Source organism: Dyella ginsengisoli LA-4 (assembly GCF_000334915.1).
In the GTDB taxonomy this organism is placed as follows: Bacteria; Pseudomonadota; Gammaproteobacteria; order Xanthomonadales; family Rhodanobacteraceae; genus Dyella_A; species Dyella_A ginsengisoli_A.
In genome coordinates, this window is record NZ_AMSF01000085.1 from 55,629 (window position 1) to 113,299 (window position 57,671).

Here is a 57,671-nt window from a genome sequence, read left to right on the forward strand (position 1 = left end):
GCGCGTTGCGGCGGGCCATCTCCCGGTTGGCCACGAACATCAGCGCCTCGGCATCGTCCGGCGCCTGCTCCAGCAGCTGCCGGTAGGCAGTCTCGGCGGCGGCCATCTCGCCGCGCTGCAGATGGCCGCGCGCCCGCTCGTGCAACGGAGCGGAATCGGTCTGGGACTGGGTACTCATCGAGGGTGATACTCCGGATAGCGGCCTTGCCGCACTTGGCCGCAGACGCGGCGGCTTGCCATGGCCGGGCATAATAGCTGCCTCGGGCAGCGCGTCGCCCGCACGATGGAAATGCCTCTTCCGATGTCATCGTTCCAGCCCGGGCTCGATCCGGCACAGTCCCAGTTGCTCTCGCGCATCGGCCAGGCGCTGGATGCCGGCCGCATCGACGACGCCGCTCGCCTGCTGCCCACCTTGCTGCAGAGCCACGCCGACCATCCCGAGGTGCAGCGGATGCAGGCCGGGCTGCTGGGCATGCAGGGGCGGAACCAGGATGCCATCGCGCTGATGCGAGAGGTGGTTCGCCGCCATCCCGCACATGCGCCCGGCCTCAACACCCTGGCAACCCTGCTCGGCCAGGCCGGGGATTACGACGCCGCCATCGAAATGCTCCAGGCGGTCTGCCGACTGCAGCCGAAGATGGCGCTGGCCTGGTACAACCTGGGCGTGATGCTCACCCGCAGCGTGCGCAACGAGGAAGCCGCAGACGCGCTGCAACAGGCGGTCCTGATCGATCCGCACTCGGTCGACGCTCGCGCCCTGCTCGCCGACCTGCTGCGCATGCGCGGACAGTCGCAGGAGGCCGCCGACAGCTACCGCCAGGTGCTGGCCGAGCGCCCTTGGGCGGGCATGGCCTGGTGGGGTCTGGCGGACCTCAAGACGGTGCAGATGGCCGAGTCCGACATCCGCGACCTGCGGCAGGCGCTGCGGTCGCCCCGGGCCAGCGACGACGATCGCATCGCCATGGGCTTCGCGCTGGCCCGCGCGCTGGACGACCACGGGCGCTACGCCGAGTCCCTGCAGACGCTGGAGCAGGCCAACGCGATCGCGCGGCAGCGCCGGCGCTGGAACGCGGCCGGCTACTCGCAGGCGGTCGATGCACTGGCAGGCTTCTTCGCTCCACCACCGGACGGCGCCCCCGATCGGCGACTGGGCGAAGAAGTGATCTTCATCGTCGGCCTGCCACGCTCCGGCTCGACGCTGGCCGAACAGATCCTCGCCTCGCACCCCCAGGTCGAGGGCTCCGGCGAGCTTCCGGACCTGCCGCAGGTACTGGCGGAAGAGTCGCGGCGACGCGGCCTGCCGTTTCCCCGCTGGGTGCCGCAGATGAAGCCGGCCGACTGGCAGCGGCTCGGCGAACGTTATCTGGAACGCACCCGGCACTGGCGCCGCGAGCGCCCCCGCTTCACCGACAAGCTGCCGAGCAACTGGATCTATGGCGATGCGATCCGCGCCATGCTTCCGGGTGCGCGCATCGTCGGCTGCCTACGCGATCCGCTGGAGACCTGTTTCTCCTGCTACCGGCAGAAGCTCGACAACAACGAGTACACCCGCAGCTTCGAAGACCTCGCCAGTTTCTGGCGCGACTGCGACCGGCACCTGCAGCGTCTTGCCCGAACCTACCCCGACAGGGTCTACCTGCACGACTACGAGGCACTGCTCGACGAACCCGAATCACGCATCTGCGATCTGCTCGAAAACTGCGGACTGCCGTTCGACCCGGCCTGCCTCGAGTTCCACGAAAACACCCGCCAGGTCCGCTCGCCCAGCGCGATGCAGGTGCGCCAGCCGCTGCGCCGCGACACCCGGCACAGCACTCGTTACGGAGCCCTGCTCGATCCGCTGCGCCTTGCCCTCGGCCTGCCGCACTGGCACGACGAGGCATCCAGCCGGGCTCCCCGGTGAACCATCGGCCCGTGCCCGCGGAAGCGTGGCTGGAGCAGGCGCAACAGCGCCTGCTGGCCGGCGATGCACTCCGCGCGCATTCCCTGCTCGTGCAGGGGCTTTCCGAGCACCCCGACTCCAGTGCGCTGCAGTTCGCGCTCGCCGGCCTGCAGCGCCAGGCGGGCGACACCGCGGCAGCGGATGCGCAGCTGGAAGCCGTGCTGGCGCGCGAACCGGGCCACCTGGCTGCAGCGCTCCAGCTGGCCCGCTCACTGCACGACCAGGGACGCCTGCTTGCCGCCGGCACGCTGCTGCGCGGGGCCTTCATCCACGCCCCCGAGGAGGTGGAACGGCGGATCGACGCGATCGAGCTACTCGACGACGGCGGCCGGCAGCAGGACGCGATGGCACTCTGCGAACAGGCGTTCGCCGCAGGGCTGGACGATCCCCGACTGCACGTGCACGCTGCCGCGCTGGCGGCCCAGCTGGGCCGTTTCGAGCTGGCGCGTGAACACTACGAGACAGTGCTCGCACGCAGCCCGCGTGTGGCCGACTGGCACGTGCCGCTGGGCCTGTCGTCGCTTCAGCGCTACCGGTCCGCCGATCATCCCGACTTCGCCCGCTTCCGGCACTGGCTGGAGCGCGACGACCTCGCGCCTTACCCGCGAAGCAGCCTGCTCTTCGCGCTGGGCAAGGCATTCGATGACATCGGCGAGATCGAACGCGCAGCGGCCCTGCTGCGCGAGGCCAACGCGATCATGCGTGACCAGTTGCGCTGGCAACGCAAGGCGTGGAGGCGAGGCGTCGAGATGCGGCTGGGCCGGGGCCCGCTACCCGACCCCGGACTCGCGCCCCCGGCGTGGACGCCGGTGTTCGTCGTGGGCATGCCGCGCGCGGGCAGCACCCTGCTCGCCGAGCGGCTGGCAAGGCACCCGCAGGTACGTCATCGCGGCGAACTGCCCTGGCTGCCCATGCTCGCGTCGCGCGTCGGCGCAGCAAGCAGCCATGCGAACATGATCGCCGCGATGCGTGACGCCGCGCATACCTATGCCCGACAGCTGCTGCAGGACGATACGCCGGTGGGCTGGTATGTCGACAAGCAGCCGAACAACTTCCTGCACGTAGACCTGATCCTCGCGCTCTTCCCGAACGCGCGGATCGTTCATTGTCGACGCGAGGCACGCGACAACGCACTGTCACTCTGGATGCAGAGCTTCCACCCCGGCAGCCAGGATTTCGCCTACGACCTCGGCGATATCGCCACGGTGATGCGCGACGCCCGGCGGATGATGGCGCACTGGCAGACGCGTTATCCGCACGCGGTGCGCACGGTGGACTACGAGGCACTGGTGACCGATCCGGACGCGTGCACCGGATCGCTCGCCCACTGGCTGGGCCTGCCCGAGGCCGCGCCGCACGCCAGCGCGGACACCGCGGCACTGAGCACCGCCAGCCTGTGGCAGGCCCGCCAGCCGGTCTACCGCAGCTCGGTGGAGCGCTGGCGGCGCTACGCGCCGGTCATCCCGGAGCTGGAGCGCCTGCGCGTGGACTGAACCGGACTCAGTCCACCGAATAACCCCAGTGCCGGAGCATCGGCTCCAGTACGGGCAGCGCCGGCGCCAGCGCTTGCCGGTAGCGACGCCAGCGATCCAGCCCCTTGCGGTTCACCGGCTGGGTGACCTGTGCATAGCTGGGTGTGGCGATGAAGCCCTTGTCGCGTGCGCGCTGGTCGAAGCGCAGCAGCGGCGTGGCGTCCTCCAGCCCGAGGAAGTCGGCAATGCGCCTCGTCCGGGTTTCCGGATCGGCAACCAGATCCTCGTAACGCGAGACGAATACGTCCGGCTGGAACACTTCCACGTCGTGCAGCCAGCACCGCATCGCGGTGACATAGGCCTCGGCCAGCTTTTCCAGCGAAGCACAGGCCGCTGCCAGCGGCGCGGCACGAAAGTTCTGCATGTAGTTGCTTATCAGCACGTCGCAGGGGTGGCGCAACGCAAGGATGATCTTCGCGTTGGGGAACATCCGGTGAATCAACGGCAGCCACAGCATGTTCAACGGATTCTTGTCGACCAGCCGGGCGTCCCAGCGACGCTGGATCTTGGCGCAGACCAGGCTGACGTAACCCTTGCGCAGCTCGTCGCAGATATGTTGATCGAGCTTGTCCAGATCACGCGGCACCCGGATGCCATAGTCGGAAAGCTGGTCGGCGAGGATGGTGAAGAATGGGCGCTCATCCATCGACTGAAGGGCCGGGTGCGCGTCCAGCATCTGCTCGAGCAGGGTGGTGCCCGAACGCGGGAAGCCCACGATGAAGACCGGCGAGTGGGAAGCATCGGGAGCCTGGAGTACTGGCCAGCGCCGATACTCCTCGACACTGATGTGCCCCTCCGCGGCGGGAAAAATCGGGGCGCCCGGGGCGAAGCGCTGGGGCACCGCCACGCGCAACTCTTCCAGCTGCCGGGCGTGCGCCTCTTGCAGTGCAGCGATCGCGGCCGGGTAGTCGCGCTGTTTGTCGCAGACTTCGGCGAGTACGAAGAAGTGGCCGTAGTCGTCGTCCGCACGCGGGCCGGCGCGCTCGAGCAGGGACCGCGCTTCATCGGGCAGACCACGACGCAGGCACAGCTTGGCACGAAGACGCAGGGTTTCCAGTTGCATGTCGCCGTCCAGCTGCGCGTACTCGCTCTCGATGGTGGCAAGCATCGCGTCGGACGCATCCAGGTCGTTGATGCGCTCGTACACCGCGGCCAGAAGCATCCGCGTGGGCAGGTGTCCGGGGTTCCGCTCCAGCAGCTCCTCCAGCAGCACGCGGGCGATATTCGCCTCGCCTAGCACGAGGTGCAGATCGGCCAGTTCGAACTGCAGGTCGTTGTCCAGATCCTTCCATTCGCGCCAGGGGCGCAGCAGGTCTTCGATCCGCGAATCACGGCACACGGCGCACGCGCGCGCGGCATGGATGCGCGCGGAGAGGGACGCGGGATCGAGCGCGTGGGCGCGCAGAAGCGTGTCGCGGGCGGCCACGAACTCGCGGCGATGCAGTTGCAGGAGGCCGAAATTCAGCAGCTGCTCGACATTGTCCGGATCGAGTTGCAGGGCGCGTCGATAAGCGGCCTCGGCCTCCTGTTCGCGCCCGGCGCTGCGTAGCGCAGTCGCGTAATTGCCCCAGTGCAATCCACTGTCGGGATGGCTCTCGGCCAGCGCCGCATACAGCGGCACCGCCTCGGCAAGACGCGCCTGCTGCTGCAGGCTGATCGCCAGGAACAGGGTCAGATCGGAATCGCCCGGACGAGCGGCCAGGGCATCGCGGGACAGCCGCTCCGCAAGCTCCGGCCGACCGGTCTGCAGGGCGCTGAGAATGTCGTTGATCACGGGAAACGCTTTTCGGAAAAGGAAAGGCCGCGCGGGTTGCCCCGCGCGGCCCTCCAGCTTCAGCTACTCAATGCGTTCCAGTCAATCAGAACGTCACGGTCACGCGAGCCCAGTAGTAGCGGCCCTGCAGATCGAAATCGCTCGGATCGGTGTTGGCGTTGAGGGTGTTGTTCGCGTACAGGAACGGCGGCTTCTTGTCGAAAGCGTTGTTGATGCCGAGATCCACGCGGGTGTTGAGCGGCTCGAAGTTGTAGCCGACCTGCACGTCGTTGTAGACCGTGGCGCCGTACTTGAACTCGTAGCCTGCGAGGCCCTGCACCGGGTTGGTGTCCTGCGACGGGCTCTTCGAGCCGTTGCGGAACGCGCCGATGTAGCGCATGCGCCAGGAGGCGCTCCAGTTGTCCAGGTTCCAGTTCACGAAGGTGTTGCCGCGCCAGCGCGGGAACAGGCACACGCCACCGCCGCTCGGGCAGGTCGAGGCCGCACCCGAACCGAACGGCTGGAAGTGGCCCGCGTCGTGGTAGACGGTGTTCGCCGCGGTACCCGGTGCGGTCTGCTGGTCGTAACGCGACAGGTAGGTCGCATCCAGGCCCACCACGAAGGTGCCGAAGGAGAACTGCGGCAGCTTGTAGCGACCGGAGATATCCACACCGCCCACGTCGGTACGGCCGAGGTTGCCGGTCGGCTCGACGATCTGGGTGATCTGACCCGGGTTGGCGCTGCCGGCCGGGGCACGGCTGATCAGCGGGCAGTACTGGGTCGCGCCGTTGTAGCAGAGGTCCAGCACGGTCTGGGCGCCGATCGCCGAGATCGTGTCATTCAGGTAGACCTTCCAGATGTCGGCACTGAACGACAGGCCCGGCACATAGCTCGGCGAGTACACGAAGCCCCAGTCGAACGACTTGCCGCGCTCCGGACCCAGCGGGAAGTTCGCGTACTGCGAACCGGAGATCACGCCCTTGATCTGCTGGCCGAGGGCCACGTCGCGGTTGACGAAGCTGCCATCGGTCGGCACGCCCACGCAGGCCGGGTTGCCGGCAGTGGTGGTGCCGTCGCAGGGATCGCTGGCGAGCTTCGGCGCGTCGCTGATCGGCGAGTTGTACACGTCGCCGATGGTCGGCGCACGGAACACCTTCGACACCGTGCCGCGCAGCAGCAGGTCGGAGATCGGGCGATATTCCACCGCGAACTTGGTGTTGTTGGTGCTGCCGAAGGTGCTGAACTTGGAGTAGCGGTCACCGATGGTGACGTTCAGCGCCTGCACGCCCGGCAGGTCGCTCAGTACCGGGATGAACGCCTCGGCGTAGCCTTCCTTGACGTTGTAGCCACCACGCAGCGGCGAGGAGCACTGGCTGCCCAGGGTGCAGTTACCGGTGGCCGGGTCGATCAGCAGCAGCGGATCGATCTCCGAGTGGGTGTACTCCTTCCGGTAGGACACGCCTGCCGCCAGCTGGACCGTGCCGGCCGGCAGCTCGAACAGGCCACCGTTGACGTCGGCCGAGTAGGTGCGCTCGATCGAGAAGTTGTTGCTGATCGCCGGAACGGCAGCTGCCTGCAGGGCGGCGACCGAGTTCGGATCGAACAGGTTGAACGGGTTGAACGGGGTGCAGCCGTTGGCGCCGGAATCGCAGACCACCTGGCCGGTGGCCGGATCCAGGTGCGACGGGCCCAGGTCGGCGTTCAGCTTGTCCTGATTCGGCAGGCCGCGGGTCACGATCTGCTGGGAGAAGTGGCCGTACCCCATGCCCACGTCCCAGTTCCAGTCGTGGTCAAGGAAGGTGAAGTCGCCCTTGAAACCGGTGTGGATCTGGTCGGTGCTGGTGCCGTAGTTGGCCGAGCGGTTGCCGGCCGAGACCAGACGCGCACGGTAGTCGTTGCCGGCGGAGGAGAACTCCACGCCGAACGGGTTGTAGTACGAGTTGGCCGAGATCACCGCACCGTACGGGGCACCGAGCAGCGCCGGAGCCAGCTGGAAGCCCGAGCTGGTCTTGTTGTGGTAGCCGTCGAAGTAGGCCTGGACGTGGTCACCCAGGTTGTAGGTGCCCTTCAGGAACATGCTGGTGCGTTCCTGCGGGGTCTGGATCAGGTTGACCGTCGCGTAGTTGTACTTGTCGGCATTGGTGAAGCAGTGGTAGTCCGTCGCCGCGTTCTGGCCGCTGGCACCCGGGTTCAGCGCAACGTTCTTGCAGCCGTACTGGGCGGCCAGGCTGCCCGCCTGGAACGAGCCGTCCGGATTGACACCCGGCAGCTGGATGTTGCCGTAGGCCGGGAAGCTGGAGCCGCCGACGTAGCTGTAGACCGGGGTCTGGCTGCTGCCGAACACCGACACCGAGTTCTTCGAGAAGTCGCGGTTCTTCGCGAGCACCGCCTCGGTCTTGTTGTAGTCGATGCCGCCCATGATGCTGCCCTTGTCCGACGTCTGGCCGAACGTGAAGGTGTAACCCTTCGAGCGGCCGTCAGCATGGCCGGACTGGCCGTAGTTCACGGCGAACTGGGCGCCCTGGTAGTCCTTCTTCAGGACAAAGTTGACCACGCCGCCGATCGCGTCGGAGCCGTACACCGAGGACGCGCCGTCGGTCAGCACTTCGATGCGCTCGATCATGTCGGCCGGGATCGAGTTCGGATCGCCGTTGATGATGCGCTTGCCGTCGATCAGGATCAGGGTGCGCTGGCTGCCCAGGCCGCGCAGGCCCACGCTGCTGCCACCGGTGCCGCCGGCGTTGTTCACCTGCGGGTTGACGTTGCCGCCGGTCACCGCCGGAAGCTGCTGGACGATGTCACCCAGGGTCAGCTTGCCGGTGGCCTTGATCTGGGCCGCGTCGATGGTGACCACCGGGTTGGAGGTCTCCAGGTCCACGCGACGGATGTGCGAACCGGTGACGGTGATGGTCTGAAGCGTGGTGGCGTCCTTCTGGTCCGCCGGCTTCTGATTGGCGTCCTGCGCGAACGCAGGCATGGCGACGCCGGCCGCAATCACGGCGCCGATCGTCAGGGCCGTCCGCACGGACGTGGCCAGTTTGTTCGTATTGATATTCACAACAACCCTCCCAAGAAAGGCAATACAAAAAAAAGGGGTTTTTTTACGTGGGGATACATATGGTTGCGCAAGAACTTACAGTCTCCTTCTGAAGTTCGAGACTCCCCTTTATCACGTTTTTCTTACATCCGGTCAACGGTTGATTTGTGAAGCCGGACGAGGCAGGAAGGGGAGTTGTCCTGCCGAAAACCGCATCAGGGCGCCATTCGGCGGCGCTTCAGGGCTCGATGTCCTCCTCGAAGCGCAGGTGCTTCACGCTGCGCCCGTGCCGACGTACCAGTTTCAGAGCCTCCACGCCGATGCGGATGTGCCTCTCGACGAACTGGCCGGTGACTTTCTGGTCGCTGGCCTCGGTCTTCACGCCCTCGGGAATCATCGGCTGATCGGATACCAGCAGCAGTGCGCCGCAGGGGATGCCGTTGGCGAATCCGGCCGCGAAGATCGTGGCAGTCTCCATATCGACCGCCATGCAGCGGGTACGCCTGAGGTAATCCTTGAAACCATCGTCGTGCTCCCAGACCCGGCGATTGGTGGTGTAGACGGTACCGGTCCAGTAGTCGTAGCCGAGGTCGCGGATCATCGTCGACACGCCGCGCTGCAGCTGGAAAGCCGGCAGCGCCGGCACCTCCGGCGGCAGGTAGTCGTTCGAGGTGCCCTCGCCGCGGATCGCGGCGATCGGCAGCACCAGGTCGCCGATCTGATTCTTCTTCTTCAGCCCGCCGCACTTGCCCAGGAACAGCGCCGCCCTGGGGCTGATCGCGCCTAGCAGGTCCATCACGGTGGCGGCGTTGGGGCTGCCCATGCCGAAGTTGATCAGGGTGATGCCATCGGCGGTGGCGTTGGGCATGGGCCGGTCGCGGCCACGCACCTCCACGCCGTGCCACTGGGCGAACAGATCCACGTAGTGGCCGAAGTTGGTCAGCAGGATGTGCTGGCCGAACTCCTCCAGCGGGGTGCCGGTGTAGCGTGGCAACCAGTTGGAGACGATTTCTTGCTTGTTTTTCATGGGACCTCGGGAGGTCGGCGCGGTCGCAACGGCCGCGCGTTACCGGCGACGCCACGCCGGCAAGATGCCAAATGTTATAGCCCGGCATTCTAGGCGGGCGGCGACAGCGACCGCCAGTGAAGGGACCGCTCAAGACGCCCGGAGCCGGGTCGATATGCTGGCGACGAGGCTCCCACTGGGCGCATGGATGCGAGGTACGTCACGGCACCGGGGGCCGTGTTATGTTCGGCGCGCCTTCCGGGAGGGTTATCAAGACTATGCGCATGGGCCTTGCAATCGACGCATCCTGCGACCTGCCGCAGGCGTTCATCAAAGAACACGACATCGCGGTGATGCCGATTGCCGTGCATGTCGACAAGGACACGTTCAAGGACGACCGAAACCCGGCGGAAATCCAGCGCTTCCTCGACCAGAAGATGGGCAGCCGGAGTCACTCCGCTTCGACCGAACCCTGTTCGGTGGAAGACGTGCAGAAGCTTTTCCTCGAGAAGCTGGTACTGGAAAAGGACTGCGTGTTCTGCCTCACCATCACCGCCACGCGCAGCCCGATCAACGACCACGTGATCAAGGCCAGCTTCGCGGTGCTCAAGCACTACCGCGACGTGCGCGACCAGACCACCATGCCCGGCCCGTTCCTGATGCGGGTGATCGACACCCGCACGCTGTTCGCAGGCGCTGCGCCGGCGATCGTCGAAGCGACCCGGCTGTTCAAGAGTGGCGAGGCGCCGGCGGCCATCCGCGAGCGGCTGACCTACATCGCCAACAATTCCTACGGCTACATGCTGCCGCGCGACCTGTACTACCTGCGCGCCCGCGCCAAGACCAAGGGCGACCGCAGCGTCGGCCTGTTCAGCGCGGTGATGGGTTCGGCGCTGGACATCAAGCCGCTGCTGCGCGGCTATCGCGGAGAGACCGCCCCGGTTGGCAAGGTCCGCGGCTTCGAGCATGGCGCCGAGACGCTGTTCGACTACGTCAGCAAGCGGGTGCATGCCGGCCTGCTGGTACCGGTGGTCTGCATCAGTTACGGCGGCGACCTGGCCGACGTGCCCAAGCTGGCGGGATTCGAGGCGCTCAAGGCCGCCTGCGAGGAGTGCAAGGTGGAACTGATGGTCGCCCCGATGAGCATCACCGGCATGGTCAACGTCGGCGAGGGCGCCCTGACCGTCGGCTTTGCCGCGGAAGAGCACGTCGCCGAGTTCTGACCCGGCCCAGCCCCGAGCCTGCACGGCATACGCCATGGTCGCCCGCCGCCTGCTGCTGATGCTGGTCGCCACGCTGTTGTCGGTACCGGTCGCGGCGGAAACCGCCTACAAGTGCACGGCTGCCAACGGCCGGGTGAGCTACCAGGATGCACCGTGCCCTGCCCGGGCGAAGCAGCAGGCCATTACGCTCGCCGCGCCCGGGCCGGCCGCCCCGCCTCCGCCCGATACCGCGGCTCCGGCGCCGCCCCCGGTTGCGGTCACGATGCCGATGGCAGCCCCCCCACCTGCCGCGCCCCTGCCCATGCTCTACCGCTGCCAGAAAGCGACAGACGGCTCCCTCTATACGAGCGCGAATGGCCAGCCGGCACCTTATGCCGTTCCGTTCGGAGTGCTCGGAGCGGCAAGCCAGCCCCTGGGGTCGGTCTACGGACTCGGTGGCGCGGGTGCCTCGGCGCCGGAACTCAACCGGGGCAAGGTGACCCCGGGCCTGGTCGCCAACAACTACGTGTGGGTGCGCGATGCCTGCCGCCCTCTCGACGCCCGGGAAACCTGCGAGGCATTGCAACAGCAGTACGACGAGAACGAACACAAGCTCCAGCAGGCCTTTCAAAGCGAGCAGGCCCCTTTCGTCAAACGCGAGGCCGAGCTCGAGGCACAACTGGCGAACTGCGCCTCGCACTGAGCGATTCCTGCGCAAGGTGATGCAACCGACTGCAGCACGGGGCTTTGCCGGAACCACCCACAGGCTTGTCCACAGGCGATCCCCAGAAGCTGTGGAAAACACCCGCCGACATTGGTCAGAACGTCATCGATCCGCTGAAAACCCTTGCGTGGCGAGACGTTGCAGGGCCCATCCACAAGCTTGTCCGGGAGCTATCCACAGCTGCTGTGGAAAACGCGGGCATCAGAAGCCGTAGCTGACAAAGCCTCCGTCCACCGCCAGCACCTGGCCGGTGATGTAACTGGCGGCGGGCAGGCACAGGAAGGCAATCGCCGCGGCAACTTCCTCCGGCTCGCCGATGCGCCGCAGCGGGGTGTGATCGAGTACTTCCTCCAGGTAATCCGGATCGGCCAGCGGCCCGTCGGTACGCTGGGTGCGGATGTACCACGGCGCGACTGCGTTCACGCGGATGCCGTCGGTGGCCCACTCGACGGCCAGGTTGCGGGTCAACTGGTGCAACGCCGCCTTGGTCATGCCGTACGGCGAGCCGGTGCGCACATGGGTCGTGCCGGACACCGAGCCGACATTGACGATCGCCGCGTTGCCATGTTCGGCCAGATGCGGATGCGCCAGCCGGCACATCTCGAAGGCGGAAAACAGGTTCTGCTCGAAGATCGCCCGATAGTCGCCGGCCGCATAATCCAGCGTGGGCATCGACTGGTTGCCGCCTGCGTTGTTGACCAGCAGCGACAGCGGCATGTCCAGGTCGCGCACCCAGTCGAACACGGCCAGCCGGTCCTCCGGCTCGGCCAGGTCGGCGGCGAAGGCGAGGACCTCGATGTCCGGAAAGTCGTCGGCCAGGTCGAGCCGGACCTGCTCCAGGTAGTCCTCGTCGCGCGCGACCAGCAGCAGGTCGGCCCCCAGACCGGCCAGCTCCCTCGCCGTGGCATGGCCAATACCCTTGCTGGCTCCGGTGACCAGCGCCGCGTGTCCGTGCAATTGCCAGGCGTCGATACGTGCGTTCATGGGGCGAGCTTAAAGCGCGATCCGCACGCCGTGCCAGCGGCCTTGCCGCTGTCGCCGAGGGGCGGGACACTGATCGCATCCACGCCGGGAGTCGATGCCATGAACGTACGTCCGATGATCGTTGCGCTGTCGGCAACGCTGGTGCTCGCCGCCTGCTCGGGCAAGCCGCCGGCACCCCGCGCTGGGCAGGATGCCCAGGCCAAGCGGGTGGCCACGCCGTGGGACGGCATGAAGAAGGACGAGCAGCGCGCCAAGGATGTCCAGAAGGTGGTCGACCAGCAGGCTGCCGAGCAACGCAAACAGATCGAAGCCGCCAGCCAGTGAGCGATCCGGCCACCGGGATCGACCGCGCCCCCCTGCTGGAGATCGACGACGCCACCGTACTGCGGGGCGATCACGCCGCGCTCGATCACCTCACCCTGCGCATCGACCGCGGCGAGCACACTGCCATTCTCGGCCGCAATGGCTCGGGCAAGTCCACCCTGGTGCGCTTGGTCGCGCGCGAACTGCACGCACTGGCCCGCACCGGAGCAACCGCACCGGTGCGCGTGCTGGGGCGCGAACGCTGGAACATCGCCGAATTGCGCGGACGACTGGGGATCGTCTCGCCCGCCCTGCAGCAGCTGTTGGGAAATGAAACCGGCAACGAAGTGCTGACCTCGGTGGAATCGGCCTTCTTCGCTGCCCACGACACCTGGGGTCGCACGGTCACTCCGACCATGCGTCGGCACGCACGTGAGGCGCTGGAACTGGCAGGCGCCTCGTCCCTGATCGGTCGCCCGCTGGCCAGCCTGTCGACCGGCGAGGCACGCCGGGTGCTGATCGCCCGGGCGCTGGTGCACCGCCCCTTGGCGCTGTTGCTGGACGAGCCCTGCGCCGGCCTGGACATGACGGCCCGGCGTGCCTTCCTCGAGCAGCTGCGCGGGCTGGCCCGAGGCGGCACGACGCTGCTGATGGTGACCCATCACGTGGAGGAGATCGTGCCCGAGATCGGCCGCGTGGTGCTGCTTCACCGCGGCCGCGTGCTGGCCGACGGCCCATGCGGGCGGGTGCTGCGCGACGAGCCGCTCAGCGCTGCGTTCGAGGCGGCGGTGTCGGTCCGTCAGCGCGACGGCTGGTACAGCGCCGCGCTGGCCTGAGCGGTCAGCGCGGCGCGCAGAAGCAGTAGGCGTAGATGTTCGGCCGACCGGGCCGCGCATCGCGCAGCAACTGCAGCTCGGGCATCGCCCGCGGCAGCTCCGCCATCCAGCGCGGCAGATGCACGCCGTAGGACAGGGCCGCCTGCACCATCGCAGTGCGGTTGAGGCCAACCACGAACTGCTCGAAGCCGCCCAGCGGCTGCTCGATGTAGCGGACCGGATAACCCTTGGCCAGCCCGGCCTTCTTCGCCGCATAGGCGACCGCCTCGTCGAGCCCGCCGAGCTGGTCGACCAGACCCCGGTCCAGCGCCTGCTTTCCGGTCCATACGCGGCCCTGGGCGATCGCGTCGATGGCGTCGTAATCCTTGCCGCGCGCCTTGGCCACGCCGCCGACGAAATCGCGGTAGCCCTTGTCGATGATCGCCTGGATCACCTGACCCACCTTCGGATCGAGCGGGCGGGTGATGTCGAACGCGCCGGCCATCGGCCCGGTCGCCACACCGTCGCTCTGCACCCCGAGCTTCGCCAGCGTGTCGGGGATCGAGTAGTACATGCCGAAGATGCCGATCGAACCGGTGATGGTGTTCGGCTCGGCGAAGATGCGGTCGGCATCCATCGAGATCCAGTAGCCGCCACTGGCCGCCACGTCGCCCATCGACACCACCACCGGGATGCCCGCCTTGCGCGTCAGCTCCACCTCGCGGCGGATCTGCTCGGCGGCGTACACCTCGCCGCCGGGCGAGTTCACCCGCAGCACCAGCGCCTTGGTCTTCTTGTCCTCGCGCGCGGCGCGGATCAGCGCGGCGGTGGATTCGCCTCCGATCCGGCCCTGCGGCTGTTTGCCGCCGCTGATCTCGCCCTCGGCCACCACCACCGCGACGCCGGGCTTGAACAGCGCACCGCTGTCGTCCGGCAACTGGGCGACATAGCGCGACAGGCCGACCGAGCGGAAACCCTTGCCCTGGCGCCCGGCCGGCACGCCCTCGCGACGCATCATGGCCTCCACGTCGGCCTCGGTGGCCAGGCCGTCGACCAGATGCTCGTTGAGCGAGAGCTGGGCCAGGTTGCCCCGGGTGCTGGCGATGTGGTCCGGCAGGTGGTCGACGTCATCGCGCAGCGTGGCCGGATCGAGCTTGCGCAGCTTGGCGACGGTATCGATGTAGTTGTCCCACAGGCCGCCCATCCAGTAGCTGTCGGCTTCCTTGGACGCATCCGAGGCATGGTCGAGGATGTACGGCTCGGCCGCACTCTTGAACTGGCCGACGCGGAACAGGTGCACCTGCACGCCGAGCTTGTCCAGCAGGTCCTTGTAGAACAGGCGATAGTTGGCCAGGCCGGTGATCATCACCCCGCCCTGCGGATCGACCAGCAGGCGGTCGGCGTGCGCGGCGAGGTAGTACTGGCCCTGGTCGTAGTTCACGCCCCAGGCGATCACCGGCTTGCCGGCGGCGCGGAAGCGGTCCAGCGCCGCACCCACCTCGCGCAGCGCGGCAAAGCCGCCGGCCTGCAACTGGTCCGGCAGCAGCAGGATGCGGGTGATGTGCTTGTCGGTGGTCGCGGCGTCGATCGCTCGCACCAGGTCACGCACCTGCACTTCCTTCGGCTCGTCGCCCGACAGTCCGGACAACACCCGCTGCAGTGGCGCCACGCTGTACTGCTCCACCAGTCGCCCTTCCGGCTTGAGCACCAGCACCGAGTCGGCGTCGATGCCCATGCCGGCATGGCGTCCGGCCGTCACGCCGATCGCCAGCAGCAGCACCAGAAACAGCAGCGTGAAGAACACTGCATTGATGATGACCAGTCGCACCACGTTGAGGCCGCGCCCGAAGACGCGGAGAAAGGCCCAGAAGCCATTGGGGCGCGAAGCGGTCATGCAGCCGTCCTGTTCGGAAGGTGGGAGGTCACGGATCGAGGGGCAGCGTACCGGCTTGCACCGGCGCGGTCATGTGTGGGTGGTCAGGCTGCGGCGCGCCGACCCAGCGGCCGCGACGCGCGCTCCGCCAGAACCGGGTGAACAACAGGACGGCCGAGGCACTGAGGCCGGCGATCAGGCCCATCCACATGCCACGTGCGCCCAGGCCATGCTGGAAGGCGAGCCACCAGCCGACCGGCATGCCGACACCCCAGTAGGAGAACAGGGTGATGGCCATCGGTACCCGGGTGTCCTTCAGGCCGCGCAGCGCGCCGTTGGATGCCACCTGGATACCGTCGGAGAACTGGAACACGCCCGCCAGCAACAACAACTGCGCGGCCAGGTCGATCACTTCCCGCTGGTGCGTGTAGAGCCCGGCAATCCGATGCGGCAGGCCGAACATCACCGCCGCCGACACCAGTTGGGTGACCAGGCTCAGGCCGATCCCGCAGAAGCCCGCATAGCGCACCCCGACCGCATCGCCACGCCCCACCGCATTGCCGACCCGCACGGTGATCGCCATGGCCAGGCCCAGCGGAATCATGAAGAACAGCGAGGCGACGTTGATCGCCACCTGGTGGCTGGCCATCACCGTGTCGCCGAGCCGGCTGATGCCCAGCGCCACCGCGACGAACAGGCCGGCCTCGGCCAGCAGGCTCACCGCCATCGGCCCGCCGACATGCAGCAGGTCGGCAATGCGACGCCAGTCGGGCCACTCGAAATGATCGACCAGGCCCAGCCCCCGGTAGTTGGGATGGCGCAGCACATAGGTCGCAAAGCCGGCCAGCTCGAGCCACAGCGCCAGCGCGGTGGCCATGCCGCAGCCACGCGCTCCCTGCGGCGGCAGGCCCAGCTTGCCGTACATGAACACGTAGCCCAGCGGCACCAGCAACACCAGCCCGCCCAGGCTGAAGAACATCGACGGCCGGGTCAGCGACAACCCCTCGGACAAGCCGCGCAGGGCGAAGTAGCACGTCAGTGCCGGCGCGCCCCAGCTGATCGCATGCAGGAAAGCGTCCACGTCGACGCGCAGGTCCGGGGTGACGCCGATCCATGCGAACAGGGGACTGGCGTGGCGGACCGCGAACCACAGCACCATCCCGGTCATCAGCGCCAGCCACAGCGCCTGGCGGAACAACGCACCGATCTCGTGGCGACGCCGGGCGCCATCGAGCTGCGCCACCGAGGGCGGCACAGCCATCATCAGCCCGATACCGGTGACGATGGCCAGCGACCACACGTTGGCGCCCACCGCCACCGCACCGAGCACGTGGGTGCTGTAGTGGCCGGAAAGCACTGCATCGATCACGTTGGAACCGATCGCCGCCAGCTGCGCGGCGATCAGCGGCAGGGCGAGACGTACGGTGGCGCCGACTTCGTGCGCGATGCGCGCGCGGTCGGGACGGAAAGCGGTCATGGCGGGTTCGTTCGGGTCGGCCGCGCATTTTAGCGGACCGGGCCTCACGGCAGGGCTGCCCTCCGGCCGCATCCTTGTGACACCATCCTCGGCTTCCAGGGGAGGAACCATCGATGGACCAGCTCGACCACGCCACCATCGTGCACTGTGCCAACTGCGGCACCGTGATGGAGGGGGAGTTCTGCCATCACTGCGGGCAATCGGTTCACAGCGTGCTCAAGCCGGTGCACCACATGCTGGAAGACGGCATGGACATGTTCCTGCATGTCGACGGCCGCATCCTGCACACCCTGCCGCCACTGATGACCCGGCCGGGCTTCCTCACGCTGGAATACTTCGCCGGACGTCGCCAGCGCTATGTCGCCCCGTTCCGCCTGATGTTCGTGCTGTGCCTGCTGAGCTTCTTTGCCTTCCACCTGGCGGCGGACAGCCTGCTCGACCGAGGGGCCAATCAGCCGATCAGCTCCAAGCTGGTACAGCAGGAAAAGCGGAACGCCTTCGCTGCGGACGCCACCGCACAGGACGTGCACCGGCACCTCGAGAGCCAGCTGGCCAGCCTGCACACCGCCGGCGCCCAGACCGAGGGCCTGCCGGGCGCGGAACAGGGCCTGCATCTCGCCGAACGCAAGCTCCGTGAAGACGCCGACAAACGTCTGATCGAGCTGGGCGCTGCGCCCATCCCTGCCGGTGCCGGCAGCGCGGCGGGCACACCGGCCATCCCGGTCACCACGACGACTCCAGGGTCGAGCACTCGCGGCCACGCGGCTGACGCGGACGAGGCGAAATGGGATGAAGTCGAGCCGGTGCACATCGCCTGGCTGCCGGACTTCGCCAACCGCCGGCTGACCGAGTTCGAGCGCCACCTGAAGATCAACCTCAAGACAGCGTTGCATGGCCGCGACGCCAGAGAGCGGCAGGAGGCCCGCGAGCGGATGGTCGCCGGCTTTTTCAGCGTGCTGCCGCAGAGCATGCTGGTGATGATTCCGCTGTTCGCACTGCTGCTGAAAGTGTTTTACGTGTTCCGGCGCAGGCTCTACATGGAACACGTGATCGTCGCCCTGCACAGCCACGCTTTCCTGTTCCTGGCCCTGCTGCTGGTCCTGATGGTCGGCATGCTGTCGACGTGGCTGCGCCCCCTGGCGCCTTGGATGGGTTATCCACTGGGCGTCGTGCGATTCGCGCTCATCGTGTGGATGTTCGCCTACCTGCTGGTGATGCAGAAGCGCATCTATCGGCAGGGTTGGGGGATGACCCTGTTGAAGTACTGGTGCGTGGGCTGGTGCTACTTCTGGCTGCTTTTCACGGTGCTCGGCGTTGCCCTCGTGCTGGGTGCCGGACACTGAGGGTGTGGCGCGCCGCAAACCGTGACGTCCATCACATCCGGCCGCATGGCGCGGGCGGAGGCAGCGGGGGTTTTGCACAGCGTCATCGGAGTGTCAACCCACGCGACGGTTTCATGGCATCGGTGTGAAGCAAAGTTGAACGGGCAACGCAAACAGCTGAAAAACATCATGTTTTTCTGATGGCCAAATCTTGCGCAGTGTGTCGTGAAGGCCGCCGTGACGGGCCTCAGGCGCCCCCTTCCCCGCTCCATCCACAAAGTTATCCACAGCAGCTGTGGATAAGCGGAAAAATGCCCGGAGAGGGGGCACTTATCCCGCCTTCCTAGAGTCGGGCGAAACAATCGCCGGCAACGAACGGACCCATGATCGCTTCCGCCGGCGATGCGGCCTGAGCGGGGTCCGGTCCCCGGCCGGCTACACTGGCGCACCCCGAGGTAGCCATGTCCACCGCCGTCCGCGTAGCCCTGCCCGTCCCGCTCCCGACCCTGTTCGACTATCTGCCACCGGCCGACGGCCGGATCATGGCTGGCCAGCGCGTGCTGGTGCCGTTCGGGCGGGGTCGTCAGGTGGGTATCGTGGTCGACGCGGCCGTGACATCGGAACGGGATGACTCCCGGCTCAAGCCGGTGCTGCAAGTGCTGGATGACGAGCCGCTGCTGGACGGCGAGCTGCTTCGCACGCTGGCCTGGGCCGCCGATTACTGGCTGGGCGCACCGGGGGAAGCGTTCGCGCAGGCGCTGCCACTGGCGCTGCGCGAGCCGCGGCCGCTGCCGGACATCGCCGAGGAATACTGGCAGCTCACGCCGGCCGGGCAACAGGAGCACGCCGCCGGCCGACGGCGAGGCGGCAGCAGGGATCTGCTTGGCCTGCTGATCGAAGGGCCGCGCCACGCGGACGAGCTGACCGCCGCGCTGCCTGCGTGGCGGACCGCGGCACGTCGTCTGGCCACCGCCCACCTGGTCGAGCGCTGCCCCCCGCCAGCTGCACCACCCCGACGACAACCGCCAACATCCCTGCCACTGAGCGCGGAGCAGCGCGATGCGGTGACCGCCGTCGGTGAGGCCTTCGGACGTTTCCAGCCGTTCCTCCTCGATGGCGTCACCGGCAGCGGCAAGACCGAGGTGTACCTGGCATTGATCGAACAGGCACTCGCCGAAGGCCGGCAGAGCCTGCTGCTGGTGCCCGAGATCGGCCTGGCGCCGCAGACCCTGCGCCGGCTGCGCGAGCGCCTGGGCGTGCCGGTGGAAGTGCTGCATTCGAACCTGGCCGAGGGCGATCGGGCGCGGGCGTGGCTGCGCGCGCGCAGCGGCGAGGCCACGGTGGTGCTGGGCACCCGTTCGGCGGTGTTCACTCCGCTGCCGCGCGCCGGCCTGATACTGGTCGACGAGGAACATGACGCCTCCTACAAGCAGCAGGAAGGCTTCCGTTACCACGCGCGTGACCTGGCATTGGTCCGTGCCCGCGAACTAGGCGTGCCGATCGTGCTCGGCAGCGCCACGCCCTCGCTGGAGACGCTGGCCAACGCCGCCAGCGGACGCTTCCGGACGCTGCGTCTTCGTACCCGACCTGGCGCCGCGCGGCCCACGCCGCAGGTGCAGATCGTCGACGTGCGCGCCCAGTATCTGGACCATGGTCTGTCGCCCGCGCTGCTGGCCGCAGTGCGCGAGACGGTCGCGCGGAGCGAACAGGTACTGGTATTCCGCAATCGTCGCGGCTATGCGCCGGTCCTCCTCTGTCACGCCTGTGGCTGGCACGCCGACTGCCCGCGCTGCGAACGCCCGATGACCCTGCATGCCGGGCAACGGCAGTTGCGATGTCACCATTGCGACCGGCACGCGCCAGTGCCGTCGCACTGCCCGGCCTGTGGCGCCGGTGCGCTCTGGCCGCAGGGCCACGGCACCGAGCGACTGGAGGAGGCGCTTGGCGCACTGTTCCCCGACGTGCCGGTGAGGCGCATCGACCGGGAGACCACCCGCCGCCGCGATGCCTTCGAGCACCTGCTGGACGACCTGCGGCAGGACGGCCCGGCGATCCTGGTCGGTACGCAGATGCTGGCCAAGGGACACGACCTTCCCCGGCTGACGCTGGTCGCCATCGTCAGCATCGACGAAGGGCTGCACAGCGTGGATTTCCGGGCCGGCGAACGGCTCGCCCAGCTGCTCGTGCAGGTCGCCGGGCGGGCCGGGCGGGCCGATCGCACCGGTCGCGTGCTGCTGCAGACCCATCATCCCGAGCATCCGTTGCTGCGCACGCTGCTCGCCTCGGGCTACGGAACGGCGGCAGCAACCCTGCTGGCCGAGCGCGAGGCGGTGCAGCTGCCTCCTTGCAGCCATCAGATCCTGCTCCGCGCCGATGCGCACCATCGCGCCGACGTGGACACCTTCCTGGCCGCTGCGGCCGCGGCGCTGCCGAACGATCCGGAAGTCCAACTGGCCGGGCCGATGCCGGCGCCGATGCCGTTGCGTGCTGGCCGGCATCGCGGCCAATTGCTGCTGGAATCCTCCAGTCGTGCCCGGCTGCATTCGGTCGCACGGCCGTGGCGGCTCCAGCTCGGCGCCCTGCCGTCATCGCGGCGGGTACGCTGGTCGCTGGACGTCGACCCCATCGACCTCTACTGAACCTTGCCCTCACGGCAGAACGACCAGCGGGCCTTATAATTTCAGGTCCACCTGAAGGAGGCCCCATGGCATCGCAGCTCGAACAACTTCGCCAGTACACCACCGTGGTTGCCGACACCGGTGACATCGAGGCCATCGCCCGCTACAAGCCGGTCGACGCCACGACCAATCCCTCGCTGCTGCTCAAGGCCGCCAGCATCCCGGCCTACGCTTCCCTGCTCGACGAAGCCGTGGCGTTCGCCAAGGGGCGCGGAAACGACCGCGAGCAGCAGCTCGCCGATGCCGGCGACCACCTCGCCGTCGCGGTAGGGCGCAAGATCCTCGACCTGGTGCCGGGCCGCGTTTCCACCGAGGTGGACGCACGCCTGTCCTTCGATACCGACGCAACCATCGCCAAGGCCGAGCGGCTGATCGGCCTGTACGAAGATGCGGGGGTGAAGCGCGACCGGATCCTGATCAAGGTCGCATCCACCTGGGCCGGCATCCGCGCCGCCGAGCAACTGGAGCGGCGCGGCATCCAGTGCAACCTGACCCTGCTGTTCTCGTTCGAACAGGCGGTGGCCTGCGCCGAGGCCGGGGTGTTCCTGATCTCGCCGTTCGTCGGCCGCATCTACGACTGGTACATCGCCAACACCGACGCCGACGGCTTCGAGCCGCACGAGGATCCGGGCGTGAAGTCGGTGCGGCGCATCTACGACTGGTACAAGCGCCACGGTTTCGAGACGGTGGTGATGGGCGCCAGCTTCCGCAACACCGGGCAGATCCGCGCGCTGGCGGGCTGCGACCGGCTCACCATCAGCCCGGAGCTGCTGGAGAAGCTCGACTCCTGCCACGATCCCCTGCCGCGCGCGCTCGAGGACGGGGGCCGGCAGGCGACGCCGCCGGATGCCCTCGACGAACCGGCCTTCCGCTGGGGGCACAACGAGGATCCCATGGCCACGGACAAGCTGGCCGACGGCATCCGCAGGTTCGCCGCCGACCAGCTGAAGCTGGAGAAGCTGCTCGCCGACAAGCTGTAACGCGGGCCCCGGACGGCGCAACGAAAAACGGCCCCTGAGGGGCCGTTTTTCTTTCTCCCGATTTGCCCGACCGGCGGATCAGGCCGCGGCGGCGAACAGGCCGCGCATCTTCTTCATCGCGTTCGCTTCGACCTGGCGGATGCGCTCGGCGGAGACGCCGTACTCGTCGGCCAGATCCTGCAGGGTAGCCTTCTCGTCGTTCAGCCAACGCCGCTGGATGATGTCACGCGAACGGTCGTCAAGCTTCTCCAGTGCCGCAGAGAGCGTTTCGAGCTCGTTGTCGGACTGGTCTGCGTCGGACACAGTGTCGTACGGATCGGCACCGTCATCGACCAGGAACGCGGCCGGGGCCGGCTTGGCATCCTCGTCGGCATCGACCGGGGCCTCGAAGCCCACGTCACGGCCCGACAGGCGCGACTCCATCTCGCGCACCGTGGCCTCGGGCACGCCGAGATCCTTCGCGACCGTGCGCACTTCCTCGGCGTTCATCCAGCCCAGGCGCTTCTTGCTCTTGCGCAGGTTGAAGAACAGCTTGCGCTGCGCCTTGGTGGTGGCGACCTTCACGATGCGCCAGTTCTTGAGGATGAACTCGTGCATCTCGGCACGGATCCAGTGCACGGCGAAGCTGACCAGACGCACGCCCTGGTCCGGATCGAAACGCTTGACCGCCTTCATCAGGCCGATGTTGCCTTCCTGGATCAGATCACCCAGCTGCAGGCCGTAGCCACTGTAGCCGCGGGCCACGTGCACGACGAAGCGCAGGTGCGACATCACCAGCTTGCGGGCGGACGACAGGTCGTTTTCCTCGAGGTAGCGGCGCGAAAGCGCCTGCTCCTCTTCCTGGCTGAGCACCGGGATGCGGTGCACCGCCGAGATGTAGGCATCCAGGCTGCCGACGACGCTGGGAACCGGGATGTTGGCGGTGACCAAAGCTTGGGACATGGACGGAACCTCCTGATGAGGGGCAGCTTAGCACTCGCATCATTGGAGTGCTAAAGCCACCGCAAAGTTCCGGCGCGGCGAATCGGTCGCCGCGTCGACTTAATGAACCAAATGGTACAGAAACTGTGCCGTACTGTCCAGTGCTCCGGGGCAGGCCCGCCATTGTGCATGGCCGGTGTGCGGCGCCCGTGAAACCGGACTAGGCGTCCAGCTGGGCCCTTGGCGGCAGCGACCAGTCGATCGGAGCCTGGCCATGCTGGTCCAGCCAGGCATTGGCGGCGGAAAAGTGCCCGCAGCCGATGAATCCGCGATGCGCGGACAGCGGGGAGGGGTGTACCGCGGTCAGCACGCGATGGCGCCGGGTATCGATCAGCCGCCCCTTGCGCTGGGCGTAACTGCCCCAGAGCATGAACACCAGCCCGTCGCGCTCCCGGTTGAGGGCATCGATCGCGGCGTCGGTGAAACCTTCCCAGCCCTTGCCCTGATGCGAACCGGCCACGCCGCGCTCGACCGTAAGGACCGCATTGAGCAGCAGCACCCCGCGATCGGCCCACGGGGTCAGGCAGCCATGATCCGGCCGCGGCAGCCCGAGGTCGCGACTGATCTCCTTGAAGATGTTGTCCAGCGACGGCGGGATCCGCACTCCGGGACGCACCGAGAAGCACAGGCCGTGGGCCTGCCCGGGGCCGTGATACGGATCCTGGCCAAGGATCACCACCCGCACCGTGTCGAACGGGGTGTGGTCAAACGCCGCGAAGATCTCCGGCCCCGGGGGATAGATCACCTTCCCGGCGCGCTTTTCCTCCCTCAGGAATGCCGCCAGCGCCTGCATCTCGGGCCGCTCCAGATAGTCGCCGATACGGGCTTTCCAACCCGGCTCCAGGCGCACGCGGTCACCGCTCATGTCGAAGGATCGTTCAGCGAGCGCATGTGCTGGGCTACGCGCAGCTGGAACAGCAGTTTCGTGATCAGCAGGCTTTCCTCGACCGGCTTCTCGACCAGATCGTTGGCGCCCGCCTTGAGCAGGGCAGCCTGGTTGGCGGGATTCTCGTCACCGGTCATCACCAGCACGGGCAGGCGCCCCTTCCCGTAGCCGAACTCGGTGCGGATGTGCTCGAGCAGATCGCCGCCCGTGAGCTTGCCCTTGAGACTGACATCGGTAAGCACGACGTCCGCCCCGACCCAGCCCAATTCCCGGTCGGCCTCGAGCAGCGCGATCGCATCCTCCACGCTGACCACGTGGCGCACGGTCAGCCCGCAACGCTCCATCATGCGGCGGGTCGCCAGGGCCACGACACGGCTGTCTTCCACGTAAAGCACGGTACCCGTGGCCGAGGCCTCCGGACTGACATAGCCGCGGATGAAGGCTCCCAAGGCGGGGAAACCCAGCGACTTGTCGAAATAGTCGGTCACGTGTTCACCGAGCGCCCGGCGATGCAACCGGTCGTCGACATCGCCGGAAACCACCACGATCGGAACGTAGGCCTGCGGTGCCGACTCGCGCACGTAGCGCGCCAGTTCCAGGCCATCCATGTCGGGCAGGCGCAGGGCGACGGTGATGAAATCGAAGGCGCCGGACTGCAGTTCGCGCTGGGCTTCCTCACCCGTCGCACAACCAACCACTTCGGCGGCTGGCAGATCGGCGGCCAGAACCCGTGTGATCAGCTGGCGAACCACCTTGGAGCCGTCGACGACGAGCACGCGAGGCGCCTCGCCGATGCTGCGGCTGCTGATACTGGTATTCATGCGGACACTCCGCGCCACCGGGTCGTCGTCCACAGCTTCCCACTCACGATCTCTTCCGCCCCCGTCGCCGTTGTCGCAGCCACCGATCCTGCCTCATCGACGATCCGGCCGGCTGCGACCGCCATCACCGCAGTGCGACGCCGGACCATCAGGCCACCCTCCGCAGCTGCCAGGCGCTGACCAACCGCGCGCCGACCCAGCCGAGCAGCGCTGCGGCCACCGGCGTGGCCAGCAGCAGCCACAGCGGAAGTCCGCCGATCGAGAGCTTGCCGGCATAGGCCGCGCTCAATCGCTCGACGGGCGCCACCAGCGAGAGCTCGATGGCCACCGCCACCAGCGATGCGACGACGCCGCCGAACAAGCCATACCAGATGCCCGCATACAGGTAGGGCCGCCGCACGAACGGTCGGCTGGCGCCAACCAGCATCAGCACGCCGATTTCGTCGACGCGCCCAGCGATATCCACACGCACCGTATTGCCCACCACCAGCACGGCCGCCAGCGAGAGCAGCAGGGCGAGCACGGCGACGATGCGGTTGCCCAGCCCCAGCAGGGCATCCAGCCGCTGACGCCAGCTTCCGCTGTCCTGCACCATGTCGACACCGCGCTGCTCGCGCAGGGCGGTGACCAGATCCTGCACCGCGCCGGCATCCAGCGCGTCCTTGGGCATGACCTGCAGGACGTAGGGCAGCGGGTTGTCATCCAGCGCATGCAGTGCACCACTGAAGCCCTGCATCGCGGCCAGTTCGTCCATTCCCTGCTGCGGAGTCTTGACCACCACCCCGGCGACATCCGCCCGCTCGCCGATATCCTTGGCCAGCAGTTGCGCAACCGCCTCGCTCTGCCCGGGTTTGAGGAACACGCTGACCGCCTGCCGCTGCCCCATCGCATCGCCCATCCGCTGCACGTTGCCGAGCATGAGATAGAAGGCCAATGGCAGGGCCAGCGCCAGGCCGATCACGGTGACGGTCATCAGGGTGCCGAAAGGACGGCCGAGCAATCGGCGCAGGCTCGCCGCGGCACTCCAGCGATGGTGCTCGGCCCAGCCTCCGACACGCCGGGTTTCGCTGCGTCGGCTGTGCGCATCGCGCACGGCGGCCTCGGCCGGGGCGTCGGGACGACCGCTCACAGCACCTCCTGCGCAGGCACGTCGGCCACCAGGCGTCCGTGGTCGAGCACGACCACCCGTTTCTTCATCCGCTTGATCAGCGGCAGGTCATGGCTGGCCACCAGCACGGTCGTGCCGACCTGCTGGAATTCGGCAAACAGCCCCATGATCTCCACTGCCAGCTGCGGGTCGAGGTTGCCGGTCGGCTCGTCGGCGATCAGCAGCGCCGGGCGCGCCACGATGGCGCGCGCAATGCCTACGCGCTGCTGCTCGCCGGTGGAGAGCGTGTCGGGCAACTGGCGCTCGTATGCGAGCAGGCCGACCTTTTCCAGCGAGGCACGCACCCGCTTGGCGCGTTCGGCCGGTGCCAGCCCACCGATCACCAGCGGCAACTCGACGTTGTCGAACACTGTGCGGTCCATCAGCAGCCGGTGATCCTGGAACACCATGCCGATGCGGCGACGCAGCTTCGGAATGCTTCCGCGACCGACCTTGCCCAGGCTCTGGCCATCGAGATGGATCTGCCCGTGGGACGGACGCTCGATCAGCGCGAGCAGCTTGAGCAGGGTGCTCTTGCCGGCACCGGAGTGCCCGGTAACGAAGGCCATCTCGCCGTCGCCCACCTCGAATGACAACTGCGATATGGCCTCGTGGCCGCTTTCGTAACGCTTGCTTACCTGGTCAAAGCGGATCACCGCATTCCCCGACGCTGCCGTCCCACCAAGCAGCAAGGATACGGGATGCGCAGCGCAAGTTGGGGCACCCCGGACAACCGGGGTAGCCCGCCTGCGGGGCACGCTCAGCGGCCAGTGAACAACCGGGTCAGCCGACGGAAAAAGCCGGGCTTCTTATGTGCCGGCGTCTCGCTCGCCACTCCCGACTGCAGCGCAACCTGGCGCGACGGGCGCGGCGTGGACTCGTTGCCGTGCCGCTCGCGCGGCGGACGACGGTTGCCGCGCTCGGCATGACCACCGGCGCCCGGCTTCGGGGTCGCCGCGGCCGGCGCGGCCTCGGCTCCCGCTGCCTCGCCATCGCGACGCCGGTTGCGGCCACCGCGCCGACGCCGACGCTTGCGCGGCGCACCGGTGGCATCGGTCGGCGTGCCGTCCGGAGCAACCGCCGGCTGAGCATCGGCGGGGGCCTGCACCTCGTCCGCGGCCGGCGCCTGGGCTGTCGGCCGCGCCTGTCGCGGCGGACGCGGCCCACGACCCTCGCCGCGACCACCCTCGCGACGACCACCACGGCCACCTTGCGAAGACCGCTTGTCGCCATCGCGCGACTCGACCCGATCGCCGAATGCGGCGCTGTCGGCCGCGGCATCGGCGGCAAACTGAGGATCGAGCGCCTTCGGCTGCGGCATTACCAGCAGCTCCGGCTCCACCGTGGCCACCGGGATCTTCTGGCCGATGTAGGTCTCGATGTCCGGCAGGCTCATCGCGTACAGGTCGCAGGCGAAGCTGATCGCGTCGCCCTCGGCGCCCAGGCGGGCCGTACGCCCGATGCGGTGCACGTAGTCCTCGGCGTCCTGCGGCAGGTCGTAGTTGAACACATGGCTGACCGCCGGAATGTGCAGGCCGCGGGCGGCCACGTCGGTACAGACCAGGATGTCGAGCTGGCTGTCCTGGAACCGCTGCAGCAACTTCTGGCGCTTCAGCTGCGGCACGTCGCCGGACAGCGCGCCGACGCGGTAGCCCTGGCGCTTGAGCCGGTCGGTGATGCGCTCGGCGGCCGCCTTTGTGTTGACGAACACGATGCTGCGCTCGGCCTGGGTCCGCTCCAGCAGGTTCAGCAGCAGCGGCATCTTCTCTTCCTTGGCCGGGAAGTAGACGACCTGGCGCACGCGGTCGGCGGTGACGTTGTCGGTCTCCACCACCAGCTTCTCGGCCTCGTGCATGTGCTCGTAGGCCAGCTCCAGCACGCGGTGGCTGAGCGTGGCGGAGAACAGCAGCACCTGGCGCTGCTCGCGCGACGGCAGGCGGCGGAAGATGTAGCGCACGTCCTTGATGAAGCCGAGGTCGAACATGCGGTCGGCCTCGTCGATCACCATCACCTCGACGCTGCCCAGGCCGAACACGTTCTGCTTGTAGTAGTCGAGCAGGCGGCCGGGGGTGGCGATGATGATGTCGCAACCGTCCTTGAGCTGCTGGCGCTGCTTGTCGTAGTCGACGCCGCCGTAGATCAGCGCGGTCTTCAGACCGGTATTGCGGCCGATGTTGCGGGCATCCTTGTCGATCTGGATGGCCAGCTCGCGGGTCGGCGCGATCACCAGCGCGCGCGGGTCGGAATCCTTGCGGTCGGCGGCGGCCGGCTGGGTCAGCAGGCGGTTCATCATCGCGACCAGGAAGGCGCAGGTCTTGCCGGTGCCGGTCTGCGCCTGGCCGGCGACGTCGCGGCCGGTCAGCGCCACCGGCAGGGTCAGCTCCTGGATCGGCGTGCAGCGGGTGAAGCCGGCGTCGGCCAGCCCCTGGGCGAGCAGCGGATGCAGATCGAAATTGGTGAAGAAGGTATCGGTGAGAACGGTTTCGGACATGTCGGATAGCAGTCTCTGGCGGGCGGCGCAGGGCGCCTGCCCGGTCCCGCCGCCGCATGGCCTTGGGACAGGTGGTGGTACGGCGCGGGAGGGAGGCGCGGGCGCCGGGCGGACCTGAGGTGCGCGCAGCGCCGTTGCGCACCATGGCGGGCGCCGGCGTGGGGTGGCCCGGGCCGGCAGCTCCGCTGGCATAGGCAAGGATGGGCGGTTGGGCCGGACCCTTGCCTATGTCAACGGAACCGCCTGCTGGCCGGTGCCTTGAATCGCTTGAATCGCGCCCCGAGTTAGGCTGGAATGGAAATGCGCCGCAACGGCGATCCAGCTTCCCCATTACGGAACGACCCGCGCTTCATGGGCGCCCCAGTGTAGCCGATGCAGGCCGCGCGGTCGCCCTCACCCCACCGTCTACCCTCGGAGAATCACCGGTGAGCGATCTCATTACCCACGTCAGCGACGCCGCTTTCGAACAGGAAGTGCTCAAGTCCGACACCCCCGTCCTGCTGGACTTCTGGGCCGAATGGTGCGGCCCGTGCAAGGCCATCGCACCGGTGCTCGACGAGCTGGCCAGGCAGTACGAAGGCAAGCTGCGCGTGGTCAAGCTGAATATCGACCAGAACCAGCAGACCCCCCGCACCTATGGCGTGCGCGGCATTCCCACCCTCATGATGTTCAAGAACGGCAAGGTCGAGGCGACCCAGATCGGCGCCGTCGGCAAGGGCCAGCTGACCCAGATGATCGACAAGGCGCTCTGAGGCGCCACCGACACCCGCCGCCGCGCTTTACGGGGCCGCGCGGCGGGTGCTAGATTCGCTGCCCTGCACGGAACGGTCCCGTTCCGCCGCGCGCATCGCGCGATGTCTTCCCTTCCTTCCTGTACCAACGGCGCCCCGACGAGGTTTGCCCGTGTCTGATATCGAAAGCAAAGCACCCAACGACGCCGACGGCGCCGAGAACCGGCCTGCCAGCGAACCCCGCCAGCGTGCACCACGCAAGAGCGCGGCCGCCAAGTCCGCAGCCGCCGAAGCATCGGCGAACGCACCGGCGTCTGCCGCGCCCGCCCGGCCTGCCCCAGCCCCGGCACCGGTCCAGACAAGTCTGCCGGTCGATCGCCCGGCTCCGGCAAACGCCGCCCCGTCGACGCAGTCTCAGGCCACACCGGCGGCGAGTCCCGCCCCGGCCCCCCAGGGAGGCGGACAGCCGCAGGGCCAGGCGCCCCAGGGTGGCGGCAATGCGGGAGGCGGTGGCAACCAGGGTGGCAACGAACGCCGCAACGACCGCAATGATCGCAACGACCGCGGCCGGCGCCGGCGCCACGAGCGCGGACCGCGCGGCAACCAGGGAGGCGGCCAGCGCAACCCGAACGGCCTGCCGATGGACGACGATGAGACCGGCGACGTCGGCAGCAACGACAACCTGATCAACCTCACCGAACTCAAGCGGATGAAGGCGCCGCAGCTGCTGGGCTTCGCCGAGTCGCTGGGCATCCAGGAAGGCGTGGCCCGCCAGCGACGCCAGGATGTGATCTTCAACATCCTCAAGGCGCATGCCCGCGCCGGCGGCGGCATCTGGGCCGAGGGCGTGCTGGAGATCCTGCAGGACGGTTTCGGCTTCCTGCGCTCGGCCGACGAGAGCTACCTGGCCGGTCCCGACGACATCTACGTCAGCCCCAGCCAGATCCGCCGCTTCAACCTGCGCACCGGCGACTACATCACCGGACGCGTGCGCCATCCGAAGGAAGGCGAGCGCTACTTCGCCATGCTGCGCGTCGACGACATCAACGGCGATCCGCCGGAGGCGTCGAAGAACAAGATGCTGTTCGAGAACCTCACCCCGCTGTTCCCGCGCAAGGCCTACAAGCTGGAGCGCGGCAACGGTTCGAGCGAGGACATCACCGGCCGCATCCTCGACCTGGTCGCGCCGATCGGCAAGGGCCAGCGCGGCCTGATCGTCTCCCAGCCCAAGTCGGGCAAGACGATGATGCTGCAGAACATCGCCCAGGCGATCCAGTACAACCATCCCGAGGCGCACCTGATCATCCTGCTGGTCGACGAGCGACCGGAGGAAGTGACCGAGATCGCCCGCACCGTGCGCGCCGAGGTGATCTCCTCGACCTTCGACGAGCCGGCGGTGCGCCACGTGCAGGTCGCCGAGATGGTGATCGAGCGCGCCAAGCGCCTGGTCGAGCACAAGAAGGACGTGATCATCCTGCTCGACTCGATCACCCGCCTGGCCCGCGCCTACAACACCGTGGTGCCGAGCTCCGGCAAGGTGCTCACCGGCGGCGTCGACGCCAACGCCCTGCAGCGCCCGAAGCGCTTCTTCGGCGCCGCGCGCAACGTCGAGGAAGGCGGCTCGCTCACCATCATCGCCACCGCGCTGATCGACACCGGCTCGAAGATGGACGAGGTGATCTACGAGGAGTTCAAGGGCACCGGCAACATGGAAGTGCACCTGAGCCGCCGGATCGCCGAGAAGCGGGTCTACCCGGCCATCGACATCAACCGCTCCGGCACCCGCCGCGAGGACCTGCTGATCGACCCGGACCTGCTGGCCAAGATCTGGATCCTGCGCAAGCTGCTGCACCCGATGGACGAGCTGGCCGCGATGGAGTTCATGCTCGACAAGATGAAGAGCACCAAGTCCAACGACGAGTTCTTCAACTCGATGAAGCGCTGAGCCTCCTCGGGAAGCCAGAAGGCAGCAAAGGGCCGGCGCAAGCCGGCCCTTTGCGTTTGCCGGCACGGAACCGGATACGGACCGACGCCTGCCGCATCGGCGAGTTCCTGTCCGCCGAACTATTGAACCATCGCGTACAATTATCCTCTCCGCTCCTCTTGGGGCGCGGGCGACCGTCCCCATAACCGCTGCTTCGAACGAGACAAGGTCCTCCCACGTGTCCATCCCCAGTGCCGTCAAGGGCACCCCGATCACGGGGCGCCAGCAACTCGTCGACTACCTTGCCGCCGGCGAGAAGCCACGCGAAGCCTGGCGCATCGGCACCGAGCACGAGAAGTTCGGCTTCCGCACCGACGACCTGCGGCCGCCTGCCTACGAGGGTGACCGCGGCATCCGCGTGCTGCTGGAGCAGCTGGCCTCGCGCTACGGCTGGGAGGTCGCTCGTGAAGGCGAGTTGCCGGTGGCGCTGTCGCGAGGCAAGGCCTCGATCACGCTGGAGCCCGCAGGTCAGCTGGAGCTGTCCGGCGCACCGCTGGAAACGATCCACGAGACCTGCCGTGAAGTGAACGCCCACCTGGCCGACGTGCGCTCGGTCGCCGACGAGCTGGGACTGGGCTTTCTCGGCATGGGCTTCCAGCCGAAGTGGCGCCGCGACGAGATGCCGTGGATGCCCAAGGGCCGCTACAAGATCATGCGCGAGTACATGCCCAGGGTCGGCTCGCTCGGCCTGGACATGATGACCCGCACCTGCACGGTGCAGGTCAACCTCGACTTCGACAGCGAGGCCGACATGGTGAAGAAATTCCGCACCAGCCTCGCCCTGCAGCCGATCGCCACCGCGCTGTTCGCCGACTCGCCGTTCACCGACGGCCAGCCCAACGGCTACCTCTCCTACCGCTCGCACGTGTGGACCGATACCGACAACGACCGTACCGGCATGCTCGATTTCGTGTTCGAGGACGGCTTCGGCTACGAACGCTATGTCGACTACATCCTCGACGTGCCGATGTACTTCAGCTACCAGGACGGCCGCTACATCGACCTGGCCGGACAGGACTTCAAGCGCTTCATGGCGGGGGAACTGCCTGCTGTGCCTGGCACCCGCGCCACGATGAAGGACTGGGCCGACCATCTGACCACCGCGTTCCCCGAAGTGCGCCTCAAGCAGTACCTGGAAATGCGCGGTGCCGACGGCGGCCCGTGGGGCCGGCTGTGCGCCCTGCCCGCGCTATGGGTCGGCCTGCTGTACGACGACGAGGCCCTGAGCGCGGCCTGGGATCTGGTGAAGGATTTCTCGCTGGCCGAACGCCACGCCCTGCGTGACGGCGTGCCGAGAAATGCACTGAAGCTGCCGTTCCGCAACGGCACGGTGCGCGACCTGGCCCGCGAGACGCTGAAGATCGCTGCCCACGGACTGAAGCGCCGCGCCCGACTCAACGCCGGCGGTGCCGACGAGCGCACCTTCCTGGAGCCGCTGCTGGAGATCGTCGAATCCGGCCAGACACCGGCCGAACGCAAGCTGGAGCTGTTCCACGGCGCATGGGGCGGCAGTGTGGACCCGGTGTTCCGCGAGTTCGCCTACTGACTCGCCTGCTGAACCGTAGGAGCCCGCTCGCGGGCGATGCTTCCGCTCCTGATCGACATCAAAGCCAGGAGCATCGCCCGCAAGCGGGCTCCTACCGGAGACGGCACCGGCGGTGAGGCGCAAGAAAAAGGCCGGCTTGCGCCGGCCTTTTTCGTCGAAGCGCGCGGTGCGCTTACTTGCCCTTCGGCGCGTCCTTCAGGCCGCGGTCGATCAGCATCGGCTCCACGCTGGGCGCCTTGCCACGCCAAGCCTCGTACATCTTCTCCAGATCCTCCGTGTTGCCGCGGGACAGGATCATGGCGCGGAAGCGGTCGCCGTTGGCGCGGGTCAGACCGCCGTGCTCCTTGAACCACTCGAAGCCATCATCGGCCAGCATCTCGGTCCACAGGTAAGCGTAGTAGCCGGCCGCGTAGCCGTTGCCCCAGATGTGCTGGAAATAGCTGGAGCGGTAGCGCGGCGGAACGTAGCTCAGATCGATCTTGTCGTCCTTGAGGATCTTCGCCTCGAAAGCATCGGCGTCCTGCTTCGGCGCGTCGGCCGGAAGCGAATGCCAGCCCATGTCCAGCAGGGCCGCCGAGACCAGCTCGGTCATGTCGTAGCCCTTGTTGAAGTTGCGGGCCTTCTTGATCTTGTCGACCAGCTCCTTCGGCATCGGCTTGCCGGTCTTGTAGTTGACCGCGTAGTGCGCGAACACCTTCGGATCGGTCGCCCAGTGCTCGTTGAACTGCGAGGGGAACTCGACGAAGTCGCGCGCGGTGTTGGTGCCCGAGAGCGTCGGATACTCCTCGTCGGCGAACATGCCGTGCAGCGCATGGCCGAACTCGTGGAACATGGTGATCACGTCGTCGAACGAGAGCAGTGCCGGCTGGCCCGGTGCCGGCTTGGTGAAGTTGGCGACGTTGTAGATCACCGGCTTGGTGCCCAGCAGCTTGGACTGGCCGACGAAGTTGTCCATCCAGGCGCCGCCGCCCTTGTTGTCGCGCTTGAAGTAGTCGCAATAGAACAGCGCCAGCGACTTGCCGTCCTTGTCGAACACCTCGAACACGCGCACGTCCGGCTGGTACACCGGGATGTCCTTGCGCTCCTTGAAGGTCAGCCCGTACAGCTGGTTGGCGGCGTAGAACACGCCGTTCTTGAGCACGTTGTCGAGCTCGAAGTACGGCTTGATCTGGTTCTCGTCCAGATCGTACTTGGCCTTGCGCACCTGCTCGGCGTAATGCTCCCAGTCCCAGGCGGCGAGCTTGAAGCCGCCCTTCTGCTGGTCGATCACCGCCTGGATGTCCTTCGCCTCGCGCTCGGCGCGCGCCGTGGCGGCCGGCACCAGATCCTGCATGAACTTGATCGCGCGCTCGGGCGTCCTGGCCATCTGGTCGTCGAGCTTCCAGGCGGCGTAGTTCGGGAAGCCCAGCAGCTTGGCCTGTTCGGCACGGATCTGCGCCAGTCGCTCGATGATTGCGCGGGTGTCGTCGGCATTGCCCTTCTCGGCGCGGTCCCAGGAGGCCTTGAACAACGCCTCACGGGTGGCACGATCGGTCAGGTCCTGCAGCGCCGGCTGCTGGGTGGTGTTCTGCAGCGCGATCACCCACTTGCCGTCCAGGCCCCGGGCCTTGGCCGCCTGCGCAGCGGCAGCGATGTCGCCCTCGGACAGGCCGGCCAGCTTGGACTTGTCGTCCACCACCAGCGCGCCGTCCTTGGTGGCGGCGAGCAGGGTGTTGGTGAACTTGGTGCTGAGGGTGGACTCCTCCTCGTTGAGCGCCTTCAGCTTGGCCTTGTCGGCGTCGGACAGCTTGGCGCCGTGATGCACGAAGTTGCGGTAGACCACTTCGACCAGGCGCAGCGATTCCGGATCGAGCTTCAGCGAGGCGCGCTCGTTGTAGACGGTCTCGACGCGCTGGAACAGCTTGCTGTTGAGGTAGATGGCATCCTCGTGGGCGGCCAGCTTCGGCGCCTCGTCTTCCTGCACCTTCTGCAGGGTGTCGTCGGTGTTGGCACCGGTGACGCCGTTGAAGACCATCATCACCCGGCTGAGCAGCTCGCCGGACTTCTCCATCGCGACGAAGGTGTTGTCGAAGGTCGCCGGCTCCGGGTTGTCAGCGATCTTCTGGATCTCGGCCAGGTGCTGGCGCATGCCCTCTTCGATCGCCGGCTGGTAGTCGGCGTCGGTGATCTTGTCGAACGGGGGCGCCTGGAAGTCCAGCGTGCTGGCCTTGGCGAACGGGTTGGCGTCCGTGAACGGCGCCACGCTGGCCGTGCTGGCAGCCTTGGCCGGCGCCGTGCTGGCCGGCGCGGGGGCCGGTGCGGAGGACTTGGCAGGTTCGTTGCCGTGCTGCGAGCAGGCGGCGAGGGCGATGGTGGTGGCCATGGCAAGGGTTCGGAGTCGAAGCATGCAGATTCCCTGGAGAACGCGCCCTGGGGCAGGCGCACAAAGGTGACAGCCTCCGACTCTACCGAGTCTGCACCACCGCTTCCAAGCGGCGGTGCGCCATGCTCAGGCGGCGCGCATGTCCCGCAGGGTCCAGTTCGCGCCAATCAGCAAATTCATGCGATGGCGCACGACACTCATCGGCAGCACGGTGACCAGGTCCACGTCGACGCGCTGCACGTCGTCGACCGAGGCCCGCACCGTGGCGACCGGATCGATCGCACCCAGCGCCGGATCGACCTCGTCCGGCTCGTCCTGCATGGCACGCCAGCGCTCGAACAGCGACGACGTCTGCAATGCCTCGCGCAAGGCCTCGGCGAAATCGTCGGGGCCGGCTCCGTCGTAGGCAAGCTCGGCAACCGGTCCGCGGGCATGGGCCAGATCGTCGATGGACAGGTAATAGTGGTTGCGCAGCGGCATGGATGCGGTTCCTCTGCTGGAGGGTGCCGGAAGGCGCAGCATGACACGCCCGGCAACCGGATCATCCCAGCGCTGCGACCGCCGCGGCCAGATGCCTTGCGGCAGATGCGGCCGGCTCGCCGTGCGGCAGTACGCCGAGGCAAGGGGCCGGAAGCAGCTCGCGCAGGGTCGCCAGGTTGTCCTCGACCGCCTCCATTGCCGGATCGATGCGGTTGCCGACCCAGCCGAGCAGCCGGCAACCGTCGGCGGCGATCGCCCGCGCACTGAGCAGTGCGTGATTCAGGCACCCCAGCCTCAGACCGACCACCAGGATCACCGGCAGCTCCCACGCCTGCGCCAGGGCGGACGCCATCAACCCGGGAGCCAGCGGCACCATCCAGCCGCCGACGCCCTCTACCACCACCGGAGCATGGCGCGCACGCAACTGCTCGAAGGCCGCCGTGAGTGGCGGCAACGCGACCGTCACGCCGTCGCGCGCGGCTGCCAGATGCGGCGACAGCGGCGCCCGCAGGCTGACCGGATTGATCGCCGCATATGTCACGCCGGCCGGCCCCGCCGCCTGCAGCGCCAGCGCGTCCTCGTTGCGCAATCCCGCGGGCGTCTCCTCGCAGCCGCTGGCAACCGGCTTCATGCCGACCGCATCCCGGCCCGCGGCGCGCAGCGCATGCAGCAGCGCGCACGACGCATGGGTCTTGCCGATGCCCGTGTCGGTGCCGGCGACGAACAGGCGGTCATGCGTGGACATGGCGAGGATCCTCGATGGAGAAAGCCGGGCATGGTCTCTGCGTCGGTCGCGCCAGGCAAGCCGGCAGCGGCGAAACCGCCGCCCGGCGCATAATGGACGGCCCCATCCGATGGACCGCCCATGTTCCACGTTGCCTCCCATCCGCACGCCGGCAAGCGCGAGCTGTATGCCGAAGTGGCCGAACTCGCGCAGGGCCTGCTGGCTGGCGAGCGCGACCTGATCGCCAACGCCGCCAACTTCAGCGCCCTGCTGTTCCACAGCCTGCCCGACCTCAACTGGGCCGGCTTCTACTTCTTCGACGGCACCGAGCTGGTGGTCGGCCCGTTCCAGGGCAAGCCGGCCTGCATCCGCATCGCCCTCGGGCGCGGCGTGTGCGGCGCGGCTGCGCAGGACCGGCAGACCCAGCTGGTGGTCGATGTGCATGCGTTCGAGGGGCACATCGCCTGCGACGCGGCGTCCAACTCGGAGATCGTGGTGCCGCTGGTGAAGGCCGACGGCACCCTGCTCGGCGTATGGGATGTGGACAGTCCGCTGGTCGGCCGTTTCGACGACGAGGACCGCGTCGGCATGGAAGCGCTGTGCGCGCTGTTCATGCAGGCCGTCGACGCCTGAGCGCCCGGTCGGGCCTCAGCGTTCGCGCGGCGTCCGCAGCAGCTCGACCACGCGTGTGCGCGCCTCCTCCACGCCGGTGCCGGCGGTGGAGGAGAACACCTGCGCGGTGGCGTGCAGCCCATCGCGAAAGCTCTTGCGCATCGCCGCGAGCGCCTGCGTGGCCTGGCCCCGCGACAACTTGTCGGCCTTGGTCAGCAGCAGATGGCACGGCAGACCGGTGGTGAAACAGAACTCCAGCATCATCCGGTCGAACTCCTTCAGCGGATGGCGGATATCGGCGATCAGCACCACGCCGCGCAGGCTGGCGCGGTGGTGCAGGTAGGAGTCGATCTCCAGCTTCCAGTGCTCACGCAGCTCCTCCGGCACCTTGGCGTAGCCGTAGCCCGGCAGGTCGATCAGCCGCGCCTCCAGCGGCGGCTCGCCTTCGCCCTGCGCCAGCGGCGGTAGCGCGAACGACACCATCTGCTGGGTGCGGCCCGGCGTCTTGGAGGTGCGGGCCAGGCCGCGATGGCCGGTCAACGCGTTGAGCGCACTGGACTTGCCGGCGTTGGATCGACCGGCAAAGGCCACCTCGGCCCCCTGGTCGGCAGGCAGTTGGCGGAAACGATGGGCGGCGAGCGTGAACTGCGCGCCCTGGAGCGGATTAGGGGACATGGGAGCGGTTTGACCGGTCAGGGTGCCACGGGGATAATCCTGCAGTTTCTGCCTGTCGCGCGCGATGCGCGGCTGGCTTGGCGGCAGTATCTGCAAGGTCTTTCGGGAGACAAGTGTATGAGTTTTCGGCTCGCCGATTTTCGGCACGCTGTGCTTGGGGCGACTGCTGCCCTCGCGTTCGCGCTGTCTGCCAGTGCGGTGACTGCCCAGGAAGCCAAGCCCGCTGCGGCTGCGAGCGCCGCTGCGGCAGCCTCCAGCACCCCGGCCTCCGCTCCGGCAGCCAGCGCCGAGGTGAAACCCGGTGACGCCACTGCCGGCCAGGGCAAGGCCGCCGTCTGCGGCGCCTGCCACGGCATGGACGGCAACTCCGCCGATCCGCAGTACCCGAAGCTGGCCGGTCAGCACGAGTCGTACATCGCGCGCCAGCTGACCAGCTTCAAGGCCGGCAAGCGCCAGAACCCGATCATGCTCGGCATGGCCACGCCGCTGTCCGAGCAGGACATGCACGACATCGGCGCCTACTTCGCCTCGCAGACCGTGCGCCCGGGCGTTGCCGACGATGCGGTAGTGAAGCAGGGCGAGACGCTCTACCGCGAGGGCGACCCGACCCGCGGCATCCCCGCCTGCATGGCCTGCCACCTGATCGACGGCCGTGGCAACCCCGGCGCGATCTACCCGCAGCTCGCCGGCCAGCACTCGCAGTACGTGGAGGCCACGCTGAAGTCCTGGCACGACGGTACTGTCTGGGGTACCGACGCCCACGCGCAGATCATGCCGGCGATCGCCAAGAAGCTCGACGCCAAGGACATCACCGCACTGGCCAGCTACATCGAGGGCCTGCACCCAGCCGATACCGGCGACACGGCAGCCGCATCGGCGCCGTAACCTCCATCACGCCGACCCCCGGGTCGGCGTGATCGTTTCCAGCCCGCGATTTTTTGCGCCCCGCTGCTGATCAGAAGGACATCCCCATGCTGAAGCGCCTGCCGTTCCTGTGTATCGCCCTGCTCGCCCTGGCTGCCTGCAGCCACTCCAACGACAGCAGCGCGCCGGCGGCCTCCTCCGCTCCCGCGCCGACCGCGGCGCCGGCCACCTCGGCACCGGCAACGGCACCGGCGACCACCGGGAGCGCAGCGGCAACCCCGGCACCAGCGGCGAGCGCGCCCGCCGCCGCAACCACTGCCGCAGCCGCCGCCACGCCTGCAGCTCCGGCGAAAGCCAGCACTTTCGTCGAGGATCCGAAGTGGGTGGAAGGCAAGAACTACTTCCGCATCGAGCCGGCGCAGCCGAAGGTTTCCAACACCGACAAGATCGAAGTGGCCGAGGTGTTCTCCTACGCCTGCCCCTCGTGCAATGCCTTCCACCCGATGGTCGACCAGCTGGCCAAGAGCCTGCCCTCCGATGCGGTGATGGCCTACCTGCCGGTTTCGTTCATGCCGCAGGAGAACTTCCCGATGTTCCAGCGCGCGTTCCTTACCGCGCAGGCGCTGGGCGTGGCCGACAAGGCCAATGACGCGATGTACGACGCGGTATGGAAGACCAAGGAACTCAGCTCCGAGAACGCCAGCGGCCAGGGCCTGAAGCCGATGTCCGAGCTGCCCACGCTGGCCGACGCGGCGAAGGTCTACGCGAAGTACGGCGCCGACCCGAAGGAATTCCTTGCGGTGGCCAACTCCTTCAGCATCAACACCCAGGTCAAGCGCGCCGACGAGCTGGTGAAGGCCTACGGCGTGGAAGGCACGCCGACCATCGTGGTCGACGGCAAGTACCGCATCGACCTGCGCGCGGCCGGTGGCTATGCGCAGATGGTCGAGCTGGCGAAGTACCTGGTGGCCAAGGAAGCGGCTGGCAAGTAAGCCCTGCCTGGCACCTTTCGCGCCCGGCGTGGTCTTGCCTGTTCCTGTTCCGTTGCGGAGTCGTTCCATGCTCAAACACCTCTCCCGTGTCCGGCTGTTCGCCCTGGTCGGCGGCCTGCTGCTGGCTACCGCCTGCTCGGCCGGGTCCGGCCAGGATCCGTCGGCGCCTTACACCGACGGCGTCGAGTACGCCACCATCCCCGGCCCGGCTCAGCGCTACAGCCCGGAGGGCAAGGTCGAAGTGGTCGAGGTGTTTTCCTACGGCTGCATCCACTGCGACCACTTCGCCCCCTATGCCGAGAAGCTGCGCCAGGCGCTGCCCAAGGGTGTGGTGTTCAAGCTGGTGCCGGCGCCGTTCAGCGCCGAATGGCTGCCGTTCGCGCGCGCCTTCTACGCGGCGAAGAAGCTGGGCGTGGTCGACAAGACCCACCTGGAGCTGTTCAAGGAGAAATTCGACCAGCACTACCCGATGAACACGCTGGACGAGCTGGCCGATTTCTATGCCCGCGAGGGCGTGAATCGCGAGGAGTTCCTGCGCATCGCGACCTCGGATGCCGTCACCCAGCAGATGAAGAGCGACCTGGCGCTGATCCAGAAATGGGGCGTCACCGGCACGCCGACCATCGTTGTGGACGGCAAGTACCGCAGCGCCGACGTGCACAACTTCGACCAGCTGTCCGCCCTGACCCAGTGGCTGGCCAAGCGCGAACTGGCCGCCAAGTAAGCCTGCGTCACGGCAGTCGCGAGGCGACTGCCGTGACGTTCACGCGGCGCGCGGCATGCTGTCGACCGTTTTTCCTCCCGCCGCGATGCCCGACCCTGCCATGACCGGATCCGCCCCTCCTGCTCCCGAGCGTCGCCTGCGACTGCTCAGCTGCAACATCCTCGCGGGCGGCAGCGTGCAGAAGTACCGTGAATACGTCACCCGCAGCATCAATGCGGTGCTGCCCGGCCGCAGCAAGCTGGACAACCTCGACCGCCTCGCCGAACTGCTGCCGCAGTTCGACGTGATCGGTCTGCAGGAAGCCGACGCAGGCAGCCTGCGATCGGGCTTCCTCAACCAGACGCGCTACCTCGCCGAGACCGCCGGCATGCCGTTCTGGAGCCACCAGCCGAACCGTCCGGTGGCCAAGCTCGCGCATTCGGCCAACGGACTGATCAGCCGGATGGAGCCGCACAGCGTCTACGATTACCCGCTGCCCAGCCGCATCCCCGGTCGCGGCGCCATGCTGGCGCGTTTCGGCGAAGGCGACGATGCGCTCGCCGTGATGATCGCGCACCTCTCGCTCAGCGCGCCGGCCCGTGCCAGGCAGCTGGCCTTCATCGGCGAACTGCTGGCCGATTTCCCGCACGCGGTGCTGATGGGCGACCTCAACACCGAGGCACACAGCACGGAAATGCAGCACCTGTTCGCCAAGTGCCGGCTGCAGCCGCCGGAGCAACCGACGCCCACCTTCCCCAGCTGGAAGCCGCGCCGTGCGCTCGACCACATCCTCACCTCCGCCGACATCCACCTCGACAAGGTCTGGACCCTCCCGCAGGCGTTTTCCGACCACCTGCCCATCGCCGCCGAGGTGCGCCTGCCCGCGCATGTGGCGCCGCGGCTGCACCGGGTGCGTCGCTGATGCGCGGCCAGCGGGGCCGGGCCGCCTTCGCCTGGATCGTCGTCCTGCTCGTCGGCGCGATCGCCGCTGCGCTGCGCTACGGCCTGGTCGAACCACCCGGCCTGGGTGACCGGTGTGCCGTCGGCGGCCCCGGGGCGCCGGCCTGGTGCGGCCTGCGCGACCTGGTCGTGCAGGGCTTCCTGCATGATGTTTACGGTGCCGCGGCGCTCTTCGCGACGGCCCTCGCCCTGCTGTACCGGCGCCGCTGGAGTGCGGCCCTTGCCGCTTCGCTGGGCCTGCTGGCGATCGAGCTCTACTGCTACCAGAGCGGCGCCCTGGCCCTGCTCGTTGGCGCCCTGCTATTGGTGCGGGTGAACGATCCGGCGTGGGCGGCCGAACCAGCCCGGCGCGGCCAGCAGGACGTTCAGAGCGAACCATAACCAGGCCGCCGGGCTGAGCCCCAGCTCCTGCACCAGCACCACCGCCCCGAGCACCAGCAGCAGCACGCCCAGGAACCGTTCCTCGCGCGTGGACGGGGCCTGCGCCACACGACCGAGCAGCGCAAGCAATGCGTAGCCCACCGCCGGCAGGGCAAACAGGCCGAGCGGAAAGTCGCGATAGCGGCCGTCGAACACCAGCAGCAGGCCGTAGTAAGCCAGCGCGAACAACCAGCCGAAGCGCAGGCGCGCGCCCGCCGGCACCGCCGCCGCGCCGGCCAGCCATGCCGCCAGTGCACGGGCCAGCACCAGTGCGGTGCCCAGCGCAAGCAGGCAGGCGCCCAGGCTGATCGCCCACTCCCACCAGGGACCGCAGGCATAGATCATCTGCCGCACCTGCCACGCCAGCGCCGTGCCGGATCCGAGCCCCGCGCCGGTCAGCGCCAGCCAGCCGCGCCCGCCACGCCAGTGGCGACGCCAACCGCCGACCATGACGAACAGTCCGGCCATCGCCAGCCCCGCCAGAGGGCCCAGCCACCAGCGCGGTATCTCGGTCACCGGTCCCTGCATCGGAAATTTCGGCCGGGCGTGGGCGTCGAAGATGCCCCAGTAGCCGCCCACCGTGCCTTCCTGCTCGCGCTTCCAGGCCTGGTCGAAGGCCTCGATCACGTTGTACGGCATCCGCACCGTGGCGGCATAGCGCAGGAATTCCCGCAGGTAACGCGCCTCGTTGACCAGGCTCGCCGTGGCCGCCTCGCGAGGCCTGCCGGCACTCGGCCAGCCGGTCTCGCCGATCATCACCGGCTTGCCGGGAAACGCCGCGCGCACCCGTGCATACACATCGGCCACATGCTGCACGGCACGCTCCGGCGGTACCGGATCGTCCTCCCAGTAAGGCAGCACGTGGATGGTGATGTAGTCGACCGAGCTGGCCAGCTCCGGATGGCGCAGCCAGAACTCCCACACATCGGCGTAGCTCACCGGCACGGCCGGCGGCAGTAACGCCCGCGCCTGGCGCAGGTAGCCGGCCAGCGCCGCGGAAGACTGCTCGCCACGCAGCAGCACCTCATTGCCGACGATGACTCCACGGAGCACTTCGGGATGCGCCCGCGCCGCCGCCGCTGCCAGGGCGATCTCCCTTTGGTTGGCCACGGGGTCACGACCGATCCATATGCCCAGCAGTACCTTCATGCCGTAGCGTCCGGCGATCGCCGGCACGGCGTCCAGGCCCTGGCCTTCGGAGTACGTGCGCACGCAGTCGAAGCGACGCGACAGCGCGCGCAGGTCGGCATCGATCTGCTGTGGCGAGATGAAGGTCGCCGGGTCATAGGGTGTCTGCCCCTCGCGGCGATAGGGCGAGTAGGACACGCAGGCGATGCGCGCGGACGGCGCATCCGGCAGTGCCACCGGCCGGCCGGCCGCCCACCACCACCACAGGCCCGCCGCGGCGGCGAGCCAGAGCCCCAGCCAGACCGGCCAGTGCGGGCGCGTCGAAGACGTGGTCGCGGAGGTCATGACGATCCGGGAGAGGGGCGAGCGCGCGAGTGTATCAGCGCCATGCACGCGCTCATCGCGGGCGCCCCGTCACGCTGTTGGCTGCCGTTGGCAAGCGCTCCACTACACTCGAAGCGTTGCACGCAGGAGATCCAATGCACGCCGCCCGTCCCCCGTCGCGCCCGTTCCGCCTCGTTCCCCGCCTTGTCGCCCTGATCCTGCTCCTCGCCGCCGCCCGGAGCAGCGATGCCACGCCGAATGCCGACGCCCAACGCGAAGCATTCAGGCAGGCCTATGCAACCGCCCAGCAGGGCGGCGATGCCTGGCGTGCGCAGGCACGCGGCCTGCAGCACTACGTGCTGTACCCCTACCTCGAAGCGGCATCCCTCGAGCACGACCTGCAGCAGCTCGAAACATCCCGCGTGCAGGACTACCTCAAGCGCTACCCCGGACTGATTCCCGCCGACGACCTGCGCCGCGCCTACCTCGGCGAGCTGGCACGCAGGCAGGACTGGACCGGCTTCATGGCGCTGTACCGGGATGGTCTGGGCGACGCGCTGGCCTGCGGCGAACTGCAGGCGCGGATGGCGCAGGGGCACCGGCTGGACTTCGACAAGGACCTCGGCGCGCTGTGGCAGAAGGCCTCGCTGCCGAATGCCTGCGATCCGGTACTGCAGGCTGCGCACGACGCCGGCCTGCTCACGCCGACCCGGTTGTGGGCCCGGATCGATCGCGCCATGGCTGCGGGTGCCGGCGGCACGATCGCCTCGCTGGCGGCCTGGCTGCCGAAGCGCGACGCCATCGCCGCGCAACGCCTCGCGCTGGCCCTGCGCGACCCCGCCAAGGCCGTGAAGGAGGCCGCACACTGGCCGGACACGCCGCGTCATCGCGAGGCTGCCGCGCGCGCCCTGCAACGGCTGGCGCGGCGCGATACGAACGCGGCGGATGCGGGCTGGCTGCACCTGCAGCGGCGCTTCCACTTCAGCCAGTCGCAGCGCGACGACGTGCTCGCCGCACTGGCGTTGTTCCACGCCACCGACTTCGACGACCACGCGCTGCAGCGGCTGCGCGAGCTGCCGTCCGACGCGCAGACCGATGCCACCCGCGAGTGGCGCGTGCGCGTGGCACTGGCGCGGCAGGACTGGCGCGCCGTGCTGCAGGCCATCGATGCGCTGGCACCGGACCAGCGACAGGACGGCGAGTGGGACTACTTCAAGGCACGCGCGCTGGCCGCGCTGGGACGCACCCGGCAGGCCGAGGCCTTGTTTGCGCAGCTCGCCACCGAGCCCACCTACTTCGGCTTCCTCGCCGCGGATCGCAGCGGCAGTGCCTATGCGATCTGTCCGGACTCGATCGGCGACGACCCGGCGATTGCGCGCAGCCTGCTCGCCGAGCCCGGCATGCAGCGCGCCTTCGAGCTCTACGCGGTGGGCCTGCCCCGCGACGCGCGGCGCGAGTGGGCGCGCGCGCTGGCTGGCAGCAGCGTGGCGACCCGGCGCGAAGCCGCGCTGCTGGCCAACCAGCGCGGCTGGTACGACCGCGCGGTCTTCACCTTCTCCAGCGGCGACGCGCTGCGCCTTTACGACCTGCGCTTCCCGCTGGCGCGGCAGGACCACATGGTCGAGCAGGCCTCGCAGGCCGGTATCGATCCGGCCTGGGCCTATGCGATTGCCCGCGCCGAGAGCGCGTGGATGAGCGATGCCCACTCCGGCGCCGACGCGCGGGGCCTGATGCAGCTGCTGCCGGCCACTGGCGCACAGGTCGCCCGCGCCTACGGCCTGCCCTGGGCCGGCGGCGACTCCCTGTACGACCCGACGACCAACGTGCAGCTGGGCACGCGCTACCTCGCACAGATGGCACAGCGCTTCAACGGCGCCCCCTGGCTGGCCAGCGCGGCCTACAACGCCGGCCCGGTGAAGGTCGACCAGTGGCTGGACCAGCGCGGCACGCTGCCGCCGGATCTGTTCACCGCCACCATTCCGTACAAGGAGACCCGCGAGTACGTGGCGCGGGTGATGGCCTTCAGCGTGATCTACGACTGGCGACTCACCGGTCGCGCAGTGCCACTGGATGCGCGGATGACGCCGATCGGCCAGGCTTACGTACCGCCCGGCCCCGGCACGGTGCGCAAACCGGTCAGTTGTCCGTCCACCGCGGCGGCGGAGTCGCCGGCCGATGGCGCCACGGTCGCGGCACCGCCCAGCCCCGGCTCATCCTGATCATTCGAGGAACTCCCGCATGACCGCCCAGGCCCTTGTCGTTCTCGGAGGCACCGGCTTCGTCGGCAGCCACCTGCTTCCACGGCTCGCCCGTGACGGTCATCGCATCACCGTGCTGACGCGCAATCGGGAACAGCACCGTGCCCTCGCCGTGACGCCGGGCGTGCGATTGGTGAGTACCGACGTGCACGACATGGACCGATTGCGGGCCGCGTTTGCCGGTGCCGATGCGGTCATCAACCTGGTCGGGATCCTCAACAGCCAGGGGCGCCAGACCTTCCAGCGCGTGCACGTGGAGCTGACCGGCAAGGTGATCGAAGCCTGCCGCGCGGCCGGCGTGGCACGCCTGCATCAGATGAGCTCGCTCAAGGCGGGCCAGGGACTGAGCGAGTATCTGAAAACCCGCGGCGAAGCCGAGGCGCGGGTGCGCCAGTCCGGTCTGGACTGGACGATCTACCAGCCCAGCGTGATCTTCGGCGACGGCGACGGCCTGGTCGGGCGCTTCGCGAAGATCCTGAAGATGACGCCGGTGCTGCCGCTGGCCCGCGCGCAGGCGAAGATGGCACCCACCTGGGTCGGCGACGTGGTCGAGGCGATCGCCCGCTGCGTCGCCGGTGAAGTGCCGTCGCACCAGCGCGGCTTCGAACTGTATGGCCCCGAGGTGCTCACGCTGGGCGCCATTGTCGCCGCCATCCGCGACGCGGCCGGCCTGCACACCCGGATCCTGCCGCTGCCCGATGCCCTGGGTCGGCTGCAGGCACAGGTCGCCGAGCTGCTGCCGGGCAAGCCGTTCTCGCTCGACAACTTCCGCTCGCTGCGCACCGATTCGGTCGGCAAGACCGATGGCTACGCCGCGCTGGGCATCGTGCCGCAGCCGTTCACGCCCTGGCTGCCGCGACTGGTGTCCGGCCTGCCGCGACAGCGGCGGCTGGACGCTGCCCGCCGCCACGCACGCTGAGCACCGCCGCGCTCAAGGCGCGACGGCGGCGGTTTCGGCCTTGCCCGCCGGCGCGCGGTCGAGCAGCTGGTGCAGCTTGAGCCACACGCCGTTGGTCCAGCCGAAGCCGATCACGTTCTCGGTGTAGCCGGCGGTGATCCGCACGTCGGCGTTGCCGCTGACCATGTTGTATTTCTCGCGGATGGTGCCGTCGGCGGCCAGGCTGCGATCCACCGTGCCGGCGAACTTGGCGGCGATGCGGCGCGCGTCGTCGTGGAAACCGTAGTCGTCCAGCCCCTTCACCGCCAGCCAATTGGTCGGCGCCCAGCCGAACGGCTGGTCCCACTGCGCGCCGCTGGCGTCTCCGCTCATCGCCAGGCCGCCCTTGCGCTCGAACAGCGCCAGGTGGTCGCGCACCGACTTCGCCTGCGCCGGCGTCGCCAGCCCGGCCCACAGCGGATAGAAGGTGGTCAGGTAGGGATCGTCCGAGGGTCGGCCGGTAGTGGTGTCGTAGTCCATGAACAGGCCGCGGTCGGCCCGCCACAGGTACTTGTTCATCGCCGCCTTGCGCTGCGCCGCCAATGCCGCCCAGTGCGCCGCCTCGGCCGGCTTGCCCAGGCGCAGGGCGAAATCGTGCAGGTCACGCTCGTAGCGATACAGCAGGCTGTTGAGACCCACCGCGGCGTAGTGGTGGGTCGCGGCACCGTAGGGACCGAAGTGGAAGTTGGTGTCGAAGCCGGATTCGCGCATCGCGCGGTCGCCGGCGTAGTAGTCCGCGCTGAGGCGGTAGCCGTCGGCCCAGGCGTCGGCACAGATGGGCGAGGCGGCAAGATCGCAGCTGCGGGTCTTCAGGCGCGCCGCTTCGGCCGCATCCGGATGCTCCGACGCCTTCACCAGGTAGCCGCGGTTCTTCGCCGGATGCTTTTCCAGGTAGCGGATCACGCCCTTGAGGTAATCGGCGTTGCGCATCTCCAGCACCGGGCCGCTGCCGAGATCCATGTAGCGGGCCAGGCCGGTATCGCCGGCCTGATGCGGCTTGCCCAGCCAGATCGCGTGGTCCTTCACCGCCAGCGGATAGGCCTTGCGCAGCCAGGCGGTGGCGGCATCCGCATCGGGGAAGCTGGCCGGATCGTCCAGCACCGCGCGCATCATCTCGCCGAGGAATGGCGGCTGCGAGCGGCTGAAGTAGTAGCTGCGGTTGGCGTTGAGCACGCCGCCGTAGTGGTCGATCTCGTAGAGGAAGTTCTCGACCATGCCGCGCGCCAGGTCCACGCGGTGATCGGCGATGAGCCCCAGCACGATGAAATAGCTGTCCCAGCCGTACATCTCGTTGAACATGCCGCCCGGCACCACGTAGGGATGCGGCAGGTACAGCAGACCCTGCACCGGCAGCGTGCGCGCGTCGATCTGGCCCAGCGCGGTAACCACCCGCGGCAGCCGCCGCACGTCGACCTTGCAGCGGTGCCGGGTGGCCTCGAGCGACCCGGGCATCGGCACGTCGGCGGGCAGGTACAACACCGGCTCGGTGGCCACCTTCGGATCGACCAGCGACGCACAGTCATCGGTAGCGCGGGTGAGCGTGCTCCAGGCCTTGTCGATATAGGCGCGGGTCGCGGCCGGATCGGCCTGGGCGGCGGCGACGGCAGTGCTGGCCAGCAGCAGCATCGCGGCGAGGACGGGGCGGAGACTGCGACGCTTCACGGCGTTCCCTCGGGCGGCGGACGGATCGCACGAGGATAACGCCCGACGTCCGCTGATGCCGTTGCGGGGGCGTGAAGGAACGTCATGGCAGAATGCCCGGATGCGTATCTATCTCGTCGGCGGCGCCGTCCGCGACCAGCTGCTCGGCCGGCCCGTGGTCGATCGCGACCATGTCGTGGTCGGCGCGCGGCCGGACGAGCTGCTCGCGCTCGGCTATCGGGCCGTCGGCAAGGACTTCCCTGTCTTCCTGCACCCGGACAGTGGCGAGGAGTACGCACTGGCGCGCACCGAGCGCAAGACCGGCCGCGGCTACCACGGCTTCGCCTTCCAAGCCGACCCGACGGTGACCCTGGAAGAAGATCTGGCCCGACGCGACCTCACCATCAACGCGATCGCGCAGGACGAGGCCGGCGCGCTGGTCGACCCCTACGGCGGCAGGCAGGACATCGAAGCGCGCGTGCTGCGCCACGTCTCGCTGGCGTTCGTCGAGGATCCGGTGCGCCTGCTGCGCGTGGCGCGCTTCGCGGCGCGCTTCGCACCGCTCGGCTTCACCGTGGCCACGGAGACGATGGCGCTGATGCGCCAGATGGTGTCGAACGGGGAGGTGGATCATCTGGTACCCGAACGCGTGTGGGCCGAGACCCGGCGCGCGCTGGCCGAAGCGCGGCCGTCGGCGTTCCTGCGCGTGCTGCGCGAGAGCGGCGCGCTGGCGGTCCTGTTTCCCGAGGTGGACGCGTTGTACGGCGTGCCGCAGCGCCCCGAGTTCCACCCGGAGATCGACACTGGCACCCACATGGAGCTGGTGCTCGACGCTGCTGCCACGATCGCGACCGGCGACGACCTGGTCGGCTACTGCGCGCTCTGTCACGACCTGGGCAAGGCGCTCACGCCGACCGCAGTACTGCCTCGGCATATCGGCCACGAGCACGCCGGCGTACCGCTCGTGCGCGCGCTCTCGGCCAGACTGAAGGTACCGACCGAACACGCCACGCTCGCCGAACACGTCTGCCGCGAACACCTCAACGCGCACCGGGCACTGGAGCTCAAGCCAGCGACCGTGCTCAAGCTGCTCACCGCGCTGGACGCCCTGCGCCGACCGGAGCGGCTGGAGACCTTTCTGGCCGCCTGCTGGGCCGACAAGCGCGGGCGGCTGGGGCATGAAGACGATCCGTATCCCGCCGGCGATTACCTGCGCCAGGCCCGTGCGGCGGCCGCGGCGGTGACTGCCGCCCCCTTCATCGAGAACGGCCTGCGCGGCCCGGCCGTTGGCGCCGCGATGGATGCCGCGCGCGTCGGCGCCATCGGCGATGTGAAACAATATAACAATTGACCTTTCGCGCCGACGCCAACGCCTTCGCGCTGGTGCGGCGATCCATGTTCCGGAGTCGCCTGTGTCCCTGAGCCATCCCTCCTCCTCGCCCTTGCGCCAGCGCCTGCGCCCACTGGGCTGGCTGGCCGCCACGTATCTGGTGATCGGCGTGATCACGCGCATCGCGCTGCTGGTGATGACCGGCAAGGGCGTGAGCCCGAACCCGCTCAACTACCTCTACGCGTTCGGCGTGGGCGCGATCGCCGACCTGGTGACCTTCGTCTACGTCGCCTGGCCGCTGGTGCTGTTCCTGTGGATCGTGCCGACCGACCGGCCCCGGGTACGCAGCCTGGTCGGCTGGGTCGGCTGGATCGCCGCCCTGCTGGCCGGGTTCGGCTTGTGCTGGGGCCTGCTGTACCTGAAGTGGCAGGCCAGCCTGCACGAGGTGTGGCCACTGGCGATCCTGGCGATCTACCTGCTGCCGCTGCCCGCGCTGGCCTACAACCGGCGCAGCGGCCGCGGCTACCTGTACGGATTGGCCCTGGCGATGCTGTTCGGCCTGATGTTCGTGGGCGCGTCCGAGCTGGTGTTCTGGAACGAGTTCGGTGTGCGCTTCAATTTCATCGCGGTGGACTACCTCGTCTACACCACCGAGGTGATCGGCAACATCCGCGAGTCCTACCCGATCGGTACCTGGCTGGCCCTGCTGGCCGTCGGCGCAGTGCTGGTGCTGTGGCTGACCCGGCGACGCGTCTGGCGACGCGACGAAGGCTCGCGCTTCGGCGCCCGCAGCGTGCTGGCGCTGGCGTGGCTGGTGCTGAGCGTGCTGGTCACCGCCGGCTTCACCGCCGACATGAAGGACCGCACCGACAACAACTACGTCAACGAGCTGGCCGGCAACGGCATCTTCCAGTTCTTCGCCGCGTTCCGCTCCAGCCACCTCGACTACGCCAAGTTCTACCGCACGCTGCCGCAGGACGAGGCCTATGCGCGCGTGCGCAAGCTGCTGAAGACGCCGGAAGCCACCTACCTCAACGACAGCCCGCACGATCTCACCCGCGAGATCCGCCACAGCGGCCCGGAACAGCATCTCAACGTCGTGCTGATCAGCGTGGAGAGCCTGTCGGCAGACTACCTGGGGGTGTTCGGCAACAAGCAGCACCTCACGCCGCAGCTCGATGCGCTGTCCCGGCAGAGCATGTTCTTCGAGAACGCCTACGCCAACGGCACCCGCACCGTGCGCGGGCTGGAGGCGCTTTCGCTGTCGATCCCGCCGACCCCGGGCGATTCGGTGATCAAGATGAAGGGCAACGAGAACCTGTTCTCGCTGGCCGACATCTTCAACGACCGGGGCTACGTGTCGGAGTTCGTCTACGGTGGCTACGGCTACTTCGACAACATGAACTACTTCTTCAGCCACAACGGCTACCTGGCGGTGGACCGCAAGGACTACCCGAAGGGCGCCGTCATCCACCACGAGAACGTCTGGGGCGTGTCGGACGAGGACCTGTACACCATGGCGCTGGCGCAGATGGACCGGATCCACGCGCAGGGCAAGCCGTTCTTCCTGCACATCATGACCACCTCCAACCACCGGCCATACACCTTCCCGGCCGGGCGCGTGGATTTCCCGCAGGGCTCGCGCTCCGGCGCGGTGGCCTACACCGACTGGGCGATCGGCGACTTCCTCAAGCGCGCCAGGGACAAGCCGTACTTCAAGGACACCGTGTTCGTGATCACCGCCGACCACGACGCGGCCAGCGCCGGCAAGGCCAGCATCCCGATCAACCGCTACCACATCCCGCTGTACATCTACTCGCCGGCGCACATCCCGCCGCAGAAGGTCGAGCGCCTCACCTCGCAGATCGACGTGCCGCCGACCCTGCTCGGCCTGCTGCACTTCAGCTACCGCAGCCGCTTCTTCGGCTACGACGTGTTCCAGCTCGAGCCCGGCCGCGAGCGCGCCTTCCCGGCCACCTACGAGAAGCTCGGCTACCTGCGCCACGGCCTGCTGACCGCGCTGGAACCCGGCCGCAAGATGGAGCAGCTGGTGCCGGACTTCGCCACCGGCGACGCCACCCCCGCGCACCCGGTCGACCAGGCCCTGGTGGACGAGGCGATCGCCTACTACCAGGTGGCCGCGAACCTGTTCAAGCACGGCGAACTGGCGCGGCGTCCCGAGGACAGCACGCCGGTGGCCCCGCTGCCACCGTCGGCCCCGGCACCGGCCTCTCCGGCCAGCGCGGATAGCGCACGCTGAGCCCAGCCGGAGCGTCCACCACCCACCATCAAGCCACTTCCTCCACTGGACCACCCGGACATGGATTGTCTGAAACACATCGGGCCGGGTCTGCGGCAACCGCGGACCCGCCTCCTCCTCGGCGTCGCCGCGACCTGGCTGCTGCTCCACCTGCCCGTGCTCCTGGGCATCCGCGCCCTGCCGTGGGATGCGGTGGACGAGTTCTTTCCCACCGTCTACTTCAACGCCCACACCCTGCGGCAGGGCATGCTGCCGTGGTGGAACCCGTTCATCTACTCGGGTTATCCGCAGATCGCCGACCCGCAGGGCATGCTGTTCTCGCCGCTGCTGATGAGCTGGATGCTGCTGCCGCGCGACCCCGGCATGACCTGGTTCGACTGGGGCGTGCTGCTGCACCTGCTGATGGGCGGCGCGGCGATGGCAGCCCTGCTCCGCTCCTGGAACGCGAACCGGTTCGGCGCCCTGCTTGGCGCCATCGTGTTCATGGGGGGCGGCGTCGCCGCCTCCAGGCTGGAACACGTGCCGGACGTGCTGGCCTACGCCTGGTCGCCAGTCGTCCTGCTTGCACTACGCCACTTCCTGGCTGCGCCGCACTGGCGCCGGGGCCTGCTGTTCGGCCTTGCCGCTGCGGCGCTGGTCACCCACCTGGTGCAGGTCGCCTACCTGCTGGCGCTGATGATCGCCGGCTACTTTGTCGTGGCCAGTATCGCCCGCTGGCGCGCGTACCAGCCGCGCGAGCGATGGCGCTGGGTACAGGGAACAGCCGGGGCGGTCCTCGTGGCCCTCGCCGGGGGCCTGCCCCAGCTGCTCTTCAGCGGGGCCTTCGTGATGCTGTCCAACCGCGCGAGCCTGCCGTTGTCCGCGGCCGACGCCGGATCGCTGGACCCGCGCGCCCTGCTGGGTTTCCTCGATCCGAACGCGTGGCACGCACTGCGCGGGACCTACGACGGTCCTGCCAGCCGCGTCGAGGGGTTCCTGTACATCGGCGCCGTCCCGACACTGATGCTGGCGGGACTCGGGCAGGCCTGGCGGATCCCCGGACAGCGCCGTCAGCTGCTGTTTTTTTCCGCAGTGGCCGTGCTCGCCTGTCTGTACATGTTCGGCACGACTACGCCTGTCTACGGCTGGCTTTATCGCTGGCTACCCGGTCTGGAGCAGTTCCGGCGCCCGTCGGACGCGGCTTTCCTGCTCAATCTCTCGCTGGCGATCGGGGTGGGGCTCGGGGCCAGCCGGTTCGATCTCACGTCGGTTCGGAGGGTCCGCGGCGTCCTGGTGCTTGCCACCCTGTGGCTGGCACTCGCCAGCCTGCAGATGCGGGGTGATGACGTGCGCTGGCAGGCTGCGACGATCCTCGCCGCGCTGACCGCTGCGGTGGCACTGTGGCGGCTGCGGGGTGACGCGCCGCCCGCACGCGCGGCGCTCTGGCTGGTGCTGGTGCTTGTCGCCGACTACCGCTGCTTCAACCTCAACGGACGGTTCAACCAGGGACATGACAACGCCCGCCGCACGCGCGGAAGCGACGTTACGGCGTACCTGCTGCACGCGCTGCACCGCGCCCCCGGAGCCCTGCCCGGGCGCATCGAACCGGCGGGTGCCGGCATCCAGTGGGACAACTACGTGGCGGTCAGCGGCCTGCGTTCGACCCAGGGCTACAACCCGCTGCGCTACGGGCTCTATGACCGCTGGTATGGCGCGCACGAGAACGGCACGCTGCCGCGCCCGGGCCGCTCGTACAACCCGCACGCCGGGAGCCACTTCGATGACCTGCTGGGCGTGCGCTACATCGTCGCGGGTCGGGGTGATCCGCCGCTCGCGGACCGACTGGCCAGGGCGGGCCTGGCGCGGACATTCACCGGCCGCCGCTCCGAGGTCTGGATGAATCCCCATGCGTATCCCCGGATCCTGCAGCCCACGCAGGCCCTGCCGCCGGGCAGGTGGCTCGGACCGAACACCTTCGACGCCACGGATTTCTCCCGCACGCTCTGGCTGACGCCGCGCGACGCGGAGGACGCGCGGAGCGGCGAGCAGGCCGCCCGGGCCTGCACGTCGCGCGTGCGGGTGCGGGTACGTCGCATCGGCAGCAGCCGGATCGATCTCCGGACCGACGCCGACGCGCCCGGCTGGCTGGTCCTCAGCGAGCTCGATTTCCCCGGATGGGTGGCCACGGTCGACAACCGGCCGCTGCCGATCCATCGGGCCAACGCGATCTTCCGTGCCGTCTGCGTCCCCGCGGGGCAGCACACGGTCCGGTTCGCGTTCCACCCCTGGCGCATGGTGGCCGACGCATGGCGGCTGCGTCGGCAGGGCGGGGGCGAGTATCCGGACGCATCAGCCGCGGCCCCGACTGGCGAGCCACGCCTCGCCGCGGGCCAACACGCGGGACAGCGGCGTGCGCAGCAGTAGTGCGGCCACGCCGATGCCCACGGCATCGGCGAGCACATCGAAGGCATCGGCGTCGCGCGGTGGATCCAGCCACTGCGCGAACTCGATGAAGACGCCGAACGCGAGACATCCGAGCGCCGCCCAGGCCCGCGCGCCGCGCGAGGCGTAGACGTTGCCCCACCAACCCATCAGGCAGGTGAAGGTGACCGCGTGCTGCAGCTTGTCGCCTTCCGGCACCGCCAGCGTGATGCCGGGATCGGGGCGCAACGCCATCCACAGCGTCCAGGCCATGATCGCCAGGCCCAGCGCGACCCAGCGGCGATGCCAGCGCAACTGCGCGCCGGCCGGTGTCACAGTCGCGCCGCCGGACGCTCGGCGACCAGATCCTCGTCGATGGGCAGCGGATCGAGGCCGCGTGCGAACAGCATCGCCTGGAAGCGCTCGCCCATCTGCTCGGGCAGGGTCAGCCGCTTCACCTGCTGGGCCAGCCGATAGCGCGCGGCCTCGTCGGGTGCGGCGGCAAACGCCGCCTCGAACGCCCGCGGCAGGCCCGACGCCATCAGGAAGGCGGACTGCGGCAGATAGTTCACCAGCGCGAAGCCGGCCTGCCCGCCGGCCTCGGCCAGTGCAGTGAAGTCGACCGACGCGGTCAGGTCGTTGAGCCCCGGCAGGTACAGCGGATCGGCATGGGCGCGATGGCGGTAGTGCGCCATCAGCGTGCCGTCGCGCCGTCCGGGCAGGTAGTACTCGCGGCGGGCGAAGCCGTAATCGACCAGCAGCATCGCCCCGGCCTCCAGCGGGCCGGCGATCGCCGCGATCCATGAGGCGAGCTGTGGCAGCAGCTCCGAGCGATAGCCGTCGGCGAACGGCGCGCCGAGCTCGTGCTCCAGCGCACGCACGGCCTGCCCGGTGACCTCGCCGGCCGGGCGGTCCTCGCGGATCAGCCGGCCATCGGCATCGACGGCGACGACCTCCTCGAAGACGGCGCCGTCGCGGATCGCAAAACGCACCACCGGCAGGGCGTCGACCACTTCGTTGGCGAACAGCACGCCGCGCCACGGTGCGGACGGCGGCCGGTCCAGCCACTGCACCCGCGCGACCACGTCGACGGGCAGCGCGGCGGACAGGCGTTCGCGCTGGCGCTCGCGCAGGTCCGCGCTGGGCTCGAGGATCAGGTAACGACGGGGCAGCGCATCGGCCTCGTCCATCGCCCGCAGGGCGACCTCGGCGAACGCACCGCTGCCGCCGCCCAGCTCGAGGAAGTCGGCCGCGTCACCGCACGCCGCCAGCACCGGGGCCATCGCCTGCACCACGCAGCGGGCGAACAGCTCGCCCAGTTCGGGTGCTGTGGTGAAGTCGCCGGCCTCGCCGAACTTGGTGGTGCCCGCGCTGTAGTAGCCCAGCCCGGGAGCGTAGAGACAGCGCTCCATGTAGCGCTGGAACGGCATCGGGCCGTGTGCGGCGATCTCGTCACGCAGCATCGCGACAAGGCGCCCGGAGTGCGCGCGTTCGTCGGCGGAAGGTTCGGGGAGTCGGTCCTGCATGGGCGCGTCGTCGGTTGGTTGAGCGCGCAAGGATAACGGGTCGACCGGGCCGGACCGTGGCGACGAAGGGTTCCGGGCCGGACCCTGCCCAAGGGGAGGAACGGGACAGGGCCGGCCGGAACGGATCGCGGCGAGGGGCGCGCCGCGACCATCTGGCGCCCCGCTCCGGGAGGGGCGGGGCGACCGGATCGCGTCAGAAATCCTTCTGCAGCGTCAGGTACAGGCCGCGTCGCGGACCGAACTGCGGCGCACCCACGCCGATGCCGCTGCCATCGCGCAGCTCGTACACGCGGTCGAGTGCGTTGATCAGCGCCAGTTGGGTGTGCAGCTTGCCGGTGCTGGCGAAATTGAAGTCGTGCGACACGCTCAGGTTGAGCTGGAAGTAGGCCGGCAGCGAGGCGCCGTTCGGCACGGCACCGTCCCTGCGCAGGCCGCTGCCGAACAGATAGTTGGCGCCGACCCGGGTGTCGTCGCCGAAGGCGTAGCTCACGCCGCCGGACGAGGAGTACGCCTGGTCGTGGTCGAGGAAGATCCAGTGGTCGGCGACATAGGCCAGATCGTCCGGCGCGAAGTTGTACTGGCTGGTGATGACGTGCGTGCCCATCGCGCGGCTGGCCGCGAGGTTGAAGTACGCACTGAGCGGACCGTTGTCGTAGTTGGCAGTGAACTCCACGCCCTTGATGCGGCCCTTGGCGTAATTGAAGGTGGAGTACACCAGTGCGGCGCCGAACTGGCCTTCGTCCTGCAGGCGCTGCACCTTGCGGTAGTAGGCATCCAGGCCCAGCGTGAGGTGGGCGCCGATGTTCTGCGAGACACCCGCGTCGAAGTAGTCGGCGCGCTCGGACAGCGGCGTGTTGTCGCCGTTGTCGGGCAACTGGTTGGTGGTGCCGTTGAACTTGCTGATGTTGGCGGTAGTGATCGCCTCGGTCGCCGGCGGCGTGAAGTAACGCGCATAGCCGGCATGCAGCACGGTCGTGTCGGTGGCCTGGTACACCGCACCCAGCCGCGGGCTGAGCTGGCTCTCGGTGCGGAAGGCTTTGTACTGGTCGCCGCGCAGGCCGTAGTTCACCGTCAGCTTGTCGCCGATGCTCCATTCGTCCTGCACGTAGGCCGACCAGGTCTTGGCGGTGATGCGGTTGCCGTCGAGGATGTTGATCGGCGTGGTGCTGGTGGGGTTGCCGTTGGCATCGGCCGGGAACACCCATGCGTTGTTGCTGCTGGGCGCGCGCTCGAAGCTGCCGTAGACGCCGTAGCGCAGCGTGTGGCTGTCGCCCAGCGGGGTGGCGAAGTCAGCCTGCAGCGTGCTGGCGCGATTGCTGCGGTCGATGGTCGAGGCGACGCCGTTGAACATCAGGTCGCCGATCAGGTCCGGCGTGAAATCGAGGCTGGAATAGCGCTGGCCCAACGCCACCTGGTAGTCGGTTTCGCCCAGCTTGCCCTGCAGCGACAGCACGCCGAAACGGGTGGTCTCACGCTGCCGCTCGTTGAGGTCGGCGGAGTTGAAACCGGTCTGGCCGAGATAGCCGAAGCTGGGCTGCTGGTCCGGGTTGTTGGGAATCTGGAAGCGGCTGTTCGCCGCGCCGAACATGAAGCTCAGTCGGGTGTCGTCGTTGATCAGGTAGGAAACATCGCCGAACGCCTTCACCTGGTTGGTGTGGTCGTGGATCGGCTTGCGGCTGGCCGTGGGATTCTCCACGCCGACGTCGCTCTCCAGATAGTTCGCGGTGAGGAACCAGCTCCAGCGGTCCTTGCTGCCCCAGATCGAGGCATTCGGGTTGAGCGTGCCAAACGAGCCACCAGTGACGCCGACACTGCCGCCGTTGCCCAGGTCGTGCCCGTTCCTGGTGGTGATGTCGACCACCGCGGCCGTGCGCAGCCCGTACTGCGCCGGCAGCGCGCCATCGAGCAGCTTCACGTTCTCGATGGTGCGCGTATCCAGCGTCTGGCCAAAGCCGGAGATCGACTCGGGGATGATCACCCCGTTGATGCGGTATTGCAGGTTGGCGTGGTCGCCGCGCACGTGCAGTCCGCCGTAGGAATCCTGCACCACGCCCGGCGCCTGCAGCACCACCTGGTTCAGCGGCGTGGCCGCACCCAGCGGCAGCTGGGCGATCGCCTTGCGGTCGATCACGTACTGGCTGGAACCGGTGTCCGGCGACAGGGCGTTGCGCGCCTGGTCGAGCACGGCGCTCACGTCCACCGAACCGAGCTGCTTGATCTGGACCGGCTTGTTGCGGGCCGCCGGCGTGTTCGACGGCGCGTCGCCCGGCGTCGCGGGTACATCGGCGGCAAAGGCGGAAGATGCGCCCAGGGCGCAGGCAAGGCTGAGGGCAAGCAGGCGAGGAGTCATGAAACGTCCAGTGAGCGGGGAAAGGGAGCGGCTTCGCATTATTGATACGTTATAACATTGCCAATTGCAGCGGAAGCCTCACACCCCCGAAAGTCATGGTCCGGGCAAGATCGTTGGCAACGCTTCATCGGCCGGTGCCGACACTTGCGTCCCGCCTGAAGCCCGAGGAGGCACCATGAACCCGCCCGACCGCTCGCTGCCGGTGCCCTACCAGCCCGGCGCCCACGACCGGGTCACCCAGGCCTTGCTGGACTTCGTCAGTCGCATTCCGGCGGCCGAGGTCGGGCCAAGCGCCGACCCGCTCGCCGACGCGCGTGCGCTCGGTCAACGAGCGGCGCGCCGCGCCGCGGTCACTGCCGGTTCGCTGGCCCTGCCGCCGGGACCGCTGGGCTGGATGACCGTGCTGCCGGAACTGATTGCGATCTGGCGGATCCAGGCGCAGATGGTCAGTGACATCGCCGCCAGCTTCGGCAAGCAGGCCTCGCTCGGGCGCGAGCAGATGCTGTGGTG

46 protein-coding genes (2 of these 46 cut by a window edge) are annotated in these 57,671 nt (G+C 68.4%); 24 read left to right on the forward strand and 22 right to left on the reverse strand.

Annotated elements, in window-relative coordinates; genetic code table 11:
- Window positions 1–178: the start of an aspartyl/asparaginyl beta-hydroxylase domain-containing protein gene (locus C693_RS0118105; RefSeq protein ID WP_017463697.1), read on the reverse strand. The gene continues 1,145 nt to the left of window position 1, outside the view; 178 of the gene's 1,323 nt are visible here — the first part of the coding sequence; it begins with the start codon at window positions 176–178; its stop codon lies off the left edge, out of view.
- 123 nt (window positions 179–301) lie between these two features.
- Between C693_RS0118105 and C693_RS0118110 the strand changes: the two genes are divergently transcribed.
- Window positions 302–1,903, forward strand: a complete 1,602-nt coding sequence (locus C693_RS0118110; RefSeq protein WP_017463698.1) for a tetratricopeptide repeat-containing sulfotransferase family protein — start codon at window positions 302–304, stop codon at window positions 1,901–1,903.
- Window positions 1,904–1,914: 11 nt separating this feature from the next.
- A complete protein-coding gene (locus tag C693_RS0118115; RefSeq protein ID WP_241762701.1) occupies window positions 1,915–3,435 on the forward strand; it encodes a tetratricopeptide repeat-containing sulfotransferase family protein in 1,521 nt (506 codons plus the stop codon).
- A 7-nt stretch (window positions 3,436–3,442) separates the two neighbouring features.
- Here C693_RS0118115 and C693_RS0118120 read toward each other — a convergent pair whose 3' ends face one another.
- The 3 genes from C693_RS0118120 to C693_RS0118130 form a co-directional block, all read right to left on the reverse strand.
- Window positions 3,443–5,248, reverse strand: a complete 1,806-nt coding sequence (locus C693_RS0118120) for a tetratricopeptide repeat-containing sulfotransferase family protein (RefSeq protein ID WP_017463700.1) — start codon at window positions 5,246–5,248, stop codon at window positions 3,443–3,445.
- A gap of 85 nt (window positions 5,249–5,333) precedes the next feature.
- Complete coding sequence (locus tag C693_RS0118125) at window positions 5,334–8,285, reverse strand: TonB-dependent receptor plug domain-containing protein (protein WP_017463701.1); 2,952 nt, start codon at window positions 8,283–8,285, stop codon at window positions 5,334–5,336.
- Window positions 8,286–8,502: 217 nt separating this feature from the next.
- Window positions 8,503–9,291, reverse strand: a complete 789-nt coding sequence (locus C693_RS0118130; protein ID WP_017463702.1) for an AMP nucleosidase — start codon at window positions 9,289–9,291, stop codon at window positions 8,503–8,505.
- Window positions 9,292–9,548: 257 nt separating this feature from the next.
- On the opposite strand from C693_RS0118130, the gene C693_RS0118135 reads away from it, so the two are divergent.
- Both C693_RS0118135 and C693_RS0118140 read left to right on the forward strand, forming a co-directional pair.
- Window positions 9,549–10,493: a DegV family protein gene (locus tag C693_RS0118135; protein WP_026107536.1), complete on the forward strand. Its 945-nt coding sequence runs from the start codon at window positions 9,549–9,551 to the stop codon at window positions 10,491–10,493.
- A gap of 34 nt (window positions 10,494–10,527) precedes the next feature.
- Window positions 10,528–11,175: a DUF4124 domain-containing protein gene (locus tag C693_RS0118140; RefSeq protein WP_017463704.1), complete on the forward strand. Its 648-nt coding sequence runs from the start codon at window positions 10,528–10,530 to the stop codon at window positions 11,173–11,175.
- Between the two features lie 222 nt (window positions 11,176–11,397).
- Here C693_RS0118140 and C693_RS0118145 read toward each other — a convergent pair whose 3' ends face one another.
- Window positions 11,398–12,180 carry an SDR family oxidoreductase gene (locus C693_RS0118145; protein ID WP_017463705.1) on the reverse strand — a complete coding sequence of 261 codons (783 nt, stop codon included), beginning with the start codon at window positions 12,178–12,180 and terminating at the stop codon, window positions 11,398–11,400.
- 99 nt (window positions 12,181–12,279) lie between these two features.
- Here C693_RS0118145 and C693_RS0118150 point away from each other — a divergent pair, with 99 nt between their 5' ends.
- Together C693_RS0118150 and C693_RS0118155 are read left to right on the forward strand one after the other, a co-directional pair.
- Window positions 12,280–12,504, forward strand: coding sequence for a hypothetical protein (locus tag C693_RS0118150; protein WP_017463706.1), 225 nt, complete (start codon window positions 12,280–12,282; stop codon window positions 12,502–12,504).
- Window positions 12,501–13,319 carry an ABC transporter ATP-binding protein gene (locus C693_RS0118155; RefSeq protein WP_017463707.1) on the forward strand — a complete coding sequence of 273 codons (819 nt, stop codon included), beginning with the start codon at window positions 12,501–12,503 and terminating at the stop codon, window positions 13,317–13,319. Before C693_RS0118150 ends, C693_RS0118155 begins: the two co-directional genes overlap by 4 nt.
- Window positions 13,320–13,323: 4 nt before the next feature.
- Here the strand turns inward: C693_RS0118155 and sppA are convergent, their stop codons facing one another.
- Both sppA and C693_RS0118165 read right to left on the reverse strand, forming a co-directional pair.
- The gene (sppA, locus tag C693_RS0118160) at window positions 13,324–15,192 is read right to left on the reverse strand and encodes a signal peptide peptidase SppA (protein WP_017463708.1); all 1,869 of its coding nucleotides are present in this window, start codon (window positions 15,190–15,192) and stop codon (window positions 13,324–13,326) included.
- Between the two features lie 28 nt (window positions 15,193–15,220).
- On the reverse strand, window positions 15,221–16,648 hold the full coding sequence (locus C693_RS0118165; RefSeq protein ID WP_017463709.1) for an MATE family efflux transporter: 1,428 nt from the start codon (window positions 16,646–16,648) through the stop codon (window positions 15,221–15,223).
- A gap of 113 nt (window positions 16,649–16,761) precedes the next feature.
- Here C693_RS0118165 and C693_RS0118170 point away from each other — a divergent pair, with 113 nt between their 5' ends.
- From C693_RS0118170 to tal, 3 genes are all read left to right on the forward strand, one after another.
- Window positions 16,762–17,991, forward strand: a complete 1,230-nt coding sequence (locus tag C693_RS0118170; protein ID WP_017463710.1) for a DUF3667 domain-containing protein — start codon at window positions 16,762–16,764, stop codon at window positions 17,989–17,991.
- Window positions 17,992–18,431: 440 nt separating this feature from the next.
- Window positions 18,432–20,609: a primosomal protein N' gene (locus C693_RS0118175; protein WP_017463711.1), complete on the forward strand. Its 2,178-nt coding sequence runs from the start codon at window positions 18,432–18,434 to the stop codon at window positions 20,607–20,609.
- Between the two features lie 65 nt (window positions 20,610–20,674).
- On the forward strand, window positions 20,675–21,628 hold the full coding sequence (gene tal / locus C693_RS0118180; RefSeq protein ID WP_017463712.1) for a transaldolase: 954 nt from the start codon (window positions 20,675–20,677) through the stop codon (window positions 21,626–21,628).
- A gap of 78 nt (window positions 21,629–21,706) precedes the next feature.
- Here the strand turns inward: tal and rpoH are convergent, their stop codons facing one another.
- The 6 genes from rpoH to C693_RS0118210 all read right to left on the reverse strand — a co-directional run bounded on the left by rpoH (window position 21,707) and on the right by C693_RS0118210 (window position 27,954).
- Entirely contained in the window at window positions 21,707–22,570 is an 864-nt protein-coding gene (gene rpoH / locus C693_RS0118185; protein WP_017463713.1) for an RNA polymerase sigma factor RpoH, read from the reverse strand.
- A gap of 199 nt (window positions 22,571–22,769) precedes the next feature.
- Window positions 22,770–23,474 carry a uracil-DNA glycosylase gene (ung, locus tag C693_RS0118190; protein ID WP_017463714.1) on the reverse strand — a complete coding sequence of 235 codons (705 nt, stop codon included), beginning with the start codon at window positions 23,472–23,474 and terminating at the stop codon, window positions 22,770–22,772.
- Entirely contained in the window at window positions 23,471–24,316 is an 846-nt protein-coding gene (locus tag C693_RS0118195) for a response regulator (protein ID WP_017463715.1), read from the reverse strand. The genes ung and C693_RS0118195 overlap by 4 nt, the downstream gene beginning before the upstream one ends.
- Window positions 24,317–24,464: 148 nt before the next feature.
- Window positions 24,465–25,445, reverse strand: a complete 981-nt coding sequence (ftsX, locus tag C693_RS0118200) for a permease-like cell division protein FtsX (protein WP_017463716.1) — start codon at window positions 25,443–25,445, stop codon at window positions 24,465–24,467.
- Window positions 25,442–26,119 (reverse strand): cell division ATP-binding protein FtsE, encoded by a 678-nt coding sequence (ftsE, locus tag C693_RS0118205; protein WP_017463717.1) that lies wholly within the window; start codon window positions 26,117–26,119, stop codon window positions 25,442–25,444. The genes ftsX and ftsE overlap by 4 nt, the downstream gene beginning before the upstream one ends.
- A 104-nt stretch (window positions 26,120–26,223) precedes the next feature.
- Complete coding sequence (locus C693_RS0118210; RefSeq protein ID WP_017463718.1) at window positions 26,224–27,954, reverse strand: DEAD/DEAH box helicase; 1,731 nt, start codon at window positions 27,952–27,954, stop codon at window positions 26,224–26,226.
- Between the two features lie 425 nt (window positions 27,955–28,379).
- On the opposite strand from C693_RS0118210, the gene trxA reads away from it, so the two are divergent.
- The 3 genes from trxA (at window position 28,380) to C693_RS0118225 (ending at window position 32,215) form a co-directional block, all read left to right on the forward strand.
- The gene (gene trxA, locus C693_RS0118215) at window positions 28,380–28,706 is read left to right on the forward strand and encodes a thioredoxin TrxA (protein WP_017463719.1); all 327 of its coding nucleotides are present in this window, start codon (window positions 28,380–28,382) and stop codon (window positions 28,704–28,706) included.
- 151 nt (window positions 28,707–28,857) lie between these two features.
- On the forward strand, window positions 28,858–30,630 hold the full coding sequence (rho, locus tag C693_RS0118220; protein WP_017463720.1) for a transcription termination factor Rho: 1,773 nt from the start codon (window positions 28,858–28,860) through the stop codon (window positions 30,628–30,630).
- Between the two features lie 217 nt (window positions 30,631–30,847).
- Window positions 30,848–32,215, forward strand: coding sequence for a glutamate--cysteine ligase (locus C693_RS0118225; RefSeq protein ID WP_017463721.1), 1,368 nt, complete (start codon window positions 30,848–30,850; stop codon window positions 32,213–32,215).
- A 172-nt stretch (window positions 32,216–32,387) separates the two neighbouring features.
- Here C693_RS0118225 and dcp read toward each other — a convergent pair whose 3' ends face one another.
- The 3 genes from dcp to bioD all read right to left on the reverse strand — a co-directional run bounded on the left by dcp (window position 32,388) and on the right by bioD (window position 35,802).
- Window positions 32,388–34,601, reverse strand: a complete 2,214-nt coding sequence (gene dcp, locus C693_RS0118230) for a peptidyl-dipeptidase Dcp (RefSeq protein ID WP_026107538.1) — start codon at window positions 34,599–34,601, stop codon at window positions 32,388–32,390.
- 102 nt (window positions 34,602–34,703) lie between these two features.
- Entirely contained in the window at window positions 34,704–35,057 is a 354-nt protein-coding gene (locus tag C693_RS0118235; protein WP_017463723.1) for a hypothetical protein, read from the reverse strand.
- Between the two features lie 61 nt (window positions 35,058–35,118).
- A complete protein-coding gene (gene bioD, locus C693_RS0118240) occupies window positions 35,119–35,802 on the reverse strand; it encodes a dethiobiotin synthase (protein ID WP_017463724.1) in 684 nt (227 codons plus the stop codon).
- A gap of 120 nt (window positions 35,803–35,922) precedes the next feature.
- Here bioD and C693_RS0118245 point away from each other — a divergent pair, with 120 nt between their 5' ends.
- The gene (locus C693_RS0118245) at window positions 35,923–36,414 is read left to right on the forward strand and encodes a GAF domain-containing protein (protein ID WP_017463725.1); all 492 of its coding nucleotides are present in this window, start codon (window positions 35,923–35,925) and stop codon (window positions 36,412–36,414) included.
- Window positions 36,415–36,429: 15 nt separating this feature from the next.
- On the opposite strand, the gene yihA is transcribed toward C693_RS0118245, so the two are convergent.
- Entirely contained in the window at window positions 36,430–37,068 is a 639-nt protein-coding gene (gene yihA / locus C693_RS0118250) for a ribosome biogenesis GTP-binding protein YihA/YsxC (protein WP_026107539.1), read from the reverse strand.
- A 117-nt stretch (window positions 37,069–37,185) separates the two neighbouring features.
- Here yihA and C693_RS0118255 point away from each other — a divergent pair, with 117 nt between their 5' ends.
- From C693_RS0118255 to C693_RS0118275, 5 genes are all read left to right on the forward strand, one after another.
- Window positions 37,186–37,953, forward strand: a complete 768-nt coding sequence (locus C693_RS0118255; RefSeq protein ID WP_017463727.1) for a c-type cytochrome — start codon at window positions 37,186–37,188, stop codon at window positions 37,951–37,953.
- 86 nt (window positions 37,954–38,039) lie between these two features.
- Window positions 38,040–38,924, forward strand: a complete 885-nt coding sequence (locus C693_RS0118260) for a thiol:disulfide interchange protein DsbA/DsbL (RefSeq protein ID WP_026107540.1) — start codon at window positions 38,040–38,042, stop codon at window positions 38,922–38,924.
- A gap of 67 nt (window positions 38,925–38,991) precedes the next feature.
- Window positions 38,992–39,648 carry a thiol:disulfide interchange protein DsbA/DsbL gene (locus tag C693_RS0118265; RefSeq protein ID WP_017463730.1) on the forward strand — a complete coding sequence of 219 codons (657 nt, stop codon included), beginning with the start codon at window positions 38,992–38,994 and terminating at the stop codon, window positions 39,646–39,648.
- A gap of 100 nt (window positions 39,649–39,748) precedes the next feature.
- The gene (locus C693_RS0118270; protein WP_017463731.1) at window positions 39,749–40,549 is read left to right on the forward strand and encodes an endonuclease/exonuclease/phosphatase family protein; all 801 of its coding nucleotides are present in this window, start codon (window positions 39,749–39,751) and stop codon (window positions 40,547–40,549) included.
- On the forward strand, window positions 40,549–40,968 hold the full coding sequence (locus C693_RS0118275; RefSeq protein ID WP_017463732.1) for a hypothetical protein: 420 nt from the start codon (window positions 40,549–40,551) through the stop codon (window positions 40,966–40,968). The genes C693_RS0118270 and C693_RS0118275 overlap by 1 nt, the downstream gene beginning before the upstream one ends.
- Here C693_RS0118275 and C693_RS0118280 read toward each other — a convergent pair.
- Window positions 40,888–42,480, reverse strand: a complete 1,593-nt coding sequence (locus tag C693_RS0118280) for a hypothetical protein (RefSeq protein WP_017463733.1) — start codon at window positions 42,478–42,480, stop codon at window positions 40,888–40,890. The two genes, C693_RS0118275 and C693_RS0118280, sit on opposite strands and share 81 nt — an antisense overlap.
- A gap of 134 nt (window positions 42,481–42,614) precedes the next feature.
- Here C693_RS0118280 and C693_RS0118285 point away from each other — a divergent pair, with 134 nt between their 5' ends.
- Window positions 42,615–44,678 carry a transglycosylase SLT domain-containing protein gene (locus C693_RS0118285; protein WP_017463734.1) on the forward strand — a complete coding sequence of 688 codons (2,064 nt, stop codon included), beginning with the start codon at window positions 42,615–42,617 and terminating at the stop codon, window positions 44,676–44,678.
- A 19-nt stretch (window positions 44,679–44,697) separates the two neighbouring features.
- The gene (locus tag C693_RS0118290; RefSeq protein WP_017463735.1) at window positions 44,698–45,636 is read left to right on the forward strand and encodes a complex I NDUFA9 subunit family protein; all 939 of its coding nucleotides are present in this window, start codon (window positions 44,698–44,700) and stop codon (window positions 45,634–45,636) included.
- 12 nt (window positions 45,637–45,648) lie between these two features.
- Here the strand turns inward: C693_RS0118290 and C693_RS0118295 are convergent, their stop codons facing one another.
- Window positions 45,649–47,316 carry a trehalase family glycosidase gene (locus C693_RS0118295; protein WP_017463736.1) on the reverse strand — a complete coding sequence of 556 codons (1,668 nt, stop codon included), beginning with the start codon at window positions 47,314–47,316 and terminating at the stop codon, window positions 45,649–45,651.
- Window positions 47,317–47,416: 100 nt separating this feature from the next.
- On the opposite strand from C693_RS0118295, the gene C693_RS0118300 reads away from it, so the two are divergent.
- The 3 genes from C693_RS0118300 (at window position 47,417) to C693_RS0118310 (ending at window position 53,288) form a co-directional block, all read left to right on the forward strand.
- On the forward strand, window positions 47,417–48,646 hold the full coding sequence (locus C693_RS0118300) for a multifunctional CCA addition/repair protein (RefSeq protein WP_017463737.1): 1,230 nt from the start codon (window positions 47,417–47,419) through the stop codon (window positions 48,644–48,646).
- Between the two features lie 61 nt (window positions 48,647–48,707).
- Complete coding sequence (locus C693_RS0118305; RefSeq protein WP_017463738.1) at window positions 48,708–50,885, forward strand: sulfatase-like hydrolase/transferase; 2,178 nt, start codon at window positions 48,708–48,710, stop codon at window positions 50,883–50,885.
- A gap of 60 nt (window positions 50,886–50,945) precedes the next feature.
- Window positions 50,946–53,288 (forward strand): YfhO family protein, encoded by a 2,343-nt coding sequence (locus tag C693_RS0118310; RefSeq protein ID WP_017463739.1) that lies wholly within the window; start codon window positions 50,946–50,948, stop codon window positions 53,286–53,288.
- Here C693_RS0118310 and C693_RS0118315 read toward each other — a convergent pair.
- The 3 genes from C693_RS0118315 to C693_RS0118325 all read right to left on the reverse strand — a co-directional run bounded on the left by C693_RS0118315 (window position 53,214) and on the right by C693_RS0118325 (window position 57,161).
- Window positions 53,214–53,621: a VanZ family protein gene (locus tag C693_RS0118315; RefSeq protein ID WP_017463740.1), complete on the reverse strand. Its 408-nt coding sequence runs from the start codon at window positions 53,619–53,621 to the stop codon at window positions 53,214–53,216. The genes C693_RS0118310 and C693_RS0118315 overlap by 75 nt on opposite strands.
- Window positions 53,618–54,811, reverse strand: coding sequence for a class I SAM-dependent methyltransferase (locus tag C693_RS0118320; RefSeq protein WP_026107541.1), 1,194 nt, complete (start codon window positions 54,809–54,811; stop codon window positions 53,618–53,620). Before C693_RS0118320 ends, C693_RS0118315 begins: the two co-directional genes overlap by 4 nt.
- A 193-nt stretch (window positions 54,812–55,004) precedes the next feature.
- Window positions 55,005–57,161: a TonB-dependent receptor gene (locus C693_RS0118325; protein ID WP_017463742.1), complete on the reverse strand. Its 2,157-nt coding sequence runs from the start codon at window positions 57,159–57,161 to the stop codon at window positions 55,005–55,007.
- Window positions 57,162–57,336: 175 nt separating this feature from the next.
- Between C693_RS0118325 and C693_RS0118330 the strand changes: the two genes are divergently transcribed.
- On the forward strand, window positions 57,337–57,671 hold the 5' portion of the coding sequence (locus C693_RS0118330) for a hypothetical protein (protein ID WP_017463743.1). The gene runs 310 nt beyond the window's last position; only the first 335 of its 645 coding nucleotides appear in the window; it begins with the start codon at window positions 57,337–57,339; its stop codon lies beyond the right edge, outside the window.

Excerpts from the sequence above, each read along its gene's own strand:
- C693_RS0118260 (WP_026107540.1), top strand. The coding sequence starts at position 38,040 with ATGCTGAAGCGCCTGCCGTTCCTGTGTATCGCCCTGCTCGCCCTGGCT.
- sppA (WP_017463708.1), bottom strand. The coding sequence starts at position 15,192 with ATGACCGCTTCGCGCCCCAATGGCTTCTGGGCCTTTCTCCGCGTCTTC.
- C693_RS0118110 (WP_017463698.1), top strand. The coding sequence starts at position 302 with ATGTCATCGTTCCAGCCCGGGCTCGATCCGGCACAGTCCCAGTTGCTC.
- C693_RS0118285 (WP_017463734.1), top strand. The coding sequence starts at position 42,615 with ATGCACGCCGCCCGTCCCCCGTCGCGCCCGTTCCGCCTCGTTCCCCGC.
- C693_RS0118265 (WP_017463730.1), top strand. The coding sequence starts at position 38,992 with ATGCTCAAACACCTCTCCCGTGTCCGGCTGTTCGCCCTGGTCGGCGGC.
- C693_RS0118325 (WP_017463742.1), bottom strand. The coding sequence starts at position 57,161 with ATGACTCCTCGCCTGCTTGCCCTCAGCCTTGCCTGCGCCCTGGGCGCA.
- rpoH (WP_017463713.1), bottom strand. The coding sequence starts at position 22,570 with ATGTCCCAAGCTTTGGTCACCGCCAACATCCCGGTTCCCAGCGTCGTC.
- C693_RS0118270 (WP_017463731.1), top strand. The coding sequence starts at position 39,749 with ATGACCGGATCCGCCCCTCCTGCTCCCGAGCGTCGCCTGCGACTGCTC.
- C693_RS0118300 (WP_017463737.1), top strand. The coding sequence starts at position 47,417 with ATGCGTATCTATCTCGTCGGCGGCGCCGTCCGCGACCAGCTGCTCGGC.
- C693_RS0118170 (WP_017463710.1), top strand. The coding sequence starts at position 16,762 with ATGGACCAGCTCGACCACGCCACCATCGTGCACTGTGCCAACTGCGGC.
- C693_RS0118210 (WP_017463718.1), bottom strand. The coding sequence starts at position 27,954 with ATGTCCGAAACCGTTCTCACCGATACCTTCTTCACCAATTTCGATCTG.
- C693_RS0118130 (WP_017463702.1), bottom strand. The coding sequence starts at position 9,291 with ATGAAAAACAAGCAAGAAATCGTCTCCAACTGGTTGCCACGCTACACC.
- C693_RS0118320 (WP_026107541.1), bottom strand. The coding sequence starts at position 54,811 with ATGCAGGACCGACTCCCCGAACCTTCCGCCGACGAACGCGCGCACTCC.
- bioD (WP_017463724.1), bottom strand. The coding sequence starts at position 35,802 with ATGTCCACGCATGACCGCCTGTTCGTCGCCGGCACCGACACGGGCATC.
- yihA (WP_026107539.1), bottom strand. The coding sequence starts at position 37,068 with ATGTCCCCTAATCCGCTCCAGGGCGCGCAGTTCACGCTCGCCGCCCAT.
- C693_RS0118140 (WP_017463704.1), top strand. The coding sequence starts at position 10,528 with ATGGTCGCCCGCCGCCTGCTGCTGATGCTGGTCGCCACGCTGTTGTCG.
- C693_RS0118175 (WP_017463711.1), top strand. The coding sequence starts at position 18,432 with ATGTCCACCGCCGTCCGCGTAGCCCTGCCCGTCCCGCTCCCGACCCTG.
- C693_RS0118135 (WP_026107536.1), top strand. The coding sequence starts at position 9,549 with ATGCGCATGGGCCTTGCAATCGACGCATCCTGCGACCTGCCGCAGGCG.
- C693_RS0118255 (WP_017463727.1), top strand. The coding sequence starts at position 37,186 with ATGAGTTTTCGGCTCGCCGATTTTCGGCACGCTGTGCTTGGGGCGACT.
- tal (WP_017463712.1), top strand. The coding sequence starts at position 20,675 with ATGGCATCGCAGCTCGAACAACTTCGCCAGTACACCACCGTGGTTGCC.
- C693_RS0118145 (WP_017463705.1), bottom strand. The coding sequence starts at position 12,180 with ATGAACGCACGTATCGACGCCTGGCAATTGCACGGACACGCGGCGCTG.
- dcp (WP_026107538.1), bottom strand. The coding sequence starts at position 34,601 with ATGCTTCGACTCCGAACCCTTGCCATGGCCACCACCATCGCCCTCGCC.
- C693_RS0118290 (WP_017463735.1), top strand. The coding sequence starts at position 44,698 with ATGACCGCCCAGGCCCTTGTCGTTCTCGGAGGCACCGGCTTCGTCGGC.
- C693_RS0118150 (WP_017463706.1), top strand. The coding sequence starts at position 12,280 with ATGAACGTACGTCCGATGATCGTTGCGCTGTCGGCAACGCTGGTGCTC.
- C693_RS0118310 (WP_017463739.1), top strand. The coding sequence starts at position 50,946 with ATGGATTGTCTGAAACACATCGGGCCGGGTCTGCGGCAACCGCGGACC.
- C693_RS0118235 (WP_017463723.1), bottom strand. The coding sequence starts at position 35,057 with ATGCCGCTGCGCAACCACTATTACCTGTCCATCGACGATCTGGCCCAT.
- ung (WP_017463714.1), bottom strand. The coding sequence starts at position 23,474 with ATGAGCGGTGACCGCGTGCGCCTGGAGCCGGGTTGGAAAGCCCGTATC.
- C693_RS0118280 (WP_017463733.1), bottom strand. The coding sequence starts at position 42,480 with ATGACCTCCGCGACCACGTCTTCGACGCGCCCGCACTGGCCGGTCTGG.
- C693_RS0118275 (WP_017463732.1), top strand. The coding sequence starts at position 40,549 with ATGCGCGGCCAGCGGGGCCGGGCCGCCTTCGCCTGGATCGTCGTCCTG.
- C693_RS0118165 (WP_017463709.1), bottom strand. The coding sequence starts at position 16,648 with ATGACCGCTTTCCGTCCCGACCGCGCGCGCATCGCGCACGAAGTCGGC.
- C693_RS0118195 (WP_017463715.1), bottom strand. The coding sequence starts at position 24,316 with ATGAATACCAGTATCAGCAGCCGCAGCATCGGCGAGGCGCCTCGCGTG.
- C693_RS0118245 (WP_017463725.1), top strand. The coding sequence starts at position 35,923 with ATGTTCCACGTTGCCTCCCATCCGCACGCCGGCAAGCGCGAGCTGTAT.